The sequence below is a fragment of the Archangium violaceum Cb vi76 genome (assembly GCF_000733295.1).
In the GTDB taxonomy this organism is placed as follows: Bacteria; Myxococcota; Myxococcia; order Myxococcales; family Myxococcaceae; genus Archangium; species Archangium violaceum.
Window position 1 is genome coordinate 1 of the sequence record NZ_JPMI01000214.1, and the last position, 57,671, is coordinate 57,671.

General features: G+C 69.8%; 43 protein-coding genes and 1 pseudogene. 18 read left to right on the forward strand and 26 right to left on the reverse strand.

Annotated elements, in window-relative coordinates; all coding sequences use genetic code 11:
• Nucleotides 1–153: 153 nt before the first annotated feature.
• The 6 genes from Q664_RS28080 to Q664_RS28105 form a co-directional block, all read right to left on the reverse strand.
• The gene (locus Q664_RS28080; protein WP_043402534.1) at nt 154–1,278 is read right to left on the reverse strand and encodes an RNA ligase RtcB family protein; all 1,125 of its coding nucleotides are present in this window, start codon (nt 1,276–1,278) and stop codon (nt 154–156) included.
• Between the two features lie 73 nt (nt 1,279–1,351).
• Nucleotides 1,352–2,473: a hypothetical protein gene (locus Q664_RS28085; RefSeq protein ID WP_043402538.1), complete on the reverse strand. Its 1,122-nt coding sequence runs from the start codon at nt 2,471–2,473 to the stop codon at nt 1,352–1,354.
• A gap of 15 nt (nt 2,474–2,488) precedes the next feature.
• On the reverse strand, nt 2,489–2,983 hold the full coding sequence (locus tag Q664_RS28090; protein WP_052518754.1) for a DUF4365 domain-containing protein: 495 nt from the start codon (nt 2,981–2,983) through the stop codon (nt 2,489–2,491).
• 13 nt (nt 2,984–2,996) lie between these two features.
• On the reverse strand, nt 2,997–3,461 hold the full coding sequence (locus Q664_RS28095; RefSeq protein ID WP_075207535.1) for a 23S rRNA (pseudouridine(1915)-N(3))-methyltransferase RlmH: 465 nt from the start codon (nt 3,459–3,461) through the stop codon (nt 2,997–2,999).
• Nucleotides 3,458–3,991, reverse strand: coding sequence for a ribosome silencing factor (gene rsfS / locus Q664_RS28100; RefSeq protein ID WP_084610416.1), 534 nt, complete (start codon nt 3,989–3,991; stop codon nt 3,458–3,460). The genes Q664_RS28095 and rsfS overlap by 4 nt, the downstream gene beginning before the upstream one ends.
• A 16-nt stretch (nt 3,992–4,007) precedes the next feature.
• The gene (locus tag Q664_RS28105; protein ID WP_043402544.1) at nt 4,008–5,276 is read right to left on the reverse strand and encodes a glutamate-5-semialdehyde dehydrogenase; all 1,269 of its coding nucleotides are present in this window, start codon (nt 5,274–5,276) and stop codon (nt 4,008–4,010) included.
• On the opposite strand from Q664_RS28105, the gene Q664_RS28110 reads away from it, so the two are divergent.
• Complete coding sequence (locus Q664_RS28110) at nt 5,275–5,613, forward strand: tetratricopeptide repeat protein (RefSeq protein WP_043402547.1); 339 nt, start codon at nt 5,275–5,277, stop codon at nt 5,611–5,613. The genes Q664_RS28105 and Q664_RS28110 overlap by 2 nt on opposite strands.
• 23 nt (nt 5,614–5,636) lie before the next feature.
• Here Q664_RS28110 and Q664_RS28115 read toward each other — a convergent pair whose 3' ends face one another.
• The gene (locus tag Q664_RS28115; protein WP_326938750.1) at nt 5,637–6,695 is read right to left on the reverse strand and encodes a hypothetical protein; all 1,059 of its coding nucleotides are present in this window, start codon (nt 6,693–6,695) and stop codon (nt 5,637–5,639) included.
• A gap of 97 nt (nt 6,696–6,792) precedes the next feature.
• On the opposite strand from Q664_RS28115, the gene Q664_RS28120 reads away from it, so the two are divergent.
• Nucleotides 6,793–7,335, forward strand: a complete 543-nt coding sequence (locus Q664_RS28120) for a hypothetical protein (protein WP_043402552.1) — start codon at nt 6,793–6,795, stop codon at nt 7,333–7,335.
• On the opposite strand, the gene Q664_RS28125 is transcribed toward Q664_RS28120, so the two are convergent.
• Nucleotides 7,332–8,423, reverse strand: coding sequence for a TetR family transcriptional regulator (locus tag Q664_RS28125; protein WP_043402554.1), 1,092 nt, complete (start codon nt 8,421–8,423; stop codon nt 7,332–7,334). The genes Q664_RS28120 and Q664_RS28125 overlap by 4 nt on opposite strands.
• 241 nt (nt 8,424–8,664) lie before the next feature.
• The gene (locus tag Q664_RS28130; protein WP_043402653.1) at nt 8,665–10,074 is read right to left on the reverse strand and encodes a sigma-54-dependent transcriptional regulator; all 1,410 of its coding nucleotides are present in this window, start codon (nt 10,072–10,074) and stop codon (nt 8,665–8,667) included.
• Between the two features lie 37 nt (nt 10,075–10,111).
• On the opposite strand from Q664_RS28130, the gene Q664_RS28135 reads away from it, so the two are divergent.
• The gene (locus tag Q664_RS28135; RefSeq protein WP_235216907.1) at nt 10,112–10,681 is read left to right on the forward strand and encodes an NUDIX hydrolase; all 570 of its coding nucleotides are present in this window, start codon (nt 10,112–10,114) and stop codon (nt 10,679–10,681) included.
• A gap of 76 nt (nt 10,682–10,757) precedes the next feature.
• Nucleotides 10,758–11,357: an Rpn family recombination-promoting nuclease/putative transposase gene (locus Q664_RS55240; protein ID WP_235216908.1), complete on the forward strand. Its 600-nt coding sequence runs from the start codon at nt 10,758–10,760 to the stop codon at nt 11,355–11,357.
• On the opposite strand, the gene Q664_RS28145 is transcribed toward Q664_RS55240, so the two are convergent.
• Nucleotides 11,274–13,196, reverse strand: a complete 1,923-nt coding sequence (locus Q664_RS28145) for a serine hydrolase domain-containing protein (protein ID WP_152622381.1) — start codon at nt 13,194–13,196, stop codon at nt 11,274–11,276. The genes Q664_RS55240 and Q664_RS28145 overlap by 84 nt on opposite strands.
• A gap of 86 nt (nt 13,197–13,282) precedes the next feature.
• Between Q664_RS28145 and Q664_RS28150 the strand changes: the two genes are divergently transcribed.
• Nucleotides 13,283–14,269: an aldo/keto reductase gene (locus Q664_RS28150; protein WP_043402560.1), complete on the forward strand. Its 987-nt coding sequence runs from the start codon at nt 13,283–13,285 to the stop codon at nt 14,267–14,269.
• Between the two features lie 80 nt (nt 14,270–14,349).
• Here Q664_RS28150 and Q664_RS52740 read toward each other — a convergent pair whose 3' ends face one another.
• From Q664_RS52740 to Q664_RS28170, 4 genes are all read right to left on the reverse strand, one after another.
• Nucleotides 14,350–16,785, reverse strand: coding sequence for a PAS domain-containing protein (locus tag Q664_RS52740; RefSeq protein WP_052518756.1), 2,436 nt, complete (start codon nt 16,783–16,785; stop codon nt 14,350–14,352).
• Nucleotides 16,782–17,192: a response regulator gene (locus tag Q664_RS28160; protein ID WP_043402563.1), complete on the reverse strand. Its 411-nt coding sequence runs from the start codon at nt 17,190–17,192 to the stop codon at nt 16,782–16,784. Before Q664_RS28160 ends, Q664_RS52740 begins: the two co-directional genes overlap by 4 nt.
• Before the next feature lie 9 nt (nt 17,193–17,201).
• Nucleotides 17,202–19,325, reverse strand: a complete 2,124-nt coding sequence (locus Q664_RS28165) for a PAS domain-containing sensor histidine kinase (RefSeq protein ID WP_052518757.1) — start codon at nt 19,323–19,325, stop codon at nt 17,202–17,204.
• Nucleotides 19,326–19,509: 184 nt separating this feature from the next.
• Complete coding sequence (locus Q664_RS28170; protein ID WP_043402566.1) at nt 19,510–20,982, reverse strand: sensor histidine kinase; 1,473 nt, start codon at nt 20,980–20,982, stop codon at nt 19,510–19,512.
• Nucleotides 20,983–21,054: 72 nt separating this feature from the next.
• Between Q664_RS28170 and Q664_RS28175 the strand changes: the two genes are divergently transcribed.
• The 3 genes from Q664_RS28175 to Q664_RS28185 all read left to right on the forward strand — a co-directional run bounded on the left by Q664_RS28175 (nt 21,055) and on the right by Q664_RS28185 (nt 23,909).
• Nucleotides 21,055–21,858 carry a hypothetical protein gene (locus Q664_RS28175; RefSeq protein ID WP_043402569.1) on the forward strand — a complete coding sequence of 268 codons (804 nt, stop codon included), beginning with the start codon at nt 21,055–21,057 and terminating at the stop codon, nt 21,856–21,858.
• Nucleotides 21,859–22,297: 439 nt separating this feature from the next.
• Nucleotides 22,298–23,086, forward strand: a complete 789-nt coding sequence (locus Q664_RS28180; protein WP_043402571.1) for a hypothetical protein — start codon at nt 22,298–22,300, stop codon at nt 23,084–23,086.
• A gap of 169 nt (nt 23,087–23,255) precedes the next feature.
• Entirely contained in the window at nt 23,256–23,909 is a 654-nt protein-coding gene (locus Q664_RS28185) for a hypothetical protein (protein ID WP_235216909.1), read from the forward strand.
• A 91-nt stretch (nt 23,910–24,000) separates the two neighbouring features.
• Here Q664_RS28185 and radA read toward each other — a convergent pair whose 3' ends face one another.
• On the reverse strand, nt 24,001–25,362 hold the full coding sequence (radA, locus tag Q664_RS28190; RefSeq protein ID WP_043402577.1) for a DNA repair protein RadA: 1,362 nt from the start codon (nt 25,360–25,362) through the stop codon (nt 24,001–24,003).
• Nucleotides 25,363–25,573: 211 nt separating this feature from the next.
• Here radA and Q664_RS28195 point away from each other — a divergent pair, with 211 nt between their 5' ends.
• From Q664_RS28195 to Q664_RS28220, 6 genes and pseudogenes are all read left to right on the forward strand, one after another.
• Nucleotides 25,574–25,843: a GlsB/YeaQ/YmgE family stress response membrane protein gene (locus Q664_RS28195; RefSeq protein WP_043402580.1), complete on the forward strand. Its 270-nt coding sequence runs from the start codon at nt 25,574–25,576 to the stop codon at nt 25,841–25,843.
• A 161-nt stretch (nt 25,844–26,004) separates the two neighbouring features.
• Nucleotides 26,005–27,036 carry a biotin synthase BioB gene (bioB, locus tag Q664_RS28200; RefSeq protein ID WP_043402583.1) on the forward strand — a complete coding sequence of 344 codons (1,032 nt, stop codon included), beginning with the start codon at nt 26,005–26,007 and terminating at the stop codon, nt 27,034–27,036.
• Between the two features lie 83 nt (nt 27,037–27,119).
• Entirely contained in the window at nt 27,120–28,244 is a 1,125-nt protein-coding gene (bioF, locus tag Q664_RS28205; RefSeq protein WP_084610422.1) for an 8-amino-7-oxononanoate synthase, read from the forward strand.
• 107 nt (nt 28,245–28,351) lie between these two features.
• Nucleotides 28,352–29,029 (forward strand): annotated as a pseudogene (gene bioD, locus Q664_RS28210) (dethiobiotin synthase); the annotation flags it as partial.
• A gap of 64 nt (nt 29,030–29,093) precedes the next feature.
• Complete coding sequence (locus tag Q664_RS28215; RefSeq protein WP_233166341.1) at nt 29,094–29,411, forward strand: hypothetical protein; 318 nt, start codon at nt 29,094–29,096, stop codon at nt 29,409–29,411.
• Nucleotides 29,408–30,580, forward strand: a complete 1,173-nt coding sequence (locus tag Q664_RS28220; protein WP_043402589.1) for a pyridoxal phosphate-dependent aminotransferase — start codon at nt 29,408–29,410, stop codon at nt 30,578–30,580. The genes Q664_RS28215 and Q664_RS28220 overlap by 4 nt, the downstream gene beginning before the upstream one ends.
• 9 nt (nt 30,581–30,589) lie before the next feature.
• On the opposite strand, the gene Q664_RS28225 is transcribed toward Q664_RS28220, so the two are convergent.
• The 4 genes from Q664_RS28225 to Q664_RS28240 all read right to left on the reverse strand — a co-directional run bounded on the left by Q664_RS28225 (nt 30,590) and on the right by Q664_RS28240 (nt 35,557).
• A complete protein-coding gene (locus Q664_RS28225; RefSeq protein ID WP_043402591.1) occupies nt 30,590–31,027 on the reverse strand; it encodes a citrate lyase holo-[acyl-carrier protein] synthase in 438 nt (145 codons plus the stop codon).
• A 202-nt stretch (nt 31,028–31,229) separates the two neighbouring features.
• Nucleotides 31,230–31,700 (reverse strand): response regulator, encoded by a 471-nt coding sequence (locus tag Q664_RS28230; protein ID WP_043402594.1) that lies wholly within the window; start codon nt 31,698–31,700, stop codon nt 31,230–31,232.
• 180 nt (nt 31,701–31,880) lie between these two features.
• Nucleotides 31,881–33,995: an OPT family oligopeptide transporter gene (locus tag Q664_RS28235; RefSeq protein WP_052518760.1), complete on the reverse strand. Its 2,115-nt coding sequence runs from the start codon at nt 33,993–33,995 to the stop codon at nt 31,881–31,883.
• Between the two features lie 110 nt (nt 33,996–34,105).
• Entirely contained in the window at nt 34,106–35,557 is a 1,452-nt protein-coding gene (locus tag Q664_RS28240) for an FAD-dependent oxidoreductase (protein ID WP_043402596.1), read from the reverse strand.
• Between the two features lie 272 nt (nt 35,558–35,829).
• Here Q664_RS28240 and Q664_RS52745 point away from each other — a divergent pair, with 272 nt between their 5' ends.
• Nucleotides 35,830–37,689: a methyl-accepting chemotaxis protein gene (locus Q664_RS52745; protein WP_160174522.1), complete on the forward strand. Its 1,860-nt coding sequence runs from the start codon at nt 35,830–35,832 to the stop codon at nt 37,687–37,689.
• A gap of 1 nt (nt 37,690) precedes the next feature.
• On the opposite strand, the gene Q664_RS52750 is transcribed toward Q664_RS52745, so the two are convergent.
• Genes Q664_RS52750 through Q664_RS28265 form a run of 4 tightly spaced genes read right to left on the reverse strand, consistent with a single transcriptional unit; the run spans nt 37,691 to nt 49,990 of the window.
• Entirely contained in the window at nt 37,691–38,380 is a 690-nt protein-coding gene (locus tag Q664_RS52750; RefSeq protein ID WP_052518762.1) for a 4'-phosphopantetheinyl transferase family protein, read from the reverse strand.
• On the reverse strand, nt 38,367–43,748 hold the full coding sequence (locus Q664_RS28255; RefSeq protein WP_052518763.1) for an SDR family NAD(P)-dependent oxidoreductase: 5,382 nt from the start codon (nt 43,746–43,748) through the stop codon (nt 38,367–38,369). The genes Q664_RS52750 and Q664_RS28255 overlap by 14 nt, the downstream gene beginning before the upstream one ends.
• Nucleotides 43,745–44,695, reverse strand: coding sequence for a hotdog family protein (locus Q664_RS28260; protein WP_043402598.1), 951 nt, complete (start codon nt 44,693–44,695; stop codon nt 43,745–43,747). The genes Q664_RS28255 and Q664_RS28260 overlap by 4 nt, the downstream gene beginning before the upstream one ends.
• Before the next feature lie 3 nt (nt 44,696–44,698).
• Nucleotides 44,699–49,990, reverse strand: coding sequence for a type I polyketide synthase (locus Q664_RS28265; protein ID WP_052518764.1), 5,292 nt, complete (start codon nt 49,988–49,990; stop codon nt 44,699–44,701).
• A gap of 419 nt (nt 49,991–50,409) precedes the next feature.
• On the opposite strand from Q664_RS28265, the gene gspG reads away from it, so the two are divergent.
• Both gspG and Q664_RS28275 read left to right on the forward strand, forming a co-directional pair.
• Nucleotides 50,410–50,841 (forward strand): type II secretion system major pseudopilin GspG, encoded by a 432-nt coding sequence (gspG, locus tag Q664_RS28270; RefSeq protein WP_043402682.1) that lies wholly within the window; start codon nt 50,410–50,412, stop codon nt 50,839–50,841.
• A 101-nt stretch (nt 50,842–50,942) separates the two neighbouring features.
• Nucleotides 50,943–51,347, forward strand: a complete 405-nt coding sequence (locus Q664_RS28275) for a DUF5335 domain-containing protein (protein WP_052518765.1) — start codon at nt 50,943–50,945, stop codon at nt 51,345–51,347.
• A gap of 71 nt (nt 51,348–51,418) precedes the next feature.
• Here Q664_RS28275 and Q664_RS28280 read toward each other — a convergent pair whose 3' ends face one another.
• The 3 genes from Q664_RS28280 to Q664_RS28290 form a co-directional block, all read right to left on the reverse strand.
• Entirely contained in the window at nt 51,419–52,810 is a 1,392-nt protein-coding gene (locus tag Q664_RS28280; RefSeq protein ID WP_043402601.1) for an ABC transporter substrate-binding protein, read from the reverse strand.
• Complete coding sequence (locus Q664_RS28285; protein ID WP_043402604.1) at nt 52,810–53,628, reverse strand: hypothetical protein; 819 nt, start codon at nt 53,626–53,628, stop codon at nt 52,810–52,812. The genes Q664_RS28280 and Q664_RS28285 overlap by 1 nt, the downstream gene beginning before the upstream one ends.
• A gap of 138 nt (nt 53,629–53,766) precedes the next feature.
• The gene (locus tag Q664_RS28290) at nt 53,767–55,560 is read right to left on the reverse strand and encodes a phosphoenolpyruvate carboxykinase (GTP) (RefSeq protein ID WP_043402607.1); all 1,794 of its coding nucleotides are present in this window, start codon (nt 55,558–55,560) and stop codon (nt 53,767–53,769) included.
• Nucleotides 55,561–55,790: 230 nt separating this feature from the next.
• Here Q664_RS28290 and Q664_RS28295 point away from each other — a divergent pair, with 230 nt between their 5' ends.
• On the forward strand, nt 55,791–57,647 hold the full coding sequence (locus Q664_RS28295; RefSeq protein ID WP_043402610.1) for an SLC13 family permease: 1,857 nt from the start codon (nt 55,791–55,793) through the stop codon (nt 57,645–57,647).
• Nucleotides 57,648–57,671: the final 24 nt, after the last annotated feature.

The following is a 57,671-nucleotide window of genomic DNA, read 5'->3' on the forward strand; positions in this document are numbered from 1 at the left end:
CGTTCTTCAACCCGTGGCCCACTGTGTGGACAGGGGTTCAACCCCGGGTCCGTGGCACCCTCACCCCGTCCCTCTCCCGGAGGGCGAGGGGAAATGGGCGCGGGTCCGCGCATGTGCCCACGGGCAGGTTGGGCCCACGGGCAGGTTGTCGTCTTACTCGCGCCGGGTACGCGTCTTGTAGGTGAGCACGGGCGCCAGTGTCGCCACCACCCGGACGAGCCCGGCGTCCACCAGATCCTGCACCACACGGTCGATGGCCTTGTACGCCGGAGGTGCCTCCTCGAAGAGCAGGTCGCGGTCCTCGCAGATGACGTGGCTCTTGAAGGAGGTGCGGGTGAGGGCCTCGGGGGTGAAGCGCTCGCGCATCCGCTCGCGGGCACTGGTGCGCGTCCACTTGCGGCCGGCCCCGTGCGCCAGGCTGTGGGCGTGGTTCACTCCGTCGCCCAGGGGCAGCACCAGGTAGCTCAGCGAGCCCCGGCTGCCGGGAATCACCACCGGCCCCTGGTCCGAGGGCGCCGCGCCCTTGCGATGCAACCAGCAGGTGTGGCCGTCGTACTGCTTGGGGGTGACGCTGTTGTGGCAGACATCGAGCACCCGCCGCCCCGACGCCGCGATGCCCTGCATCATCCTTCCGGCGATGGTGGCGCGATTGGCCCGCGCCCACTCCACGGCGTGGTCATGCCGCGCGAGGTATTGCCGCGCCTCGTCCGAGTCTTCCACGAGGCTCCCGGTACCATGGCGGTCCACGTGGGCCCGGAGGATGGCCTCTCCCAGTCCGCGGGAGCCGGAGTGCACGAGCAGCAGGAGCCGATCCGTTCCCAGCCCCAGCGCGGTGAAGGTCTCCGCGTCGTGCACCGAGTCCACCCGTTGCACCTCGGCGAAGTGGTTGCCGCCGCCCACCGTGCCGAGCGCCGCCTCGAAGCCGCAGGGCTTCACGCCCATGCTGGCGAGCACCGCGTCCGTGTTGCCCTCCCAGGGTCCATCCAGGTCCAGGCGCGCCGCCCAGCGCTCCGGCTTCGCCTTGCGCGCGGGCAGATCCAACTCCCAGAGGCCCATCCCACAGCCGATGTCGTTGCCCACGAGGAAGGGATAGAAGAGTCCCTCGGAGGCGAAGGCGGCGCCCACCGGTGCACCCTTGCCCGGGTGCAGGTCCGGCAGGCCCACCGCGGAGCGCATGCCGGGAAGTCGCGAGGCGGCCTCGAGCTGGCGGATGGCTTCACCCTCCACCCACGACTGGGGCGAGGCGATGACACGGACGTGAGGGGTGGGCGAGTGCATGTGCCCTCGGACGCGCAGGGCGTCCGGTGCCTGACGGGCGTGGGCGAGCCCTTTCTGGCGGCTCGCCCGCCCGCTAGATGCCCACGAGCTCGAAATGGGCGGACTGTTCGAGCTGGTGGACGCGTGAGCCTCGACGAAGGATGCCCCTCACGGTCACATAGCGCTGGGTGAGATGGGCCTCGGTCGCCTGGCGGTATTCAGCGGCTCCCAGCATGACGCGGACCTTCAGCAATTCGTCTTCCCCCTGAGCCTGGAGCACGACGGCGCCTTCGACCTCTCCCTGCTCGCCCGGCTCTCCCATCAACTCCACGACCTTGCCGACGAACTGGTTGGGTTGTGCCCCTCGAGATGGCCGGAGCTGATGGGACAGCTTCTCGATGGCCTCATACATGTTCCGATCCACATGGACTTCGGACGGCACCTGGGACTCGACGGGAAGCAGCGGGGACCAGGAACTGCGCAGCCGCAGGTCGGCGCTTTCATCAGGCGGCATCATCTCGACGAGTGCCTCGCAGAGGTTGGAGCTCACCACGGGCTCTCCCGGGGTAGGTTCGAGCACCCTTCCGGGCTCACCCGCCCGGACCGCCGAAGCCACATGTCCCACGGAGCGAAGGAGCAGCAGGGATGCTCGTCTCCCGAAGGCGTCTTCCTGGACCGACCGATGGGGCGCTACCTCTAGAGGAGCCTCCACTGTCAGGACGAAGCTCCCCACCTCCGTTTGCCCGAGACGGCATTCCTTCAGGAAGGCCTCGGCATCCGCGAGGCTCATGCGCGGGTGGAAGGTTGTCCCCGGGCGCTTGACGCTGCAGGCGCTGGACAGAAGGGCCTTGCGGACTCCGTTCACCAGGCTCAGCCCATTCTCGAGATGGATACCTCCATCCTGCGTCTCCGCTCCCTCCAAGGCGAAGCGGTGGAGATCCCTCCTGGGCCGCAGGAGGTCTCGCAGGATGCTCTCCGCCGGGCGTTTTTCGTGCTCGGCGATGCGCCGCACCACCGCGACCATCGCCTGGCCGTAATCGATGAGGTCGCGATCCAACGGCACCTGGACTTCCACGGAGGGAGCCCGGCCACTGTGATAGATGGCGGCCTGGAGACGGCGCGATGGGATGCGCTTCCACCCGTGTGCTTCGAGGTACGAGCGCACGTTCTGGTAGTCCACCCGGTCTCCGAGCGTGAGGAACTGCTCCGTGTTCATGACACGAGCTCCTCTTCACGAGCCACCTTGCGCAGCAGGTCGCGCAGGGTGTCCAGGTCGAACGTCCGTCCGCGCGACAGCCGGACCGTCTGACTCGTTTCGTTGGACGTGGGGGGGGGCTCCTCGAAGCGAGAGCCAATAAGCGCACCGCCGCAGGATGAGTGATTCCTCGGTGAAGGTGAGCCAGTGCCGCTCGTCTTCAGGCAGGACGAACACCACGAGGATTCGAGGCACGAGCGAGGGGGCGCTGAGATCGTCGTAATTCTTCCGGGAGAGTGCGAAGGAGAACTCGTCCGAGGGCAGTGGCTCCAACACCGTCGCCTTGAGCTGGATGGCCAGCTCGGGCGAGGTGAGGACGGCGTCCTCGGCCAGCAGGCCACGCGCGCACACCTTGAGATCCACGCTGTCATGGTCCTTGCGGATCTCCTCGATGGAGAACCCGGCTCGCGAAGCAATGGCCCGGACATACGCGAGGCTCAACTCCTCCTTGATGTCGTTGGGACTCAACATGCCGCCTGCCCGCCTACTTGTGGTACGGCTCGCCCTTGAGAATGGTGAAGGCGCGGTAGAGCTGCTCCACCAGCACCACCCGCGCCAGCCGGTGCGGCAGCGTCATCTTCGACAGCGAGAGCACCAGGTCCGCGGATTGTCTCACCCGCTCGTCCAGGCCCTCGTCCCCGCCGATGACGAGCAGCAAGTCCTTCGCGCCATCCTGGGCCCGGCCCACGTACCGGCTGAGCTCCACCGAATCCAGCAGCTTGCCCCGCTCATCGAGCGCGACAATCAGGTCCTGCGGCTTGCGGCGCGAGAGGATGGCCTCGGCCTCGGCGGCCTTGGCGTCCGGCGCCTTGCCCTTCTTCCCACCCGCCTCGGGGAGCTCCAGCAGCTCGAAGCGGGTGTAGTGGGCCAGGCGCGAGGCGTACTCCTGGACCGCGGGCTCATAGAGGCCCGAGCGGTCCTTGCCGATGGAGAGGAGCCGGACCTTCAGGCCACCTTCTCCCGCGCGGCGTCGGCCCAGAGGCCCTCGAGGTCATAGTGGGAGCGCGCCTCGGAGAAGAAGAGGTGCGACACCACCTCGCCGAAGTCCAGGAGCACCCACTGGCCCGTGTCCATGCCCTCGTGGCCGATGGGGCGCAGGTTCTCCGTCTCCTTGAGGGTCTTCAGCACGTGCTCGGCCATGGCGGACACCTGCCGGTCGCTCTCGCCCGAGGCCACCACGAAGTAGTCCGCGTAGGACGTCATCCCGCGCACGTCGAGGATGACGATGTCCAACGCCTTCTTGTCCGAGAGCAGGGTGCCAATCTTGCGCGCCAGGGCATGGGCGCGCGGGTTCTCCGCGGGAGCCCCCGGGGCCGCGCCTCCTGGGGTCAACGCCTTCTTCTTGGTCGTCTTCTTCCGCGCGGGCAGCTTCTTGGCCGCTCCCTTCTTCGCCGCGGTCTTGGTGCGTGTGGCCAGCGACGGCGCGCTCTTCTTCTTCGCCGCGGGCTTCTTCGTGGTCGTCTTCTTCTTGGTTGCCATACGTGTCCGGCGCACCCTAGCGCACCTGCCCCTGTCCCAGAATGACGTACTTCTGGCTGGTCAACTCTCGCAACCCCATGGGCCCAAAAGCGTGCAGTCGGCTGGTGGAAATCCCGATCTCCGCCCCCAGGCCCAGCTCGCCCCCGTCGTTGAAGCGGGTGGAGGCGTTCCACGCCACCGCGCTCGCCTGGGCCTCCCGGGTGAAGCGTCCCGCCACCGCCTCGTCCGCGGTGACGATGGCTTCCGTGTGTTCGCTTCCGTACCGGGCGATGTGACCCAGCGCGTCGTCCAGTCCGTCCACCACCTTCACCGCCAGGATGAGGTCCAGGAACTCCCGCCCCCAGTCGTCCTCCGAGGCCGGGTTCACCGCCACCCCGGCGCGTGACAGCACTCGCACCGTGGCCGCGTCCCCGCGCAGTTCCACCCCCTTGCCCACCAGTTCCCGGCCCACCTGGGGCAGGAAGCGCTCCGCCACCGCCCGGTCCACCAGCAGGCACTCCGCGGCGTTGCACACCCCCGGGCGGCTCGTCTTCGCGTTGACGGCGATCCGCGTGGCCATGTCCAGGTCCGCCGCCGCGTGCACGTACACGTGGCAGACGCCCTTGTAGTGCTTCACCACCGGAATCCGCGCGTTCTCCGCCACGAAGCGGATGAGGCCCTCGCCGCCGCGCGGAATGCACAAATCAATCAGCCCCTCCAGCTTCAGCAGCTCCAGCAGCGTCTCGCGCTCGCCCGGGGGCACCGGCTGGATGCACGCGGCCGGCAGTCCCGCCTCGGTGAGGCCCGCCGCCAGCGCCGAGGCGATGGCCGCGTTCGAGCGCGCCGCCTCGCTCCCGCCGCGCAGCAGCGCCGCGTTGCCGCTCTTGAGGCACAGCGCCGCCGCGTCGCTCGTCACGTTGGGGCGGGCCTCGTAGATCATCAGCACCACCCCCAGCGGCAGCCGCACCTTGCGCACGTGCAGGCCGTTGGGCCGGTCCCACTCCTCCGTCACCTCGCCCACCGGATCCTTCAGGCCGGCCACCGACTCCACCGCCCGGGCCATGCCCTCCACCCGCGAGGCGTCCAGCAGCAACCGGTCCAGGAAGGCCTCTCCTTTCCCGGAGGCCCGCGCGGCGGCCATGTCCGCCTCGTTGGCGGCGAGCAGGGTGGGGAGGGCCCCGCGCAGGTGGCGCGCCATGGCCCGCAGGGCCTCATCCTTCTGGCCGGTGGGGGCGGTGGCGAGCACACGGGAGGCCGCCCGGGCGGCCTCGGCGAGGGAGCGCACGTCTTGCTTGGCAACGGACATGCCTCTCCTCTATCACCGCCCCATGAGCAACGCCCGGTTGGAGCAGTTCAAGCAGATGGCGGCCGAGTTCCCCGACGCGCCCATGGCGCACTTCTCCCTGGGAAAGGCCTATTTGGAGCTGAGGCAGTACGCCGAGGCGGCCCAGGCCCTGGAGACGGCGGTGCGGTTGGATCCCCAGTACGCCGCGGCCATGGTGTCCCTGGGGGATGCCTACACCGGCGCGGGGCAGACGCAGAAGGCCCGCGAGGTGCTCACCCGCGCCCGCGACACGGCGCTCGCCCAGAGCCACGCCAGCCTCGCCGAGGAGATCGACGAGCGGCTGTCCGGCCTGGACTGAGCCCGACTCCGGAGTGAGGCACACTACGGCCGCCAGGTGAGGCCCACTCCGCCCACCTGGCGGAAGTAGAAGAGGCCGTTGCGCGACAGTTCGGTGCCGTACATCGCGAAGGAGAGCTCCACGTCCACCCGCTCGACCAGGGGCCGGGCCAGCTTCAGCGACAGCATGTGCTGCGCCTCCTCGTCGTCGACCAGGGTGATCTCCGGCGAGAGGAAGACGCCGTCCGGATAGGCGTTGAGGCCCAGCGCGCCCTGGGCCATGAGCGTCAGCTTCCAGGGCAGCCGCACCCCCGCGGTGCCGCTCAGCCGGTGGCGCTGCAGGGACTCGCCATAGCTGTTGGAGCTGGTCTCCAGGTACGAATAGGACAGCCCCAGCGCGAGCGGGCCCTTGTAGCTGTAGCTGGCGCTCGCCATCAGTGCCGCGTCCTGGCGCCGTCCCGTCCACGAGGGTGTGGTACCCGGCGGGTACCTCACGGAGGCGCTGTAGCGGCGCTGGCCGTACTCACCCATGACGGTGAAGGCGTGGCGCCGGTCCAGGCGGAAACGCGCGAGGAAGCCCACCTCGGGGCTGCCGAAGCTGGCGGAGAAGTCCGGCCGGTAGAGGAAGCGATGCGCTCCGGCGCGCAGGCGCAGGGAGAGCCGCGCATCCGGGGCGTGCTCCAGGAAGGCGAACGCCGCCAGGTCCGTGTACGCGCGGCTGCCGCCCCGCCGGTCCTTGGCCCGCCCCTCCACGCCCACGCCCAGCGTCTGGCCCACGGCGAGCGAGGCCTCCAGCGCGGCGGCCTGCACCAGCACGTCCTCGTTGGGGAAGGCCACGTACTTGCGGCCCCCACCGTCATAGCGGCCCACCAGTTGCCAGCGGTCCGCGGTGTAGCGGCCCTCCGCCGTGACGAGCAGGCCGAGCACCGCGTCCGTGGTGTCCGGGCGCGACGCTCCCTGGTAGAAGTCGCGCGGCGCGTTGCCATCCAGCATCAGCCGGCCCGACACGCGCAGCTGTCCCTCCACGTCGGCGGCTCGAGCGCCACCGGCGAGCGCCAGGGTTGACACCACGAGCGCGGAGAGGAGCCGTTTCAACGGGCGCACCATACTCCGTACACTGGCCGCATGCCCTGTCCACGAGAGGGCAGCCGGCCGGGCGGGGCGATGACTGCGCGCCCGGACGATCGGTAGAGTGGGTGTCATGCGACTCACTTCCGTACTCTCCGTATATGCCCTGCTCGCGCTCGTGGCCTGCGGCCCCCCCGGCTTCCTGGCGGAGGTGAAGGGCGAGACCACCGTGGCGGGAGATCCCACGGGCATCTCCACCGTCCTCGACGCGTTCCCGGCCATTGGCAGCTTCTCCAACCTCGACTTCGACCAGAACCAGGACTTCAAGAACCAGGGCGTCACCAAGGACCAGGTGTCCTCCGTGAAGCTTCAGGCCCTGGAGCTCAAGGTGCTCTCCCCCTCGGACCAGGACTTCTCCTTCCTCGACACGCTGGAGTTCTACGCCAAGACGGGGGACCAGGAGGTGCTGGTGGCCTCCAAGCGGAACATCTCCTCGCTGGGCCTCAAGGCACCCAACCCGGTGCTGGTGCTGGACGTGACGGACGCGGAGCTGCAGCCCTTCATCACCGCACCCTCCATGAGCCTCAGCGTGCGAGGCAAGGGCCGCAAGCCCGCGAGGGAAGTACGCCTGGAGGCCAACGTGAAGCTGCTCGTGCAGGCGCGGCTGCTGGACTAGCGCAGCTCGCGGGCCCTGCGCTCCAGCGAGCCCGCGCGGGAGTCCAGCTCTCGCGCGAGCGACTCGAGCCGGGCCGCCTCCGCCTCCAGGCCGCGGAGATCCTCCGGGTTGCCGCTGGCGAGCACCTGGGCACGCACCGTGCCCACCTGGGGCCGGTTGTCCGAGGCGCGGTAGACGGGCGACTGGGATTGGTCCCCCATCTCCACGCCGCCGCCTCCTCCTCCCGGTGTGGGCACCGGATCGCCCGAGCCCGGGTTCTGGAGCGGAGGGGGCGGGGCCGCATCCCCTTGGCCGCCCCCCGAGGCGTACTCCTGAGGCGCGTTGAAGAGGCCGCCGCGGCTGCGCTGGGAGGCCTCCACGGAGATGGACTTCGTGGAGGCGTTGAAGCGCAGGCGCATCTGCCGGTCCTGCTCGTCGAACATCGACTCCTCGCCGAGGAAGTCGCTCATGCGCCGCTCCAGCTCGCGCTCCTCGCGCAGCTCGGTGATGCGGCCGCGCAGGGCCCGCAGGCGCTGGCGTACCTTGTCCTCGGAGTCGCGCAGCACGTCCGCCTGCTCCAGGAGATCCTCGGGGTCGTCGCTGGACTCACGGCGGTCGAGCGCCGGCACCTGGGAGGCGGGCAGGGCGGAGCGCAGCGCGTCGCGCTCGGCGCGCAGGTCGCGCATGCGGGCAATCAGCTTGGAGCGGGCCTCGCGGTCCGGGGTGGCGTCCCAGGCGGCACGCACCCGGGCCAGCTCCTCGGAGAGCGCCGAGTGCAGCGCCAGGTTGCGGCGCTCCGCCTCGGTCTCGGCCCCGGCGAGCGACTGGGCCAGCCCGGAGAGCTGGCCGGACAGCTCCTGGGACTGCCGCAGCGCCGTCTCCAGGTCCGGGCCCGCCACCAGCCGGCCCTTCTGCTCGGCCTTGAGCTGCTCGATGCGGCCGGCCAGGGTGTTGAGCTCCGCGCGCAGCACCTGCTGCCGGTCTCTCAGGTCGCGCACCTGGGTGCGCGCCGTCCGGGCCTCGGCCCGCAGCCCGTCCACGCCCGAGGCCGCCCACACGGGCGTTCCCAGGGAGAGACACAGCAGCAGGGGGAGCAGGACGCGCTTCATCAACCCCCTCCCCAGAGCAAGCCGGATGCCAGGGCCCCGCCACGACAGGGCGATTCGCCGTCCACGAAACCCGAGAGGTTCCGGGGACTTCGCACACGGGGGGGCCAGGGCTGGCGGGGAGGATTGACGGAAAACCACGATGGGAGCGGGGGGACGGTAGATTTTCGAGGGGACGGTTTCTTTTTTACAGCCAGACGCGCCGGTCCGCCACCCGCCGTGCGCCAGCCCGTGGGGGGCGGGCTCAGTTCTCCTCGGGGCGCTCGCTCTTGGCGATGAAGCCGTACTTCTCCAGCTTGTAGTACAGCGCGGACGTCTTGATGCCGAGCAGCCGGGCCGTCTCCGTCTTCACGCCGCCGGCCTTCTCGTAGGCGCGGGCGATGAGCTGGCGCTCGAGGTCCTCGAGGATGTCGGGCAGGGGCCGGTCCCCCATGGGCACGGGCAGGCCGGAGTCGCTCCGGGGCGTGGTGCCGGTGAGGTGCGTGGGCAGGTCCGTGGCGGCGAGCGTCTCGCCCTCGGCGAAGACGAGCGACTGCTCGACGACGTTCTCCAACTCGCGCACGTTGCCCGGCCAGGCGTAGCGGGCCAGCGCGCGCAGGGCGCTGTCATCCAGGCCCTTCACCCGCTTGTTCACCCGCGGGGCGTGCTTGGTGACGAAGTGGCGCGCCAGCGAGGTGATGTCCTCGGGGCGCTCGCGCAGGGGCGGAATCTGGAGGGGGACGATGTGCAGCCGGTAGTAGAGGTCCTCGCGGAAGCGGCTGGCCTTCACCTCGGCCTGGAGGTCGCGGTGGGTGGCGCTCACCACGCGCACGTCCACCTTGAGCGTCTCCTCGCCACCCACGCGTTGGATTTCCTTCTCCTGGAGCACGCGCAGCAGCTTCGTCTGGACGGAGTGGGGGATTTCGCCAATCTCGTCGAGGAAGAGCGTGCCGCCGTCGGCGAGCTCGAAGCGGCCGAGCTTGCGCTTGACGGCGCCGGTGAAGGCCCCGCGCTCGTGGCCGAAGAGCTCGCTCTCCAGGAGCGTCTCGGCGAGGGCGGCGCAGTGGACGACGACGAAGGGCCCGTCCTTGCGCGGGGAGAGCTGGTGGAGCATGCGCGCCACGAGCTCCTTGCCGGTGCCGGACTCACCGCGCACGAAGACGGTGGCGTCGGTGGCGGCGGCCTTGCGCACCATGCCGACGAGCCGCTGCATGGGCTCGCTGTCACCCACCATGAGGTTGCCGTGGGAGAGGGCGGCGTCGGTCTCGAATGCCTCGGTGCGGGCGGACAGGCGCTCCACCTGGCGGCGGGTGGAGGACAGCTCAAGGCCCTTCTCCACCTTGGCGCGCAGCACGTCCGGGGTGAAGGGCTTGGTGATGAAGTCGTAGGCGCCCTGCTGCATGGCCTGCACGGCCGTCTCGATGGTGCCGAAGGCGGTGACGACCATGACGACGGCGGCCGGGTCATGCCCCTTGAGCGTCCGGGTGACCTCGATGCCGTCCATGCCGTCCATCTTCAGGTCGGTGACGACGAGATCGAAGGGCGACTTCCGGTAGGCGGAGACACCGTCGGTGCCGGAGCGGGCGGCCGTGACGGTGTGGCCGGAGCGGGTGAGGGTGACGGCCATGCCCTCGCGGAGGGTGTCGTGGTCGTCGATGACGAGGATACGGGCCATGGACGCGACCATATATCAGTGCACAATGCGCCCGCCCATGAGTACCCCCCTGACTTCCCTGCACGAGTTGCTGGCCCGCCACGTTCCCTCGGACGACAAGGAGCGGGAGGACCTGGCGAAGATGCGCGCCCTGGCCACGGAGTTGGAGAAGCCCTTCTCCCGAGCGCAGGAGCGGGGGCACTTCACCGGCAGTGCGGTGGTGGTGGACCCGGCGGGCGAGCGGGTGGTGATGGTGCACCACGGGAAGCTGAAGCGGTGGTTGCAGCCGGGCGGGCACGCGGAGGAGGCGGACGCGGGCAGCATGGAGGCCACGGCGCTGCGCGAGGCGCGGGAGGAGACGGGCTGCCGGGTGCGGCCGCACGCGAGCGCGCCGAGGCCGCTGGACGTGGACATCCACACCATTCCGGCGCGCAAGGACGAGCCGGAGCACGTGCACCTGGACGTGCGCTACCTGGTGGTGGCGGAGGACCCGGAGGCGTTGGCGCATGATCCGGGCGAGTCCTCGGGCGCGCAGTGGCTGACGTGGGACGAGGCGCTGGCGCGGGCGGACGAGGCGCCCCTGCGGCGCATGATGGAGAAGGCGCGGGCCGTGGTGCGCGGGGGCTGAGGTCTCTGGAGGCGGAAGACCGGGCACGAGCGGACCAGGTGCCGCTGGCCCGCCGCATGCTCGAGCGCGGTCCGCCATGTCTGGACCGCATGCCCTCTTCGCTCGCTACACCTTCGGCCACCCCGAGAGAGCCGCCGCGGAATTACGCGCCGTGCTGCCCGCGCACGTCGTCTCGGAGGTGGACGGGTCGTCTCTGCGGCGAGAGCCCGGCAGCGTAGTGGATCCGGAGTTGCGCGAGACCGAGAGCGACCTGCTCTTCACGGCTCGGATGCGCACGGGCCAGCCGCTGCTGCTGTACGTGCTGCTCGAACACCAGTCGTCGGTGGATTCGTGGATGGCGCTGCGCATGTTGCGCTACGTGGTGCGCCAGGTGGAGCGCTGGCGCCAGGAGCATCCGGAGAGCGCATCGCTCCCCGTCATCATTCCGCTCGTCATGTACCACGGGCCAGACAGAGCCTGGACGGCACCGCGCCGGGTGGAGGAGCTCTTTGAGCTTCCGGAGGAAGAGGAGAAGCGGGAGCGCTGGCGAGCGCTGGTGCCGCGTTTCGGGTACCTGCTCGATGACCTGACGACCGAGCGGGAAGAGGCGCTGTTACCAGGGGCCGGGTCCAAGCAGGTGCCAGTGGTGGAGCCATGCGGCGAAGGCTGTCGCGGCCAGCGCGGCACTGGAGAGTGACAATCGGAGGGCCAGGTTCCCGGAGCGTTTCCACCACGCACGTGCGCTCCAGGCGAGGGCTCCCGGGGTGAGCGCCACGGCTCCGAGTGCGCAGGCCATCGAAGCGCCCGGTAACCGGGGCGTGGCGCCGTACTCCAGTTCGACGTGGTGGCGCACCAGGAGCGTGAAGCCACTCAGGAACAGCAGGTTCAGCAGGCCGATGACCGCCAGCAGTCCCGTGGCCGGGCTCCGGTGGAGGACGCCCACCATCACGGCCAGAGCGAAGAGCGCGGCGCATACGGCTAGCAGTCCATAGGTGAACGTGGACGTCTCGTACCAGGGCACCCGCTCGTATGCCGCCATGGGCTGGTTCTCGAAGAAGAAGTGCGTGATGTGGCCGGCTGCGTCTTCGCGGAAGGCCACTCGCTCCGGTGAGGCCGGGTCCTCGGCGGGACGGAACAGGCGCGGCTCCACCTCCACCCAGCGCCGGGGCGTGTGCCCGGGCTCCTGGATGTGCAGGGTGCCATCTCCGCCATCTCGCACGCGGATCTCCTGGCGCCACCCCAACGAGGACTCCGCCGTGCGGTAGGCTCGCCACGTCGTCTGGTATCCCCCCACGAAGCGTGCTGCGCGCTCGGCGAAGTCCCGCGTGGGCACGGGCACGTCCGGGGGTGGGGCAGGGGAGTCGTGCTCGAGTACGGCGCGCAGCAGCTCCATCCGCGCCCGCTGCGCGGCGTCCTTCTCTCCCGGGCCGTTGTACGAGACGAACAGCCCCATCCCGTGCTCCGGCATCAGCACCAGCAGCGAGTGGAAGAGGTACGCGTCCCCCAGGTGTCCGATGAGCCGCTGGCCATTCAGCTGGAGCTCCATGAATCCATGGGCCCACCCGCTCAACCTCGGGTCATGCGTGAAGTGCTGGCGATGCATCCGCCGCACCGTTTCCTCGCTCAGGATGCGGTGGCCCTCGTATTGCCCTCCCTGGAGGTGCGCGAGCATGAACCTCGTCAGGTCCGTGGCCGTCGTGAGCAGCGAGCCGCTGGAGGCCACCACCACCTGCTCCAGGGGCTGGGCTCGTGGGCTCCCGTCCTCGACGGTGTGTCCCAGCGCCATGTCGGCGGCGAGCTCCGGTGGCACCGTCCTGCGGAAGAAGGTGCGTCTCATTCCCAGCGGCTCCAGCACGTTCTCCCGGAGGTACTGCTCGAAGGACTGGCCCGACACCCGCTCGACGATGTGCTCGGCGAGGCTCGTCCCATAATCGGAGTACGCCGAGAGCTCTCCCGGGGGACGCACCCGGGCTGGCATGCGCTCCCGCAGGTATTCCGCCAGCGTGCCGGGTGGTGGGCCCTCGGGCCAGAGGCGCTCGTGCACCTCGAAGCCCCCCGTATGCGCCATCAGGTGCGCGAGCGTGAGAGGCCGGGCGTACGTCGCGGGGAGCCGTACGTCTTCCAGATACGTCTGGACGTCCGCGTCCAGCTCGAGCCGGCCCCGCTCGGCGAGCTGCATCACCGCCGTCCAGACGAACAGCTTGCCCAGCGAGGCCACGCGGAAGAGCGTCGTGTCCGCCACCACCGGCGTGTGGCTCCCGGCGTCCGCGTCACCGTAGCCTCGGGCCAGCACCACCTGGCCGTCCCGCACCACCGCCACCGTCGCTCCGGGAATCCGGTACGCCGCGAGCTGCCGGGAGACCACGCGCTCCACGAGCGGCTCCAGGGACACCGCCTCCGTCCGCTGGGGAACCTCGGCCCACGCCGGCACCGCCAGGGCGAGCACCAGCACCAGGGCGGACAGACCCGGGGTGGCTCTGTGCGGCGTGGACGGCATGCCGCAGGTGTAGCGGACTTCCCGTGTCGAAGGGAACACAGGGGCACTCGCCCAGCCGTTCTTCCGCTGGCCCCGATAGGTCCAGGCCGCTAACAAGGACCGCCGTACCCACAAGGAGGGATGTCATGGAGCAGAGGGCACTCGGAAAGCAGGGGCTGAAGGTCTCCGCCCTGGGCCTGGGCTGCATGGGAATGAGCGACTTCTACGGCTCGGGCGACGAGAAGGAGTCCATCGCCGTCATCCATCGGGCGCTGGAGCTCGGGGTGGACTTCTTCGACACGGCCGACATGTACGGGCCGTTCACCAACGAGAAGTTGCTGGGCAAGGCCATCGCCGGCAAGCGCGACAAGGTCATCGTCGCCACCAAGTTCGGCAACGTGCGCGCCGAGGATGGCTCCTTCCTCGGCATCAGCGGCAAGCCCGACTACGTGCTCAAGGCCTGTGATGCCTCCCTGAAGCGTCTGGGCGTGGACCACATCGACCTCTACTACCAGCACCGCGTGGACACCACCGTGCCCATCGAGGACACCGTGGGCGCCATGGCCCAGCTGGTGAAGCAGGGCAAGGTCCGCTACCTCGGCCTGTCCGAGGCCGCACCCGACACCATCCGCCGCGCTCACAAGGTGCACCCCATCTCCGCGCTCCAGACCGAGTACTCGCTCTGGAGCAGGGATCCCGAGGACGAGGTGCTCCCCACCGTGCGCGAGCTGGGCATCGGCTTCGTCCCCTACAGCCCGCTGGGCCGCGGCTTCCTCACCGGCCGCTACCGCCGCATCGAGGACCTCGAGCCCAACGACTGGCGCCGCAACAACCCGCGCTTCCAGGGCGAGAACTTCGCGAAGAACCTCCAGCTCGTGGACAAGATCAACGAGCTGGCCGCGCGCAAGAAGGTGAAGGCCTCACAGCTCGCGCTCGCGTGGGTGCTGGCCCAGGGCAAGGACATCGCCCCCATCCCCGGCACCAAGCACGTGAAGTACCTCGAGGAGAACGCCGCCGCGGCGGACATCCGGCTCTCCCCCGAGGAGCTGCGGGAGATCGACACCATCGCTCCCAAGGGCGTGGCGGCCGGCACCCGCTACACCGAGGCCGGCATGAAGTCGGTCCACCGCTGAGCCTCGGCTCGGGCCTCCGTGTTGGCAGACCCTCACCCCAGCCCTCTCCCAGAGGGAGAGGGGGCGCCTCGTGGGCCAGGTCAGCCCTTCGGGACCGGTGGGGGCGTCGGGGCTCTTCTCGGCAGACGCACCGTGAAGCGCGTGCCCTCGCCCGCCCGCGAGCTCACCGTGATGCCTCCGCCGTGCGCCAGTACCAGCTGCCGGGTGATGTAGAGCCCCAGCCCCACACTGCCCGCTCCATTGCCCGCATGGCGGCCCCGGCGGAACGGCTCGAAGAGATCCGGAAGGATCGCCCCCTCGATGGCCGAGCCCTCGTTGTGCACCTCGAGGAATACCTCGCCGGCCTCGCCCCGGCAGCGCACCCAGACCGCCGTGTCCTGCGGGCTGTGCTGGAGCGCGTTGCCCACCAGGTTGCCGAGCACCTGCGCGAGCCGGTCTCCATCCCACTCGCCCATGCCATCCCCCTCCAACTTCAGCTCCAGCTGCCGCTCCGGATGGCTGGCGGCCAGCTCCTCCACCACGCCGCGCGCCAGCTCGAAGAGGTCCATCTTCTTGCGCTCCACCGGAATGCCGCCGCCCAGCCGCGCCTGGCTGAAGTCCAACAGGTCGCGGATGAGGCGCGTGGAGCGGTCCGACGCGGAGATGATGCGGGTGAGGCTCTTGCTCTGCCGCTCGTCCAGCCCCTCGCGCGCCAGCAGCACCGAGGCCGAGATGCGGATGACGCTCAGCGGGTTGCGCAGATCATGACTGACGATGCCGAGGATCTGCCGCTCGAACTCGGCGAGCTGGCGCGCCTCGGCCTCCTGCTGCTTCTGCACGGTGATGTCCACGTAGGCGCCCGTCATGTAGAGGGGGCGCCCGTTCGCGTCCACGAAGGTCTTCCCCTTGCCGCTCAGCCAGTGCACGCGCCCATCCGGCCACACCACGCGGAAGTCCATCTCGAAGTCCGCGCCCTCGCGCGCGCAGGCCTCGTTGCGCCGTGCCGCCTCGGACCGGTCCTCCGGGTGCACCAGCGCCAGGCAGTCCTCCATCGTCTGCACCGTGCGCCCCAGCGGCAGGCCGAAGAGCTGGTCCAGGTTCTCGTCCCACTCCAGCGCGTTGGTGCGGATGTCCCAGCGGAAGGTGCCCGTGCCGCCCGCCCACAGCGCCGCGCGCAGCCGCTCGTCGCGCTCCTGCAGCGTGGCCTCCATCCGCTCGCGATCCGCCAGCAGCTCCCTCAACTGGGCCTCGCTCGCCTCGGCCTGGGCACGCGCCTGCTGCGCGGCTTCATAGAGGCGGGCCCGCTCCAGCGCCTGCGCCCCCTGCCGCGCCAGCGCGAGGAGGAACTCCTGCTCGTCGGAGTTCAGGGTGCGCGGCCCCGCGTAGTTCACCACCAGGGCCCCCATCACCCCCCGGCCGCCGCGCAGGGGCATCACCGCCGCGGCCTCGTAGGGCAGGTCCAACCGCGCCACCGTGGGGTAGCGGCGATCCCGCTCCTCGCGGTTGGCGAAGGTGACGAGCTTGTCGGTCCGCACCGCCTCCGCCACCGCCAGCGGCGCATCGAGCGGAATCCGCTCCATGTTGCGCGTCAGGTGCCGGACATTCTCGGTGGCGCTCGCCAGCTCGAGCATCTGGCCCTCCTCGCTCAGCAGGCACACCGCCCCCGAGTGGGCCTCCAGCGCCGCCACACCCTGGGTGAGGATGATGTCCACCACCTGCCGGGGCGTGAGGGCCTCGGAGAGCGCGGCGGTGACCGCTTGCAGGCGCGAGATGCGCTCCTGGGTCCTGCGCTGGTCGTCGATGTCGGCGTTGGTGCCGAACCAGCGGATGACGCGGCCGCGCGCGTCCCTCATGGGCAGGGCCCGGATGAGGTGCCAGCGCCACGTCCCACCGGTCCGCCAGAGACGGGCCTCCACCTCGTAGGGCTCACCCGAGCGCAGGCTGGACTGCCAGCGCTCCATCACCCGGGGGAGATCCTCCCTGTGCACGGCCTTGGGCCACTGTGAGGGCTCGCCCATGGGAAGGCCGTTGTTCTCGTAGCCGCGGCGGCTGATGTAGTCCAGCACCCCATCCGGTCGGCTCGTCCAGATGGTGTGCGGCAGCACCTCGGCGAGCGTGCGGTACTGTTGCTGCACCTCGTGCAGGCGCAACGTCTGGCGCAGCAGGTGCGCGAGGCGCTCCGGGGTGAGCGCCGACTTGGCCAGGTAGTCGGTGGCACCGGCCTTCATCAGCTCCACGGCGATGTGCTCGTCCCCCTGCCCGGTGAGCATGATGATGGGCGTCTCCACCAGCGCGGAGCGGGCCTTGCGCAGCACCTCCAGCCCGTCCTGGCCCGGCATCTGGAAGTCCATCAGCGCGCAGTCGAAGGTCTGCTCCAGCAGGGCGGCGAGCGCGGCCGTGCCATCCCCCACCTCGACGAGCTGGGCATTCAGCCCCGCCTTGAGCAGGGCACGCCGCACCGCGAGCCGGTCCACCTCGTCGTCGTCCGCTATCAGCAGACGCAGCGGTTGCTCCTCCATGCGCTCCTCGGCCCTCACGGCAGCTCCACCCGGGACCAGTATGCGTTGAGTGCGGCCATCAACTCCACGAAGGCGGGTGAGGCCACGGGCTTGACGAGGTAGCCGGCTACGTTGTGCGCGTAGCTTTGCAGCCGGTCTCTCTCGTCGTTGGAGGTGGTGAGCACCACCACGGGGGTGGTGCTCAGCTCGGGGTCGGCACGCAAGGCGCGCAGGAACTCGAGGCCATTCATCCTCGGCATGTTGAGGTCCAGCAGGATGATGCGGTTGCTGGACGGCACGGTGCCGTTGCGCAACAACTCCAGAGCCTGACGCCCGTCGCCGGCGACGTAGAGGGTGTTGTGGATGTTGCTCTTCTTGAAGGCGCGCTGGACGTTCATGACGTCCACCGCGTCGTCATCCACCAGCAGGATGTTCAGCGTCTTCACGGTACGCTCTCAGCGCCCCTCGTCAGGGGTGTGCTTGGGCCAGGTGAAACGGAAGGTAGCCCCCTGGCCAGGGGCGGACTCCAGCCAGGCACGCCCCCCGCGTGCCTCCACGCTCTTCTTCACCACCGACAGACCGATGCCGGTGCTCTCCACTTCATCACGGGCCCGCAGCGTCTGGAAGATGCCCCAGATGCGTTCATGGTACTCGGGCGCGATGCCGGGGCCATTGTCGGCCACGGAGAATTCCCAGAAGGCGTCCAGTTGTCGCACGTCCACCCGTACCCGCGCGTCGGATGACTGGGCGTGCTTGAAGGCGTTGCCCAGCAGGTTGAGGAACACCTGCTGCAGGGGCACCCGCTCGGTGCGCAGGGTGGGCATGCCGGGCGCCAGCTCCACGTGCGTGCCGGCGGGAGGGGCGAGCAGCTCCACGCACTCGGTGAGCAGTCTGCCCACGTCCACCGGCTCCGGCCGGCCCCGCACCCGGCCCGCGCGGCTGTAGTCGAGGATGCCGTTGATGAGCGCCTCCATGCGCTCCACGCGTCCGCGCAGCAGCCGCATCTGCTCGCGCGTCTCGTCCGTCATGACGGGCTGCAGGTCGTCCTCTATCCACTGCGACAGGTTGGCGATGCCGCGCAGCGGGGCCTTCAGGTCATGGCTGGCCACGTAGGCGAACTGGTCCAGCTCCTTGTTGCTGCGCTCCAGCGCGGCGATGAGGCGCTCGCGCTCGGCCTCGGCGCGCTTGCGCTCGGTGATGTCCAGCACCACGGTGGCCACGCCCAGCGTGGTGCCCTCGGCCGAGCGCACGGGCGCATAGCGCGCCAGCCACGCCCGCTCCTCGCCGGAGGGCAGCCGGGTGGAGGACTCCACCGTCTGCGTCTCGCCCGTCTCCAGCGCCCGCCGCAGCGACTTCACGACGATTTCCACACCGGGGCCCTGCGTGGAGAGCACCTCGGGCATGGTGTGTCCCAGGTGATCCTCCGCGGGCTTGCGGTTGATGTCCTGCAGGGTGCGGTTGACGCGCACGAAGCACAGCGTCCGGTCGAAGAGGGCGATGCCGGCGGGGGCCGCGTCGAGCAGCGTGTCCAGCATGGCGCGGGCCTGCTCGGCGAGGTACTGCTCGTGTTGGGCCCGGCGCATGGCGTCCTGGCTCTCGCGGTACAGGCGCGCGTTGTCCAGCGCGAGCGCGGCGCGGCGCGCGAACTCCTCGGCCAGCGACAGGTCCGCGGCGGAGAAGCTCCGGTTGCTCCCGGCCTGCACCAGCGTGATGCCGCCCAGCGTCCGCCCGTGCACCACCAGCGGCACGATGATGGAGGAGTGCATCCCCAGCTCCCGCAGCAGCCGCAGGTGGCTCACGTCGCGCACGAGCTGGGTGTGCATCGCGTCCGGGATGACCTCCAGCAGCTCCGGCTCCCCGGTGCGCAGCACGTAGCCGAGCCCGTGGCTGGCATGGTGGAGATCCGCGGGCTCGCGGCGCGCCAGCTCCCAGATGAGCGGCTCCCGGGTGCCGTCGGAGTGGGTCACCGCGACGCGCTCCACGGTCTCGTCCGGCCGCACCAGGTCCACCGTGCACCAGTCCGCCAGCCGCGGGACGATCATCCGCGTGAGGTTGCGCAGCGTCTCCTCGGGGTCCAGCGTGAGGGCGAGCAGGGCGCTGGCCTCGGCGAGGAAGCCGTGCACGTCGGCGGTGCGCTTCTGGTCGTCGATGTCCGTGCAGGTGCCGAACCAGCGGACGATGCGGCCCTGGGCGTCATGAATCGGGATGGCGCGGCCGAGGAACCAGCGCCAGACGCCGTCCAGCCGGCGGCAGCGGTACTCGATTTCGAAGGGCTCTCCGGTGACCAGGCTGTGGCGCCAGCGCTTCTCGGCCTCGGCCATGTCCTCGGAGTGGAAGGCCTGCTTCCAGCCATTGCCCCGGGACTCCTCGGGGTCCAGGCCGGTGTACTCGTACCAGCGGCGGTTGAGGTAGTCCTGGACGCCGTCGGGCCGGGACGTCCAGACGATCTGCGGCAGGGCCTCGGCCAGCAGGCGGAATTGCTCGCGCTCGGTGTCGAGCCGCTGCTCCGCTCCCCCGACTCCGAAGACGGAGGGCAGGGAGTCGTAGGCGGTGAGATCTCCGTCGGATTGGCGGGACACGTGGAGCGGCCCTCCGCGGGGCAAGAATGGAGATGGAACCTGCCGAGTACCCCTTCTCTTACTGCGTCCCGGCGACCTCTTGTCCGGCACGACGGACCGGCTGTCGTCCGCGCAACAGGTCTTCCAGGGCCTCGCATTTCCGTGAAGCACACGCAGCGTGCGGGGGCTCGCCGGGCCGCCTGCTTCACGGGCGGTCGGGTGCCGGGATGAGGGGGAGGGTGAGCTCGAAGGTGGTGGTGCCCGGGTGGGGGACGAGCCGCAGGTCTCCCCCATGGGCCCGGGCAATCTTGCGGGACAGGGGCAGGCCCAGGCCGGTGCCCTTCTCCCGGGTGGTGAAGAAGGGCTCGAAGATGCGCTCGCGTTCGGTTTCCGGCACACCGGGCCCGGAGTCCTCGACGCGGATGGTGTAGCCGTGGCCCTCGCCTCGGCCCGTCACGCGCACCTTGCCGCCGGGGGGCGAGGCCTGCACTGCGTTCTTCACCATGTTCACCAGCGCGGCCGTCAGCAGGCTGCCATCCGCCTCGAGCACCGCGGGCTCGGCCACCACCTCCACCGTCACCTCGCGGGCCGCCGCGTCCGCCGCGAGCAGGACGCTGGCCTCCGTGAGCAGCTCCGGCGCGGCCACGGGCGAGCGCGACAGCGGCTGCTCCCGGGCGAAGGCGAGGAAGTCCTCGACGATGCGCTGGAGGTACTCCACCTCGTGCTGGATGCGCGCCACGTGCCCGGTGGCCTCCGCGTGGGCGCCGGCCTTCAGGTCCTCGGCGAGGATCCCCGAGAAGAGGGAGATGCCACCGAGGGGATTGCGCACCTCGTGGGCCACGCCCGCGAGCATCAGCTTGAGCTGCCGGTCGCGGCTCTCCAGGGCGCCGCGCATGACCTCGAGCTCGCGCGCCAGCACGCCGATCTCCCGCGTGGGCTCGGGAGGCACGGGCGTGGTCAGGTCACCCCGGCCGATGCGCAGCGCCGAGGCCATGAGCCGGCGCAGGGGCCGCGCCAGTCCGCGCGCGGTGAGGATGGCGACGAGGCCGAGCACCAGGAGCGCCACGCCGCTCGCCGCCGCGAAGCTGCGGGACAGGCGGGCGAGGGGACCGAAGAAGGCGGCGCTGCCCTCCACGGCCACCGCGCCCACCACCTGGCCCTCGCGGCGCACCGGGGCGTAGCCGGTCTTGTAGAAGCGTCCATCCGAGCCGAGGAAGAGCACCTGGCTGGCCGCGCGCTCACCGGAGAAGACCCGGGACAGCTCGAGCCTGTCCCGCGCGAGCTCGGGGACCTCGGTGCCCACCGGGAGGTTGCCGCCCACGTCCGCGCGGACGCGGCCCTGCGTGTCCACCACGTACAGGCGCCGCACGCCGCTCGAGTCTCGGACCTCGGTGAGCAGGCGCACGAGGTTGCGCCACGTGCGCGTACCCGAGGTGTCGTCACCGGGCTCGATGGTGAGCATGCGCTCGCCGCTGACCTGACTCGCCGCGGCGGCGGCGATGGCGGAGAGGCTCGTGCCCAGCTCTTCCTCGAGGATGGAGCGGGCCAGGGCGTAGACGGCCGTGCCCGTGAGCGCGAGGAAGAGCAGCGTGGGCAGCAGGAAGGCCACGAGCAGGCGCGCCGAGAGCGAGCCCAGCGCATCCTTCAGGCGGGAGGTGAGGGGAGGCGGGGTGGACATGGGGGAAGACGGTTCCGCACTCTACACCGGCGCCTGGTTGCGGGCTGGAGCCGGTTTGATAGGACGCGCTCCATGACGTCCGGACAGACCGCTTCGTTGCAACTGCCGTCGTTCCTGCATGGCACCTTCCGCTCGGCGCGGCAGAAGGCGAAGCGGGAGGGCCTGCGCTGTGGCGAGCATTACAAGAAGGACGGCACCTTCCTGCTTCCCCGGCAGATGGTGGATGTGCCCCCGGGTGAGGTGGTGATGGCTCACGATCTGGTGGACTTCCAGCACGAGCGCCCGGCCTGGCGGCTGTACCTGGTGTCGGATGTCATGAGTGGGTTGCGCGAAGCAGTGAACTGGCAGAACACGTTACTCGTGAGGGATGCGTACGAGGACTTCTGCCTGGAGACGGCCTGGGGCGCGCTCCACTTCGCCCTCGCGCAGATGGGCCCGGTGAGTGCACAGCGCACGGCCAAGCGCCTGCGGGCGGTGCTGCGCTTCTGGGAACCGCTCCGGTCCGCGCGCTACCTCTTCAAGACGCCGGGGACAGCGCAAACGCTGGAGGAGGTGATGCTGGCCTCCTGTGACTGGGCCATGGATGCGTGGTGCCCGGTGGGAGATGACTCCGTGCGCGGGCGGCTGGCGATGGCGGCGGAGCGCATGGCGCGGGCGACGCGGGAGGATTGTATCGAGGCCATCCTCCGGGAGATGCCGCGAGCCTTGGCGCATGCCGGGAAGTTGAAGCACGGCGGGGCATTTGCTGACCCTGACTTCCAGCGAGAGCGCCTCGACTCGCTCGACTCATGGTCCTTCGACCGGGTCTCTGCTGCATGTACTGGGCATCTGATCTGGCTGTTGACCATCTGGGATCGCGAGCTTGAGAAGCATTAGGAAGCGTTCCGTCTGACGCTCTCCTCTGGGGGGATCTCACCGGTAGTGTGCCGGTGGGTGGGGTGCACCCGGTGACCTGACTGCAGAGGGCCTGGAGATTCCCGTTGCTCCCCGCTTCTACTTCTTCCTGACTCCGCAAGGATGCGCATGCGCGGAGCGGGAGGGGCACGTGAGCGCCACCATCAGCTGTCTACCCGTATCCTGGATTGCGCGGTGCGTCTCCCTGTGCCTCGTCTTGGTGCTCGCCGGCTGTGCTACGGACTCTGGCGGGCGGAGTCTTCCTGCCTGGCACTCGGAGACGCCACGGTTCGAGACGCCGCGAACTGCTGCTCCGCGACAGAGAGTCCTGTTGGCCATGAACGATGGCCCGGCGGGAGGTGTTTCAGCCGGCCCTGCGCCCCAGGGCTACAATGTACCCGGTCGGAAGCCGGATTCGAAGATGCCCTGGGAGTTCTTCATGGGCAATGCCTCACACCGGCTCGTTGCGTATATGTACGGCGTCAGACATCCGGAAAGTCTCGTCTATTACAACACCAAGCCAATCAAAGCCATCGTTGATGAGATGGAAGTTGGAGACTCGTCCCTGCTGCGCTCGGACGAGCGCGAGATACGTCCGGACATTACCGATGTCTCCCTCCTGGTTCTTTTCGAGATCAAGCCTTGGGATGAGCAGGCACTCAGGGAAGGCCGTGAGGAGGCGCGCAAGTACTTGATTGCACTCAACCGAGCCCTCTCTAACAAGATTCACTTCATGGGTGGAACGGACTTCCAGGGCGAGGTCCTCGTCCGCTTCCAGGGAGGTCAATATATCTGGCGCCTGGAATGGAAGAATCCTGAGCCCGGAGTAGTCCAGTACAAGTGGACGCGCAGCCAGCAACGCTTCGAGTCCCAGGCGGCAGCGTACGAGGCCGGGCAGTGGGTGGAAATCACCGTGGAGGAGTTGCGGCAGTACGGTGGCTGGGTGAGTCAGGCGGTGGAAGGAATGGTGGGTCGGCGGGAGCAACTCACTACCCTTCGAGGCACCATGGGAATGGTCATCGACCTCGTCGGCGGGGTTGCGACGACGGTCTTGTGGGGGTCGATTCAGGGAAAGATGGGGACGGGCATGGGGAGCCGAAAGCCGCCCACGCAAGGGGGCGGACAGGTCATTCCCTTCCCGGCGCGTCCCCCATCCACCACGTCTCCAGCGCAGATTCCGGCTGCGGCGGGCATGTCGCTTCCCCCCTAAGGGGCCGCTTGATAGGACATATTCGATGATGTCCGAACAGCCCGGTTCCCTACAACTGCCATCCTTCCTCCAGGGCAGTTTCCGCTCGGTTCAGCAGAAGGCGCACAGAGAGGGGATGCGGTGTGGCGAGCAATATCGCAGGGACGGTACCTTCCCCATTCCTCGGCAGATGGTGGAGGTCCCCCCAGGCGAGGTGGTGGTGGCGCACGAGGTGGTGGATTTCCAGCGCGAGCGTCCAGCCTGGCGGCTGTATATGGTGTCGCATGTCATGGGCGCCTTGGCTCCGGAAGGATTCAAGCCGTTCCCCGTGAGGCATGACTATGAGGCGTTCTTCAGAGAGACGGCCTGGGGTGCGTTGTTCTTCGCGACGACGCACATGGGGGCGGTGAGCGCGGAGCGTACGGCGCGGCGCCTCCAGGCGGTGCTGCGCTTCTGGGAGCCGCTTCAGTCCGCGCGCTATCTCTTCAAGAAATTGGGGGGGGCGCAAACGCTAGAGGAAGTGATGAGGGCTTCCTGTGACTGGGCCATGGATGCGTGGTGCCCGTTGGGAGACGACGCCGTGCGCGAGCGGCTGGTGGTGGCGGCGGAGCGCATGGCGCGGGCGACGCGGGAGGACTGTATTGAGGCCATCTTCCGGCAGATGCCCCGGGCCCTCGCGCATGCGGGCAAGTTGAAACACCGGCAGACGCTGGCCGACCTGGCCTTCCAGCGCGAACGCCTTGCCTCGCTCGACTCCTGGTCCTTTGAACGGGTGTCGGGTGCCTGTACGGGGCATCTGATCTGGTTGCTCACCTGCTGGGATCGGGAGCTCGGGATGCAGTAAGGGCCTATTTCGGTAGGAGGCTGCCCCATCGTTTCGCTTGAGGGGCAACCTGTCAGCAATGAGACCTGCCGAAACAGGCCGTGCCGCCTCCTCAGTCGAACATCGCTCCCAGTGCCTCGGAGAGTGTCTCGACTCCCACCACCTCCAGCTTCGTGCCCTCCAGCCGCCTCGCGCTCCCCTTGGGGATGATGGCCCGCTGGAAGCCCATCTTCGCCGCCTCCGCCAGCCTCGGCTCCACCTGGCCCACCGCGCGCACCTCGCCCGCCAGGCCCACCTCGCCCAGCACCAGCGTGTGCGCCTCCAGCGGCCGGTTCTGCAGGCTGCTCACCAGCGCCGCGCATACCGCCAGGTCGCACGCCGGCTCCGACAGCTGCATGCCTCCCGCCACGTTCACGAAGAGATCACACCCCACCAGCGGGATGTCCTCCTTCTTCTCCAGCACCGCCGCCAGCAGCGCCACGCGGTTGCCGTCCACTCCAATGGCCGTGCGCCGCGCCGTGCCGTAGCCCGTGGGCGCCACCAGCGCCTGCACCTCCACCAGCAGCGGCCTCGTCCCATTCAGCGTGCACGTCACCACGCTGCCCGCCTTGCCCGCCGGCCGCTCCGCCAGGAACAGCGCCGAGGGGTCCGGCACCTCCATCAGCCCCGCTCCCTTCATCTCGAAGACGCCAATCTCGTTCGTCGAGCCGAAGCGGTTCTTGTGCGCCCGCAGAATCCGGAACGGATGGCCACGCTCCCCCTCGAAGTAGAGGACGGTGTCCACCATGTGCTCCAGCACGCGCGGGCCCGCGATGGAGCCCTCCTTCGTCACGTGCCCCACCAGGAACGTCGGCACCCCGCTGCGCTTGGCGAACGCCATGAAGCGTCCCGCCACCTCGCGCACCTGCGAGATGCTCCCCGGCGCGCTGCCCAGCTCCGGCAGGTACATCGTCTGGATGGAGTCCACCACCAGCGCCCGCGGCTTGAGGCCCTCGGCCACCGCCAGCACCCGGTCCGCGTCCGTCTCCGCGAAGAGGTGGATGTCCTCGCTCTCCACCCGCAGCCGCTCGGCCCGCATCTTCGTCTGCCGCAGCGACTCCTCGCCCGACACGTACAGCACCGGGCCCCACCGCCCCAGCTTGTCCAGCGCCGCCAGCAGCAGCGTGGACTTGCCGATGCCCGGGTCTCCTCCCAGCAGCACCAGCGAGCCGTCCACCACTCCGCCTCCCAGCACCCGGTCGAACTCGGCGATGCCCGTGCGCCGGCGCTCCTCCTGCTCGCCGCTCACCTCGCGCAGCCGCACCGGCTTGGTCGCCCCTCCCGAGGCCCCCCACGCCGGGCGCTTCTCGTCCACCTTCGCCCCGGTCTCCTCCACCAGCGAGCTCCACGCGCCGCAGTCGGGGCACTTCCCCAACCACTTCGCCGACTGGTACCCGCACGCCTGACACGTGTAGTGCGTCTTTGCCTTCGCCATGGAACCCCTTGTCTATCCCATGGCACCCACGTTTCCCTCGCTTTCCCGCGCGCCTGCCCGCCCCTCCCCCCGAGCCGTCCGGAGAGCGGGCGGCCGGGCATGGGGGTCTCTCCCGGGCCTCCCCGTCAAGTTGTGCCTCGGGGCAGGGCTCCCCACTTTTCTTCCCAATCGGGGCCGCACATCGCGGCGCCCCAAGAAAGGGAGAACGGAGATGAGCATCATCTGGTTCATCGTGGTGGGTCTGGTCGCGGGTCTGCTCGCGCGTGCGCTCCTTCCGGGCCGCCAGTCCATGGGACTCGTGGCGACGATGCTGCTGGGTATCGTGGGCTCGTTCGTGGGCGGCTTCATCGGCTCGCTCTTCTCGCCCAGCCGAAGTGTCCTCGACCTGCAGCCCTCCGGACTCATCATGTCCGTCGTCGGCGCCATCGTGGTGCTACTCCTGGTGGGCTGGGCGGGCAGGGGCCGTCGCATCCACGCCTGATTTCCGGAGCCCGGTAGGGGAGGGGCACGCCCATCGTGCCCACCCCGCCGGGCTCCTCCTTCTCGGGGGGTGAACCGGGGTCGTCAACCCGGGCGCGCTGTGTGGTTGACAAGGGCGGTCCGCCCACGCACCGTGCGCGCTCCACACCCCCCGAGGAGCCCATGTCCGACTCCGCCGCCCACGATTTCCACGGTCACGCCCACTTCGCCGCTCCGCCTCCGGGTGTCGTCGTCCGCCATGACTGGACGCTCCCCGAGGTGCGCGCCCTCTATGAGCTCCCCCTGCTCGAGCTCATCCACAAGGCGCAGACCGTGCACCGCGCCGTCTTCCAGGACAACAAGGTGCAGCTGTGCTCGCTGCTGTCCATCAAGACGGGCGGCTGCCCCGAGGACTGCGGCTACTGCCCCCAGGCCGCGCGCTACCACAAGGACACCGGCCTGCAGGCCGAGAAGCTCATGTCCGTGCCCTCCGTGCTCGACGCCGCCTCCAAGGCCCGCTCCGCCGGTGCCACCCGCTTCTGCATGGGCGCCGCCTGGCGCGAGGTGAAGGACGGGCCCCAGTTCGACAACGTCCTGGAGATGGTCCGCGGCGTGAAGGCGCTCGGCATGGAGGCCTGCGCCACGCTCGGTATGCTCACGGAGAGTCAGGCGAAGCGCCTCAAGGAGGCCGGCCTCTCCGCCTACAACCACAACCTCGACACCTCCGAGGACAAGTACGGGGACATCATCTCCACCCGCACCTACCAGGACCGGCTGGAGACGATCGAGCGCGTGCGCCAGGCCGGCATCTCCGTGTGCTCCGGCGGCATCATCGGCCTGGGTGAGTCCGTGGACGACCGCTGCAAGCTGCTGCTCACGCTCTCCAACCAGGAGGTCCACCCCGAGTCCGTCCCCATCAACGCGCTCGTCGCCGTGAAGGGCACGCCGCTGCAGGACCAGAAGCCCGTGCAGACCGTGGAGATGGTCCGCACCATCGCCACCGCCCGCATCCTCATGCCCATGGCCATGGTCCGTCTGTCCGCCGGCCGCATGCAGATGAACGAGGAGGCCCAACTGCTGTGCATGCTCGCCGGCGCCAACTCGCTCTTCTTCGGCGAGAAGCTCCTCACCACCGGCAACCCCGAGTACACCCAGGACATGGCCCTCCTGGAGAAGGCCGGCATCCGCCCCCTGGAGCCGGATACGGCGCGGTGACGAGCCCGGATTCGCGGCACCCTCACCCCGTCCCTCTCCCGGAGGGAGAGGGGAGTGTGGCCACGGGGTGGGCCCGGGAGGACATGGACTCCCTGTCCTCCCGCGGGCTCAAGCGGTTCCTCGAGCCGCTCGACTCCCCCCAGGGCCCCCTCGTCCGTGTCGGAGGTGAGACGCTCGTCAATTTCTCCTCCAACGACTACCTGGGTCTCGCCGCCTCGCCCTCCGTTCGCGCCGCCGCCATGGCTGCCTTGGAGGTTCATGGGGTGGGCTCCGGGGCCAGCAGGCTCGTCGTCGGCGACACCACCGCCCACCAGCGCCTGGAGGCCCGGCTCGCCGCCTTCGAGCACGCCGAGGCCGCGCTCCTCTTCAACTCGGGCTACGCCGCCAACGTCGGCACCCTGCAAGCCCTCGTCGGCCCCGAGGACGCCGTCTTCTCCGACGCCCTCAACCACGCCTCCCTCATCGACGGCTGCCGCCTCTCGCGCGCCCGCACCGTCGTCTACCCGCATGCCGACGTCGAGGCGCTCGACCGCGCCCTCGCCTCCACTCCCGCACGCCGGCGTCTCGTCGTCACCGACACCGTGTTCTCCATGGACGGGGACCACGCGCCCCTGCGGGAGATCGTCGGCGTCTGCCGGGCCCACGGCGCCGCGCTCCTCGTGGATGAAGCCCATGCCACCGGCGTGTTGGGCTCCCGTGGTGCCGGGCTGTGTGAGGAGCTGGGGCTCTCCAGCGCCGTCGACGTGCGCATGGGCACCTTGAGCAAGGCCTTCGGCGTGCTGGGCGCGTACATCTGTGCCTCCCGCCCCGTGGTGGAGCTCGTCCTCAACCGCGCCCGGCCCCTCGTCTTCTCCACGGCGCTTCCCGCAGCCCTGTGCGCCGCCGCCGGGGCCGCCGTGGACATCGTCGAGCACGATGGGGAGCTGCGCGCCCGCCTGTGGCGCAACATCCGCCGCTTCTCCCAGGGCCTGCGCTCGCTCGGCTTCGCCGCCGAGCCCCGGAGCGCCATCTTCCCCGTCATCGTGGGCGAGCCCGGGCTCGCCGTCTCCGCCGCACGGGCGCTGCGTTCCAAGGGGTTGTTGGTGAAGGCCATCCGCCCTCCCACCGTTCCCGAGGGCACCAGCCGGCTGCGTTTCTGTCTCTCCGCCGCCCATACCGAGGGCCATGTGGACCTCGCCCTCGAGGGGCTGCGCTCGCTACGACTCTGAATCTCCGCGTGGGAGGTCATGTGGCAACTCGAGGTTCTCGGCACCCTCACCCCGTCCCTCTCCCGAAGGGAGAGGGGAAATGGCCGCGCTCCGAAGGGAAATGGCCGCGGTTCTTCGTCACCGGTACGGATACCGGGGTGGGGAAGACGCAGGCCTCACGAGCCCTGCTCTCCCTGCTCGCCGATGCCGGGCTCTCTCCCCAGGGGTTCAAGCCCTATGAGAGCGGGTGCGCCTCCCTCTCCGCTCCTTCCGACGCGCTCTCCCTTCGCGAGGCCGCTCGGAGTGACCTGCCGCTCGACATCGTCTGCCCCCACCGCTTCCGCGCGCCCCTCGCCCCCGGCATCGCCGCTCGCCGCCTCGGCCGCGAGCCGGATTGGAACACCACCCTCTCCGCCTGGGAGCGCGTCCGCCACGGCTCCGTCGTCGTCGAGGGCGCCGGTGGTCTCTTCGTCCCCCTCGACTCCTCCCACGACGTCATCGACCTCATCTCCACCCTCGCGCTCCCCGTCCTGCTCGTCGCCCGCGCCGGCCTGGGCACGCTCAACCACACCGCCCTGTCCCTCGAGGCCCTCGCCGCGCGCAACATCCCTGTTGCCGCCGTGCTCCTCTCGCGCGGCACTCCCTCTCGCGATCCCTCCGAGCGCGACAACCCCGCCCTCATCTCCGAGCGCCATCACATCCAGGTCCTCGGTCCAGTTCCCTACCTGGAAGATGCTCGCCGCCGTCACGCCGCCTTCCGCGAGGCGCTCGCTCCACTCGTGCCCGAACGCGCGCGAGGCCGATAAATCGGCCTCCGCGGCGATCCGAACGCGCGCGCGAGTGCAAGTTTTCGTGTTGCACGGCCGTGAAATGGACGCATGTTTCGATCTGCGCGAGAACGCCACGCGAATGGCGGACATCATCGACCTCTCGCTCCTCGCCGATGCAAGGCGCTACCTCTCCAAGTTGCTCGATGCGCGCGGTATCTCCTACTTCCTCCAGAAGGATGGTCAGCGGCTCTTCCACATCGAGCCCGCCAAGGTCGACCTCGTGGTCCGGACCGCCATCCGCTCCCGCGCTGACTCGCTGCCCTCTCCGCACCCGAAGGCCGTCGAGCACTGCCGCAAGGAGATCCGCCGCGAGCTGATCCGCCTCGTCGCCTCCGCCATGTTGCAGACGGGGCTGTGAGCGGCTTCTCCGCCCGCACCGGCTTCCCCCGCACCTGGAACCCCCTGGCCCGAGCGCTCGATGAGCGCCGCCAACGCGGGCTCCCCCTGCTGGATCTCACCGAGACCAACCCCACCCGCGTGGGCCTGCCCGCGCCCGAGCCGGCCCTGCTGGCCTCTCCCGGCGCCTTCGGTTACGCGCCCGAGCCCCAGGGGCTCCTCCCGGCCCGCGAGGCCGTGGCCGCGCACCTGGCCTCCCGCGGCGCCCACGTCTCCCCCGGGCACCTCGTCCTCTCGGCGAGCACGAGCGAGTCCTACGGCTGGCTCTTCAAGCTGCTGTGCGAGCCCGGGGACAACGTGCTCGTCCCCGCGCCCAGCTACCCCCTCTTCGAGTACCTCACGCGCCTGGAGGGCGTGGAGGCGCGCACCTACCGCCTGCCGCGCGCGCACGGCTTCGGCCTGGACGTGGAGGAGGTGGCCGCCGCACGGGACGCCCGCACCCGCGCCGTGCTCGTGGTGAACCCCGGCAACCCCACCGGCCACTACCTCCACGAGGGCGAGCTGGAGGCCCTGGGGCGGCTGTGCGCGGAGGCCGGGCTGGCACTCCTCTCGGACGAGGTGTTCTCCGACTTCGCCTGGGACGAGGAGCCGGGCCGGGTGCCCACCGTGGCCGGGCGCGAGCTGCCCATGCTCACCTTCTCCCTCTCCGGCCTGTCCAAGGTGGCGGGGCTGCCCGGCCTCAAGCTGGGGTGGACGCACGTGGGCGGGCCCGACGTCCTCCGCGAGGAGGCCCTGGCCCGCCTCGAGCTGGTGGCGGACACGTACCTGCCGGTGAACACGCCCGTGCAGCTCGCCCTGCCGGGGCTGCTGGCGCACGCGCCGCGCTTCCAACGGGCGCTGCTGGCCCGGGTGAAGGAGAACCGGCGCCGGCTGCTCCAGGCCCGCCCGGCGGACGCCCGCTGGGACGTCCTGCCCGCTCAGGGGGGATGGAGCACCGTGTTGCGCGTTCCACTGGCGCCCGGGGAGGAGGCCACGTGCCTGGCCCTGCTCGACGAGGGCGTGTGCGTGCAGCCGGGCTACTTCTACGACTTCACCGGCGGGGCCTTCCTGGTGCTGTCCCTGCTTCCAGCACCGGAGATCTTCTCCGCCGCGATGGAGCCGCTCGTGCGCGTGCTGGCCACGAGCGGATAGCGGCCACGCCTACCGGGAGGCCGCGCCGCCCACCGCCTCACGCGGCACCTTGCCCGTGGTCCCGAGGCTCCCGGCGAGGCCGTAGCATTCGATGCCCAGCTGGCGGTCCCACGCGGCGTCGCCCTCGATGCGGCTGGCCCGGCGGCGAGCCAGCAGGGCGGGCAGCTCCGAGACGAAGAGGCCGTAGTAGCCCGCCGCGTCCTCGAACATCTCCGCCGCCGCCGTGCCCAGCTCCTGCTCCAGACGCTGGAGCCCGGCGAGGAAGAGGTGCTGGCAGTCCTCGTTGGACGCGGTGCCCCGGGGCACGTCCAGCGCCAGCTCGATGATCGAGCGGCCGGACATGTTCCGGGCGAGCTCCTGACGCACCTTGTTGCGCTGCTCCCGTGCATCCAGGGCACGCGCCTCCTCGGCGCGCACCGAGGCTCGATTCACCAGGGCTGTGCTCATCGGCTCCTCCCCAGAGGCCCGGAAGTGGGCCCATGTCTCCATTCATTATTTGGAGACGCCTGACGCAGCGACGTGATGCGCCTGACGCGAGATAAGGACTGCCCGCTCGATCTTCATGCGAATGAGCAGGCGAGCGTTCTCCACCTGTCAGAGCGCTGCCCCCTGGGGACGGCGGCGTGCTCCAGTCGACAGCCTCCTCCGCCTACGCCGTCCTCCGGGGGGCGACGGCCGCGGAGGGCAGCTCGTTGAGCACCAGCCAGTACATGCCCAGCTGCCGTACCGCCTCGAAGAAGGCGGTGACGTCCACCGGCTTGTGGACGAAGCTGTTCACCCCCAGCTCGTAGCTCTCCACCAGGTCGCGCTCCTCCTTGGAGGAGGTGAGCACCACCACCGGCAGCGTGCGCGTCTGCTCGTTGGCACGGATGCGCCGCAGCACCTCCAGGCCGTCGATGCGCGGCAGGTGCAGATCCAACAGCACCACCTGCGGCCGGATGGAGGGATCCCGGTGGGCGTGCTTGCCCTGCACGAAGAGGTAGTCGAGCGCCTCGGCCCCGTCGCGCACCACCACCACCGGGTTGTGCAGGTTGCTCCTGCGGAACGCCCGGAGGGTCATCAGCTCGTCATCGGCATTGTCCTCGACGAGCAGAACGACACGCTGGCTGAGCTCATACATGGGACTCTCCTCTTTCGCGGATGCCGCCGGAGCCTCGGGACTCTCCTGTCTTCGGAGTTTTAACTGAAGTCCCGTTGAAATTCTACAGCTAAATTGGAGTCCTATTCCCGTAAAGAAAAGAAAAGCGCCCGGTAGGATGTTCTCCCACCGGGCGCTCCGGACTCACGAAGGAGGAGTGCTTCAGGCCTGCGAGGGCTGGCGCGAGATGCGGTACAGCAAGAAGCCCATGAGGGCGAAGGCGATGACGCCGATCAGATCATAGCCGCCCACGCCCACCGCGCCCTGGAGGGCGTGCTCCACCGACAGCTTGGAGATGGCGGCGTTGACGCCCTCGTTCACCGAGAGGATGGCCACCACGACGCCGGCCAGCGCGCCGCCGGCCACCAGGCCCGTGGAGAAGAGGTTGCCGGGCCCGAGCTCGGACTCCTCCACGTGCTCGCCCTTGCGCCTGGCCATGTAGTCGGAGAGGCCCTTGATGGCGCCGCCCACGAAGATGGGGGCGGTGGTGGACAGGGGCAGGTACGCGCCCACGGCGAAGGAGAGCGACTTGACGCCGCACAGCTCCATCGTGATGGACAGGAAGACACCCACCAGCACGAACTGCCAGTCCAGGTTGAAGGACAGCAGGCCCTTGATGAGGGTGGCCATGAGCGTGCCCTGCGGCGCGGGGAAGGCGGGCGAGCCGATCATGTGCTCGATGCCCTGGGCGCGCATCTCGGCGGTGGGTGTGTCCAGCAGCTTCATGGTGAGGCCGATGACGATGGCCGCGGCCACCGCGCCGATCATCAGACCGAGCTGCTGCGCCCTCGGGGTGGCGCCCACCAGGTAGCCCGTCTTCAGGTCCTGCGAGGTGGCGCCCGCGTTGGCCGCGGCGATGCACACCATGCCGCCCACGCACAGCGCCATGGGCTGGTACATGTCCCCCGTCCAGCCGATGCCCACGAAGATGAGGCAGGTGGCCATCAGCGTGGCGATCGTCATGCCGGAGATGGGGTTGGAGGACGAGCCGATGATGCCCACGATGCGCGAGGCCACCGTCACGAAGAAGAAGCCGAACACCACGATGAGGATGCCCAGCAGCAGCCGGCCGAACACCGTGCCCGGCAGGAAGGGCAGGGCGGCCATCACCAGGATGAGGCCCACGCTGCCGAAGAGCACGAAGGTGATGGGCAGGTCGCGCTCGGTGCGCTTCTGAGCGGCGGCGCCAGCGCCCTCCTTGAACGAGGCCAGGCTCTCCTTGAAGGCCGTGACGATGGTGGGCATCGTCTTGAGCAGCGTGATGAAGCCACCCGCCGCCACCGCGCCCGCGCCGATCTGCCGCACGTAGGCGTGGTAGATGGCGCTCGCCGTGTTGGCGAAGGTGTGCGTCGCCGGATCCCACCCGCCACGACCACCCGCCGTGGTGAGGCTCGTCAGGTAGCCCAGCTTCACCAGCTGCGCCGCGATGGTGTCCGGCGGAACCACCGAGGCCAGCAGCGGGATGATGCCCAGCCACGCCAGCACGCCACCGGCCACCAGCACGCCGGCAATCTTGGGGCCGACGATGTAGCCCACGCCCAGGTACTCGGGGGTGATGTCGCCATTGAGCGTGGCGGACGGGAAGTACTTGTTGGTCTGCTTCGTCACCAGCGCCGGCGTCTCGGCGATGAGCTTCACGATCTTCTGCAGCAGCGCGTACACGAAGGCGAAGCCCACGCCCTGGAAGGCGATCTTCGCCAGGTTGCCGCCCTTCTCACCGGCGATGAGCACCGAGGCGCACGCCGTGCCCTCGGGGTAGGGCAGGTTGCCGTGCTCCTTCACGATGAGCGAGCGGCGCAGCGGCACCATCATCAGCGTGCCCAGCACGCCGCCCAGCAGCGCCAGCGTGAAGATGGTCCAGTACTCGAAGAAGCTGGAGCCCTTGCTGTCGGTGCTCAGGAAGAGGAAGCCGGGCAGGGTGAAGACGACACCCGCGGCGATGGACTCGCCCGCCGAGCCGATGGTCTGCACCACGTTGTTCTCGAGGATCGTCGAGCCCCCCAGCTTCTTGAGCAGGGAGATGGCGAGCACCGCGATGGGGATGGAGGCGGAGACCGTCAGGCCGGCCTTCAGGGCCAGGTACACCGTGGCGGCGCCGAAGATGACGCCGAAGAGCACGCCGATGCCGATGGCCTTGGGCGTGAACTCGGCGACGTCGCTCCGCTCGGCGGGGATGTACGGCTGGAACTCCGCTGTCTTGACGACTTCGTTCGGGGCGGAGGCGGCCGCGACGGCAACGCTCCGAACCGCCTCGGACTTGGCTGCTTCAGGCTTCAATGGGGGCTCCCAGAAGGGGGACGACCGTGTCGGGGGTGGAGTTCTACAACTCCCTCCCCGGTCCTCCAAATGACCGCTGGGAGCCGGAGCCCAGGCAGGCGTGCGTGACGCTATGCGGCGACGTCCCGCTCGTTGGGTGCCGCCGGGGACGCCGTCCGCCCGGGCGCGGGCGGCAGGGTGGTGAGGTTGGCCCGCTGCTCCCTCGGGACGAACAGGCTCCTGAGGTTGTAGGCCATCAGCGCCGAGACGAAACCCGGTTGCAGCAGCCCCTCCATCCCCTTGCGCATGTGCAGCACCTCGTAGAAGGCGTGGCAGGCCTTCGCGTCCAGCGAGGTCAGGTCGATCATGTTCTGCACGGACCACTGCACGGCCTTCAGCCCGAAGGGCCGCTTGCCCCGGGCCTCCGGGTAGGCCAGGTCCATGGTGGTGGTGAGGAACCAGCACAGGCCGACGATCTTGCTCAGCTCCTTCTGGAAGCCGCGCGCCAGCCCCGCGTGCAGGCCGCCCGGCGAGGTGCGCGCCCGGGCCACCTTCTCCCCGAGCAGCTTCGCCCCGAGGCAGGCGACCGTCATGCCCTGGCCGAAGACGGGGTTGAGGGCGCAGACGGTATCACCCAGGAGGACGAAGCCCTCCGGGAAGCGCGCCATCTTCTCGTAGTGCATCCAGCGGCTCGTCGGAATCTTGTGCGAGACGGGCGTGCTCAGCGGCTTCGCGTCGCGGATGTATTCGTAGAGGTGGGGAGAGGGCAGCCCGCGCGCGAACTCCAGGAAGCCCGCGTCATCGGTGGGCGCGTGGTCTCCGAAGTACCCGTTGAGGCTGACGATCCACCGTCCGCCCTCCACGTTGGAGATGAAGCCCGAGCGCTTCGCCTCGGGGGCGCGGCCGTTCACGACCAGGATCTTCCACGCGTCGAAGTTCGCGGGGCGCTCGTAGAGCCGGCTCGTGTAGCCCAGATCGATGCCCACCTGCTCCTCTTCCGGGCGGCCGTAGCCCAGCTCCTCCAGCCAGTGGGGGGCCCGCGAGCCCCGGCCGCTGGTGTCCACCACCAGCCCGCCCTCGAGCATCCGCTCGCCCTCGGGGCCCTTCACCTTCGCCCCGGTGACGCGCGTGCGCGAGGCGTCCGTGAGCAGCTCCTCCACGCCATAGCCCTGCCACACCTCGACGTTCGGCAGGGAGGTGACCCGCGCGCGCACCTTCCACTCCAGGAAGGGCCGGGAGACGAGGATGGATTGGGGGCCTCCCTCGTAGCGGACCTTCCAACTGCCCGACTGGAACCAGGCGGCGTCCCGGGCCAGGTCGACGAGATCCGCGCCCTCGTGCACCAGGTCCTGCACCAGTCCGGGGAACAGGCCGTCCAGCACCGTCAGCCCGGCCTCCAGCAGGGCGTGGATGTGGCGTCCCTGCGGCGCGTTCTTGCGCGCCTCGGGGCCCTCCGGCAGCCGCTCCCGCTCCAGGATGATGACCTTCTCGAAATGCTCCGAGAGCACCCTCGCGCTCAAGAGTCCCGCCATGCTGCCGCCAATGACAATGGCCTGTCCGGGTCCTCGCTCGTTGGGAAGCACTCTCACCTCCTGATGTCCGGGCCGCTCGACTGCCTGCCGTGGGGGCTTGCGAGGATATGTGAAGCTGAAAAGAACCGGTACGGTCTCCTGGTGTGTGTTGACTGCTCGGAGAGGGTAGCAAGCCGCCCCGATACGGCGGGTCGCTTTGACGCGATGCTACAGGATGGATGGCGACACTCCTGCCGAGGGAGCGGCTTCACGCCATGTGCGTGCCGAGCAGCGCGGACGGAAAACGGCATTTCAGGCGAACAGTGTTAGAATGCCGCCCATCCATGAGCAACGCTGAGTTGAAGCGGCTGGTTCTCAAGTTCGTCCTGGAGCAGCAGTTGGCGATGCTGACGGCCCTGGGCCCCGTCGCCTACATGATCACGCTGACGCTGGGACTGCCTCCGGACCGGGCCTGGTTCGTCACCCTGGTCAATTTTGGCACGCTGACGCCGGTGTTCGGCGTCTTCATTCCCCTGGCACTCATCTGGTTCGAGCTGAAGAACGCGCTCGCGGCGCGCGCGGACGAGATGCCCGGCGAGCGGCTGAAGCGCATCCTCAAGGCGCCCCGGCGCATCGAGATGGGGGCGTGGCTGGGCTATGGCGTGTCGTGCGTGCTGTGGGCCGGCTGGCCCACGGTGCTGTACGGGCTGGATCCCTGGGACGTGCCGCTGACGGTGGCCTCGTTCCTGGTGCTGGCGAAGGTGGTGGGCATCCGCATGGCGCTGCGAATGGAGCGGCTGCTGCGCCCCTACGCGCTCGAGGAGTTCCACAAGTATCCGCAGGCGCGCGTGGACGACAGCGGGTTCTCGTGGCCGAAGATGCGCTGGTTCCTGCCCTACTGCTTCGCCCTCTTCGTGCTCGCCACGCTGACGGTGACGAGCATCATCGTCTACAAGAAGACGCAGTACGGCTTCGGTGAGCTGTTCACCAACCTGGCCCGGCTGGTGCCGGCCACGGTGCTGACGCAGCTGCGCGCGGACGTGGCCAGCATCCTGGGCACCATCGTGGTGCCGGTGGTGTGCGTCGGTGGCTTCATGATCTTCGCGGCCGCGTGGTGCGCCTGGGAGCTGGCGCGCCAGCAGAGCCAGGGCACCGAGGCCGTGCAGAAGTCCATCGAGTCGATCGCCTCGGGCCGGCCCTCGTTGCCGGACTGGGTGGCCACGGACGAGGTGGGTGACCTGTCCATCTCCACCGCGTCGGCCTTCGAGCGGCTGCGGACGTTCTCCTCCTCGCTGAGTGACTCGGCGCAGCTGCTGGGCACGTCCGCGGAGGCGCTCAACGACTCGCACAAGGATCAAACCGAGGCGCTCTCCATCCAGGCCGCGTCGCTCCAGGAGACGCAGGTCACCGCCCAGGAAATCAAGCAGACGTCGATGGTGGCCGCCCAGAAGGCGGAGGACGTGCTGCAGCAGGCCGAGCGCGCGGATCAGATCGGCCGCGCCGGTGAGGCCGCGCTCGAGAAGAGCCTCACGGGCATGCACGACATCCAGAAGCAGGTGATGGAGATGGCGCAGAGCATCCGCTCGCTGGACGAGCGGGCGCGGCAGATCGCCAACATCACCACCACGGTGAAGGGCCTGGCGGACCGCTCCAACATGCTGGCGCTCAACGCCGCCATCGAGGCGGTGCGCTCGGGCGAGCACGGCAAGGGCTTCAGCGTGGTGGCGCGCGAGATCCGCAGCCTGGCGGACCAGTCCATCAAGGCCACCTACAGCGTGCAGGGCATCCTGCAGGACCTGAGCGAGGCCATCCGCGTCACGGCGGACATGACGGAAGGCGGCTCCGTGAAGGTGCAGGGCAGCGTGCAGCAGCTGCAGTCCTTCGGTGAGAACATCCGGCAGCTGTCCGGCATCGTGCGCGACAACGTGAGCTCCGTGCGGCAGATCTCCGCCGCCGTGACGCAGCAGAACCAGGGCATCGGGCAGATCTTCCAGGCGGTGAACGACCTGACGAAGATCATGGACCAGACGATGTCCAGCCTGCGCACCAGCGACGAGGCCGCGGATCAGATGCGGCTGGTGGCCGAGCGCGTGAGCACCTTCGTGGGCGAGTACGACTGGCAGAGCCGTAAGCAGCGCGCCGCCGCCGCCTCCCTCCCGCCGCCGCTTCCGGGCACGGGCGGCGGTGACGCATCGGCCGCCTGAGCTAACCCGCCAGGGCCAGCACCCCCCCGGCCGGCCACGCCACCAGGAGCGCGGCCAGTGCCGGGGGCGGTTCCCCCAGTCCAGGTGGAAGCGCCCACGTCTCGAGCGTCACCCGCAGGGACAGTCCGTCCCTCCCGGCCTGGAGCAGCACCGGCCGCAGCGCCACCTTCTGCAGGGGCGCGCGCAGCCCCACGCCCCACACCTTGAGCACCGCTTCCTTCAGGGCCCACGCGGCGGTCACTGGATCCACGTGTCCCGCGCACACGGGGACGTAGCCCTGCAACTCGCCCGGCGCGAAGGCCTCCTCCAGGAAGGCCCCGCCGGCCTCCACCCGTTGCTCCAGGTCCACGCCCAGCGCTCCCCCGCGCGACACCGCCGCCACCGCCAGCTCCCCGCTGTGGGAAATGGAGAGCGCGAGCCCCCGCCCGGGTGTGAAGAGGGGCCTCCCGGAGTCCGGCCCGTCCTCGCGTGCCGTCACCTCCGCGCGCGCCTCCGGCTCCAGCAGCGCGAGGGCCCGGTGCGCGGCGAGCCGGCCCGCCACGTACTCCCGCCGCCGCTTGTCCGTCCTGCACCGGGCGAGCCCCTCGCGCTCCAGGGGCGAGAGCGTGGAGCCGTCCTCCCGCCCCACCTCGCCCCAGCCGAGCACGACGTCCCGGCCGCCGGGCAGCCGCAGCCGCTCAGCCCTCCGCACTCCGGCGCTCTCCCCGGCGCAGCCGGCGGAACCACAGCCCCGTGCCTCCCAGCAGCAGGGCGCCGTCCTCGCCTCGCACCTCGAAGTCGTAGAGGACGTCATCGCCCTCCACCTTCACCATCCTCGCCTTCACGTGCCCGGACTCGCCCAGGCGCCGCTGCCGCCCGCGCACCAGTTGCTCCACGCCCATGGGCACGGAGACGAGGTTGTTGTGGTGGCCGTCCCAGTTGGCCGCCACCTGGAAGGCGGCGTCGAGCAGCAGCGGATCCAACTGGAAGCGCGGCCGCGCCACGTGGGTGAAGATCTCCCGCTGCCGCGGGGCGCGGATGATGCCCTCCACCTCGATCTCACCGACGTACACCCACTCGGCGCGGCAGAAGAGCGGGCCGAGGTACAGCGGCTCCTTGGCCAGGTGGAAGATGGAGCGCGCGCGCGAGCCCGGCAGCGCCTCCGGCAGCTTGCCGTTGCCCGGCTCGTGGCGAGGCGGCGGCCCGAGCACGTAGATGCCCTGCTGGTGGATGCGGCGCTGCGTCTGATCCGAGCGGCCACCGAGCGCCAGGTCGCTGGCGGACTCGACGTAGAGCGTCACCTCGTCGCCCTGCTGCTTGAGCACCCGGGCGGTGAGGGTGATGTGGACGGGCTTGCCCTTGGAGCCGTGCGGGGCCTTGAAGAACTTGAGCGGCGTCTCGATGCGCAGGTTCTCCGCGCGCAGCACCGCCAGGTCCGGCCGGAAGAGGGCGGCGGCCTCGCCGAGCATCTCGAAGCCGAACGTGCCCGGCATGATGGGCACCGAGTCCAGCTGGTGCTGGAGGACGAAGGGGTCCGTGTTCAGGTCGAACGTCCGCGTGGCCACCAGCGTCTCCGCCCCGTGCTGCTCCACGCAGTCGATCATCGGGTAGTCGGAGGGGACGAGCAGGAAGCCGCGGTCGTCGTAGACGGTGCGGGCGTCCGGGCCGTCGGCGGAGGCGCCGAGGAAGGGCCACTCGCGGAAGAGCCGCTCCTCGAAGATGGCCACCTCGCGCTCGGTGCGGCCGAGCAGCAGCTCGTTGATGAACCAGTACGAGCCCTCGGCCGGGGTGATGTACGAGACGCCGGTGCTCCGCACCACGTCCATGTTGCGGGCCGCGGCGCCCACGCTCTCCCACGCCGTCCAGTCGATGGTGACGCAGCGCATGTGCGGGCGCGCCCGGTGCGCGTACGCCATGGCGCACTTGCTCATCAAGTCGTTGGCGGCGCTGTAGTCCGTCTGGCCCTTGTTGCCGAAGCGGCCCGCGCCGGAGCCGAAGCACATCATCAGCTTCAGGTCATCGCGCCGCGTGGCCTCCAGCAGGTTGATGAGGCCGAGCACCTTCACTTCCATGGTGGCGGCGACGATGCCGGGCGTCTTGTCCGGCAGGCTCTTGGAGGCCTCGACCATGGCGCCGTGGACGATGCCGTCGATGTGGCCATGGTACTCGCGCACCCGGTCCACCATGGCGCGCACGTCCGCGGCGTTGCGGAAGTCACACGTCTCGTACTCGATGGACAGGCCCTGGGCGTAGACCTCCTGGAGGTTGCGCCACAGCTCGCGTGCCCGCTCGTAGGGCTCGAAGGCCTCCTTGAACTTCACCGGCGTGAGGGTGGGGTCCGCCTTCTTGCGGCGGATCATCTCCTCCTTCTCGAAGGTCTTGAAGTCGGTGTCGTCCAGCGCCAGGTAGGGCTCGTCGCCCGTGGGGGCCGGGGTGCGCCCGGTGACGATGACCTTGGGGCCCAGTCGCGCCACCGCCTTGGCCACCTCGAAGACGGCCCCGCGTCCGCCACCGGAGAAGAGCAGCACCCAGCTCGGATCCACCCGGCGCAGCACCTGGCTGCCCTCCTTGGGGAAGTCCGCCCGGCGCAGGCCCACCACGAAGCGGCGGCTGGCCATGTAGCCGATCTCCGTCCGGTCGCTGCCCTCCTCCAGCTCGCGGGCCACCGTCTCGGCCACCACCCAGTGCGAGGCGCGCGGCTCGAAGTCGATCGTCTTGATGACGGCGCCGGGCAGCTCCTGCTTCATCCCCTTGAGGAAGCCGGACATGGAGCCGCCCATCACGTTGCCGCCATCCCCCACGAAGCCGAAGTCACCGCCCATGGAGGTGACGGCCACGTAGCAGGCGGTGCGTCCCTTCGCGTCCCGCAGGCGCTCGTACATGGCGCGGCCGGTGCCGTGCCAGCGCGCGGTGGTCTCCGCCATCCGCCGCCCGAAGCGCGCGCTGCCCAGGGTGAGGAAGTACTCGACCGGACCGAAGGCGCCCAGGTCGATGACACCATCGGCTCCACCCAGCTCCTCGCTGGCGCGGCGCACCCGGCGCTCCACTTCCATGGCATCCGTGATGCCCGCCACCGACACCGTGGCCACGCGCACGCCCTTGCCCAGCAGCAGACGGGTGAAGGCGGCCACCAGGCCCGGCTCGTCACCCACCAGCAGCAGCTTCTTGCCCTGCAACTGGTAGCGCTTCTCCGAGGAGAGCGACAGCGGCACCAGGTCCACGCGCCAGCGCTGCGCGGACAGGCCTCGGCTGGGGAGGGGGTAGCTGGCGGTGGCGCTCAGCGGATCCGCCGTCCACGGCTTGCGGTGGGCGTTGTCGTGCTCCTCGAGGATGACGTGGTAGTTGGACCCGCCCAGGCCGAAGGCACTCACGCCCGCGTAGCGCCGGCCCTCGCGGGGCACGGGCCACGGGCGTCCCTCCAGCGACAGGGAGATGGGCAACCGGTCGAAGGGGATGTCCGCCTTGGGGAATTCGCCGCCGTTCATGGGCGGCAGGAAGTGCTCGCTCACCGCGAAGGCCGTCTTGATGAGGCCCAGCAGGCCGGAGGCCGACGAGGTGTGGCCAATCTGCGACTTGAGGGTGCCCATGGGCACCGGGTTGTCGCGGCCGCGCGACTGGTAGGCCTCGCCGTAGGCATCCGCCTCCGTCTTGTCGCCCACCTTCGTGCCCGGGCCGTGCGCCTCGAGCAGGCCGATCTGATCCGCCCGCACGTGCGATTCCTGCAGCGCGCGCTCCACCGCCCGTGCCTGTCCCTTGGGGTTGGGCGTGAGCAGGGTGGTGCCGCGCCCGTCACTGGAGAAGCCGATGCCGGAGATGACGGCGAGGATCTTGTCCTTCGACGCCTCCGCGTCCTCCAGCCGTTTGATCACCACCGCGCCGGCACCCTCGGCCGGGACGAAGCCGTCCGCGCGATCGTCGAAGGGGAAGGTGCCGCGCGGGGACAGGAAGCCGAGCACGGCCAGGGAGGCGGAGTACTCCGGCACCAGGTTGAAGGCCACGCCGCCGGCCACCACGATGTCGGCCTCGCGGTTGGCCAGCGACATCATCGCGGTGTGCACCGCGGCCAGGGAGCTGGCACAGGCCGCGTCCACCATCAGCACGCCGCCGGTGAAGTCGTGGATGGCGGCCAGCCGCGCCGCCACGGGCAGGCTGGAGTAGTACTGGGACGTGTTCTCATCCAGCGGGGGCAGCTTGCCCACCACGCGCTGGCGGACCGCGTCGAGCAGCGGGGTCACCTGCTCGGCGGACATGCCCTGGGCCCGCAGGGCCTCGGACGCCATGGTCAGGTAGCGCTCCAGGACGAAGCGCAGCTCGGTCTCGAACTCCTTGGCACGCACCGGCAGCTGGCCCACCACCACCTGCACGCGCCGCCCGTTCCACCCACCGGGCTCGTAGCCCGCCTGTCCGAGCGCCTCCTCCGCCGCCTTGACGAAGAGGGGCACGGCCGGGTCGAGCGCCGCGGCCTGGTTGGGCGGCAGCCGGAGCCAGCGCGCATCCGGCGAGGGCAGCTCCACCGTACCGGCCAGCCGGGGCACCATCTCCTTGGGCCCCATGAGCGCGCCCAGCAGGTGCTGCGCGTCGAAGCGCGAGGTGGGGAGATCTCCAATGGCGTCCGCCTTGGAGACGATGTTGGTCCACAGGGCCTGCGAGTCGGAGGCGCCCGGGGTGATGGCGCCCATGCCGACGATGGCGAACTTCTGGTTGGGCGGACGCACCGGGCGGATGTCCGCCCACGTCTCATGAGACGGCGCGGGCCCGAGCAGCGCGTGGTAGGCGATGTTGCTCCACCCCAGCGAGCTGACGCCCACGTAGCTGCGCGGCGTCAGCTTCATGGGGCGGGTGAGGCACTCCAGCGAGCCCTCCGTCCCATGCCGCGGCGAGGTGAGGCCGGCCACGGGCGCGCGCACGCCTGCATGGAGCGACAGCGCCGCGCGCATCACCGAGACGAGCCCGCTGGCCGCCTGCTGGAAGCCCACCTGCGGGGCCGCGGTGGAGAAGGTGAGGGGCTCGCCGCGCATGGCGTTGAGCGCGGCCTTGAGGCCGATGAGCTCCTGGTCCTCCAGGCCCGGGACGCCGCACGCCTGCACCTCCACGTGCCGCACCAGCTCCGCCTCGATTCCGGCCATGTCCAGACAGTTGCGCGCGGCCTTGTCCACCATGCGCGACAACCGCGAGAGGCCCTGCTTGAGGTTCACCTCGGCGCTCACGCCGTGCAGGACGGCGTAGATGCGCTGCTTGTCCGCCAGCGCGTCGTCCAGCCGGCACAGCACCAGGGCCACGGCGCCTTCACCGGGCAGCGTGCCCGAGGAGCGCCCATCCAGCGCGAGCAGCTCCTGCTCGGCCAGCCAGCCGCGGGCGGAGAGCATGCCGAAGGAGGAGGGGCTGAGCAGCGGGGACACCGCGCCCACCACCGCCACGTCACTGTGGCCGAGCTGCAGCGAGAGCGAGGCGAACTTCAGCGCCGCGAGCGAGGAGGCCGTCCCCGCGTCCACCGCGAGGTGCCCACCGCGCGTGTCCAGCAGGCCGGAGAGCCGGCCGGCCACGATGGTGGCCGTGGTGGGCACGGACTCGGGGGTGATGGGGGGGGCGTGCTGCGCGATGTAGCCATCCACCGCCTCCAGCATGCGGGCATGGTCGCTCCGGCCCTGGAGGATGGCGGACAGGTGCTCGCGGAACTCCGGAGAGCGGATGCGGACCGTCTGGTCCACCTTCACGTCCACGCCCAGGCCGGTGGCGCCCAGGTAGATGGCGCAGCGGCCACCGGGGCTCTTGTCGGGGCCATAGCCCGCGTCCTGCGCCGCCTGCAGCAGCGTCAGGTGGAGCAGCCGCTCCATGCGGTGCATCTTCTCCACCTGGTTGGGCGGCAGGCGGAACTGCTTCCAGTCCTTGCCCTCCTCCGGGGCGAAGCCGCCCACCAGCGGATGGCGCAGGCCGAGCCCCGCGCCCCACTCCGCCGGGGCCCGTGTCAGGGCACGCATCCCCTCCAGGGACTGGTTCATGAAACGCGACGGGGAGTCGGCGCCGGGCAGGCGGCACCCGAGCCCGATGATGGCCAGGGGGATGTGCGTGGAGGAGGTCATCGCGGTGAGAGGCTCTTGACGAACGACTGCCAGGCGAGACGGGGAAGGGTGGGGGCGACGTCCTCGGTGGGCAGCGAGGCCATGCCGATGCCGCGCAACTCCAGCACGGGGATGCCGTCCTGGCCCAGGAGGTGGGCGTCGAAAGAAGCGAGCCCGCTGCTGGCGCCGCTCAGACGGGCGTCGCACATGAGGCGCTCGTCGCGCCGGGGCATGCGGAACCAGGTGGCCTCGGAGATGGCCATCTCGCGCGAGCCCTCGCCGGAGAAGGCGTACCAGAGCCACTTCACCATGTGCAGCGCGCCCTCCATGGCGGCGGGCGCCACCTGGATGCGGCTGGCGGGCAGCACCTTGGACAACACGCGCGGGTGGACGAGCCCACCCTGGATGCGGCCCAGCTCGCACAGCCGGGCCCAGGCGATGACCTGGAGCGACTCGGGCACATCTCCCTGTCCGCCCGCGGAAGTGTAGAGCTGCCGGCCGTTCTGGAGGTTCTCCGACTTGGGGGCCAGCATCTGCTGCTGCTGGGGCCAGGGCGCGGGCCCGTACGCGTGGGCGAACTGGAGCACGGCGCGGCAGACGGGGATGGGCTCCTCGGAGGCCTCCTCGTGCGCCGCGTTGGCGCTGGTGTTCACCACCTCCATGGACAGGAAGACCGAGACCTCACCGTCCCCCTCGCGGCGGGCACGCCCCACCAGCCGCGCGGCGGACGAGGGCTGGGAGGCGCGCAGGAACCAGCGCACGTCCCTCATCCCCACCAGCACGCGGTCCGGGTACACGAGCGCGCCCACCTCGGCCAGGAACTCCAGCTCCATCGAGGCGGGCAGCGCCCGCATCTCCTCGTCGAGCTCCCGCGGCAGGTGCACGTCGCGCTTGGCGACCGCGCTCTCGCCGCGGAACACCTCGGAGACATCCTCCAGCAGGGGGTATTGGGAGGTATCGGGTTGCACGGTCTAGCGGCCCTTCACGATCTTCTGGGCGAGCTCGCTCAGCGAGTGGATCGACTCCGTCTCCGGCGCGGCGAGGCCCAGGTGCGAGGACATGGACTCGGCCAGCTTGCGCAGCTCCCCGTCCTTCACTCCGGCCTGCCGGAGATCCAGGGTGAGGAGCGCGTCGCGGACGGAGCGCGGACCGCCGTTTCCGGAGCGCTTCGCGGGCGGCTCGGAAATGGGAGCGGGGGCGGGGGCCCGCGCGGGGGCGGCGGCGGCCCGTGCGGGCGCGGCGGGGGCGCCCGTGCTCTGAATGCGCTCGACGATGTGCTCGATGACCTTGCGCAGGGTGTTGAAGTCACGCAGGGCGCGGCTGGGATCTCTCGTGACGCCGAAGGCCTCGCGGGTGCGCGCGAAGATGTCCACCTGCTTGACGGTGTCGATGCCGAGGTCCGCCTCGAGGTCGAGGTCGAGCTCCAGCATGTCCTCGGGATAGCCCGTCTTCTCCACCACGTTGCGCATCAGCGCTTCGCGCACCTGCTCGAAGAGATCCAACGAGGCGGCGATGGTGGAGGTGGGCATCGCCGGGGAAGCGGCCGGAGCCGGAGCGGGGGCCGGAGCCGCCGGAGCGGGCCGGGCCGCCACGGGGGCGGGAGCCGGAGCGGGCGCGGCGGCCTGGGCGGAGCCACCGCCGGTGGTGAGGATGCGCTCGACGATGTGCTCGACGACCTTGTTCAGCGTGTTGAAGTCACGCAGGGCGCGGTTGGGATCTCTCGTGACGCCGAAGTGCTCGCGGGTGCGCGCGAAGATGTCCACCTGCTTGACGGTGTCGATGCCGAGATCCGCCTCGAGATCGAGGTTCATCTCCAGCATGTCCTCCGGGTAGCCCGTCTTGGCCACCACGGTGTCCAGCAGCACGCGGCGGACCTCCTCCTCCAGCGCGATGGACTTCTGCACCGTGGTCACCTGCGGGGCGGCCGGAGCGGGCTCGGCGGGAGGCGCCTTCGTGGGGGCGGGGGTGCTGGCCACCGCGGCCTGGCCCGTGCGCAGCTGCTCCACGAGCGAGATGATGGCCTCGAACGTGCGCAGGTTCTCCGGCTGGGCCACCGAGGCGTCCACGCCGAACTCGCGGCCCAGGGCGATGGCCACCTTCAAGGCGGAGGCGGGCTCGAGCACTCCCTCGAGGGGCAGTTGCAGCAGCGCCTGTTCCACCTCGGCCGTGGCGGCCGTGGCGTCCTCCGAGAGCTGGCCGACGCCATTCACGAATGAATATCCCACCACGCGCTTGAACTGTTCCATGTCACCTACCTTGGGATGAATCGATGCGATGGCGCCATGCTGCTTGCCCTTGAGGATCTCCCGGGTGAACTGGGTGAGAGACCACTTGGGGCCTGCCTCGATGAAGATGCGGGCGCCTTGGTTGTGGGCCTCGCCGATGGCCTGGCGCAGGCGCACGGGCTCGACGAACTGGCTGATGAGGAACGATGGGTACTCACGCAGCGGCCGGCCGCCATACTCCGCCGCGTCGATGGTCGAGATGAGGCGCACCGCCGGAGCGTGGAAGGTCAGCCCCTCCAGCACCTTCAGGTAGGCGGGGCGCGCCGCGCCGATGAGCTCCGAGTGGTAGCCGTGGGAGACGGCGAGCACGGTGCACTCGATGCCCCGGGCGGTGCAGCGCTCCACCAGGCCGGGCAGGGCGTTGCGGTCCGCGGACACGATGCAGGCGCGCGGCCCGTTGTCCGCCGCGAGGGTGGCGTAGCCGGGCAGGCCCTCGATGAGGGCGGGGACCTCCTCGGAGGGGCACGCGAGCGCGGCCATCTGCCCGGGGTCCTCGGTGGGCATCTCCAGCACGGCCACGGTGCGCGAGTGGATGGCGTGCAGTCCCTCCTCGAGGGAGAGGCTGCCCGCGGCGACCAGGGCGGCCAGCTCGCCCGCGCTCTGGCCGATGACCATGTCCGCGTGGATGCGGTGGGCCGCCAGCAGCCGGTAGAGGGCCACGTTGACCAGGAAGACGGCCGCGTGGATGTCCTCGTCGTTCTGCCGGTAGTTCTTCGCGTCCTCCGTGTAGAAGCTGCTCGTCAGCGTGCGGCCGGTGAGGCGCAGGTAGACGCGGTCCGCTTCCTCCAGCGTCCGGGCCACCACGGGGTAGGCGCGGGCGAGCGGGCGCAGCATGTTGGCGTACTGGCCGCCCTGGCCGGGGAAGGTGACGGCCACCTTGGCGCCGCGCAGGGGCGCGTCCGGGCCCGCCGCGAAGATGCCGGACTGGCCCAGCGGCTCCGTGTCTCCGCCCGCCTCCAACGTCTTGCGCAGGAAGTCGCGCTTCTTGCGCAGCTCGTCGCGGGTGCGCGCGGTGATGGCCACGCGCCAGGGGCCCTCGGACGTCTGGCGCGTGTCCTCCAGCGGGCCCTGCTGCTCGCACAGGGCGTTGAGCTGCTCCAGGCACGCGCGCGCGTCCGCGCCCGCCACGGCGACGAGCTTCGGGTCTCCCTCCGCCGGCTCGCTCTCCTTCTTGTCCGGACGCGAGGGCGGCCCCTTGTACTCCTCGAGGATGGCGTGGAAGTTGGAGCCGCCGACGCCGAAGGAGCTGACACCGGCGCGGCGCGGGGCTCCACCCGCGGGGGCGGGCCACTCGCGGTTGTCCGTCACCACCTCGATGCCCTGGGGAATCTTCGGGTTGCGCGGCTCGCTCTTGAGGGAGCGCGGGATGATGCGCTCCTGCATGGCGCGGGTGACCTTGATCATCCCGGCCGCGCCGGCCGCGGCGTTGAGGTGGCCGATGTTGGACTTCACCGAGCCGATGAGGATGGGGCGGGTGCGGCCCTCGCTGTAGGCGTTGTGGGTGGACTTGGTCTCCACCACGTCACCCAGCGCGGTGCCGGTGCCGTGGCACTCCACGTAGTCCACGCTGGCGGGAGGCACGTTGGCGGCGGCCAGGGCGCGGCGCATGGCGAGCGTCTCGCCCATCTCGCTGGGGGGCAGCACGGAGCGGCCCTTGCCGTCGCTGGAGCCGGCGATGGAGCGGATGACGGCGTGGATGCGGTCCTTGTCGCGCTCGGCGTCCGACAGCCGCTTGACCACGAGGATGCCGGCGCCCTCGCCGGGGACGAAGCCGTCCGCCTGGGCGTTGAAGGGCTGGCTGCCCTTGGCGGACAGGGCGTTGAAGCGGCAGCCGGCGATGAAGAACTCGGGGGACATGTCGGCCCAGACGCCACCGGTGAGTACCACGTCCGCCTCACGGTGTTGCAGCATCTTCCAGGCGCCGTGGAGCGCGGCCAGCGAGCTGGCACAGGCCGAGTCCATCACCATGTGCGGCCCGTGGAAGTCGTAGAGCGCGGAGATGCGGCCGGCGTTGAGGCTGCCCAGGTAGCCGGTGAGGCTGTCCTCGCTGATGGGCGGCAGGCCCGCCTTGTAGCGCTCCTCGGCGTTGCGCAGGATGAGGCCGCGCAGCTCCTCGGGCAGGCCGGACTTCTCCATCGTCTCGCGCAGCTCCCGGGCGAACTCGGCCCAGCGCACGCGCGTGTCCGCGAGGAACTTGATGCCCTGGTACGGCAGGAAGCCCAGCGCCAGCGCCACCCGGTCCCGGTTCCACTTGTCCGGCGAGTACCCCGCGTCCTGGAGGGCCTGCTCGGCGCTCAGCAGCGTCACCACGTGCGAGGGATCCAACGAGGCCCAGGCCGCGGGGGGAATCCGCATCTCCATCGTCGGCGTGGGGAGCTCATCCAACCAGCAGCCCAGCTTCGTGTACGTCCGGTCCTTGCGGTCCGGGTGGTGGTAGCGCTCCACCTTCCAGCGATCCCTGGGCACCTCGCGCGTGGCGTCCTGGCCCTCGAGCAGCCGCTTCCACAACGCCTGGATGGTGTTGGCGCCGGGGAACATGCCACCCATGCCGACGATGGCCAGCGGCTCGCTCTGGCGCTGGCGGGGGGTGGTCTTGCGCTCGGTGCCGGGCTGCCAGGCCTCCAGCACCGCGTGGAAGTTGTTGCCGCCGAAGCTGAAGGAGCTGACGGCCGCGCGCGGCAGGGTGCCAGCGCGGAACTGCTGCGCCTTGCGGGGGATGAAGAAGGGCGTGCGCTCCAGCTCCAGCTTCGGGTTGACGCGCTCCACGCCCGGCTGGGGCGGAATCTGCCCGTGGTGCAGCGCGAGCACGGCCTTGAGGAGTCCGGCGCCGCCCGCGCCCGCGCGCAGGTGGCCGATGTTGGCCTTCACCGAGCCGAGCGCGATGGAGCCCGGCGCGCCCGAGTACACGCTGGCCAGCGCCTGCACCTCACTGACGTCGCCCACCGGCGTGCCCGTGGCATGGCACTCCACGTACTGGATGGAGTCCGGCGACAGCCCCGCGTCCTCGATCGCACGGCGCATGGCGAGCGCCTGGCCCTCGCGCCGGGGCGCCACCAGCGACTTGCCCCGCCCGTCCGACGAGCCGCCCACGCCGCGCAGCACCGCGTAGATGGTCTCCCCATCCCGCTCCGCGTCCTCCAGCCGCTTGAGGGCGAACAGCGTCACGCCCTCGCCCAGCAGCGTGCCGTCACACTCGTCCGAGAAGGGCCTCACGTGGCCCTTGTGGGACAGCCCGCCCAGCTTGGAGAAGGCGATGAACTCCAGCGGCGTCAGCATCTCGCTCACGCCGCCGGCCACCGCCAGGTCGAACTCGCCGTCGCGCAGCCCGCGCACCGCCAGGTCCAGCGCCGCCAGCGAGGACGAGTACCCCGCGTCCACCGAGTAGTGCAGGCCCTTGAGATCGAACTGCATGTTGATGCGGCCCACGGCCACGCTGGCCGAGGAGCCCACCACGTTGTCGTCGCTGCACTCCTTGAGGCGCGAGCGCACCCGCTGGGCGGTGACCTCGAGCAGCTCCTGCTGCCGGGTGGCGGGCAGCGCGTGGAACTCGTCCGTGGAGCGCACCGCGTCCAGCATGTCCTCCAGCCGGACGTGCATGCCGCTGTCGCGCTGCCATCCCAGGCTGGTGGCCCCGAGGATGATGCCGGTGGTGTCCCGGGGCAGCACGCGCACCTCGGAGAGCGCCTGGGTACCCGCCTCGAGGACCATCCACTGGAAGGGGTTGACCTGCTGGGCGTCCGCGGGGGTGACCTTGTACTTGCGCCAGTCGAAGACGAAGTCGTGGATGAAGCCGCCCAGCTCCGCATGGGCCCGGTCCGGCATGGTGCGGTCCGGGTGGAAGTAGAGCGAGTGGTCCCACGCGCGCGCGGGCACCTTCGAGAGGGACACCCTGCCCGTGGAAACGCTGGCCCAGAAGTCGGAGACGCGGAGGGCGTTCGGCAGGACGCAGCCCAATCCTACCACGGCGATGGCATCCATACAGGTTCTCTCTGTAGACCGGGCCGAACCCAGGAGGGGGGATTCCGCTTGGGTGACGACCTCGGGGGAAAACAATCCTACCACGCGGCTCGTAACGTGGAGGGGGATGTGAAGGCGCACATGCCCCGCCTGGGTGGCGGGCACGGCCCAGGGAGGTAGGCCGATTGGCCGCCTGGTGGGCGATCATCCGGGCTCTGTTGACCCGGAGAGCAGTCGCGCGCACTCACATTGACGGCCTGTCATGACGGCCTGTCAGGCCAGCCTCCCCGTTGGAGCGACACGCTGGCGCGATGGCCCTGCCTGGCTTCCCCTCGAACCGCTCGTGTCCTCTCCGTGTCCCTCGGGGAAAGGGCGTTGGGCGCGGGGGTTGCACAGGCTGCCCGGTGGCCGGACGGAAGGCCACACGCGAGGAGAACGACATGAGCCTGAAGAAGACGCGCAACCCGCAGCGCCGCCGCCAGCGCGGCATGACCCTCATCGAGATCATGGTGGTGATCACCATCCTCGGTCTCATCATGGCCGCGGTGGGCGTGGCCGTCATTCCGAAGCTCGACGAGGCCAGGCGGGACACCGCGCGCCTGGACATCGGTACCCTCCACAACGCTCTCAAGCTCTACTACGCCAAGAAGGGCAAGTACCCCGACACGAGCACCGGCCTGCGCGCGCTGGTGGAGACGCAGACGTTGGAGCAGATGCCAAAGGATCCGTGGGGCAACGAGTACGTGTACATGAACGAGCGCGGCAAGCCCGTCATCACCACCTATGGTGCGGACAACTCGCCGGGCGGAGAGGGCGCGGACGCGGACGTGTCCTCGAGCGACCTGCGGAAGGACCCCGTGGCGAGCCGGTAGCCGGTGGTGCGGCCGGACGGGGAATCGCCATGTCCCCGGCACGCGGCCAGGGGCGTTGCGCGCGTGTCTCCGGACCTACCTTCCTGGTGCGGAGGTGGGTCATGGGACGCACGATCGAGATTCCGAGAGAGACCTGGGCCGTCTACTTCGACAACCTGAGCAAGCGGGCGTTGAACGAACCCGTCCGGATCGAAGTGGAGAACCGGGACATCGGCGATCAGGAGATGACGCGCAAGCTTCCCCTGGTGGGAATCGACCTGGAGACGAAGGGCTCCGAGGCGGGAGCCATCGAGGTGTCGGTGGGTGACGAGCGCCGCGAGCTCATGCACCGCATCGACAACGCGGTGCGTGTGTACCTCAAGATCGACGACGACGGGAACATCGACTGCCTGGAGATCGAGGACCAGGACGACGGCAAGACGCTCCTCTTCTTCGAGGGGAGTGGGGTGCCGGCCCAGTTCCAGCAGGGAACCCAGGGCTTCGAGCAGTCCGCCCCGAGTCCATGAAGGGACTCGAGGGGCGGGGCCGCTGAGTGGCCGTTCCCCCGTCCACGTGTTCGTGGGCGGGGGGCTCCACGCTACGGCTCGAGGTTGTTCGCGATGGTCACGAAGCCCGTGTCGCTCACCTGCCACAGCTCCACGGGGGCGCGCGCCTCGCCGTTGACATCGAAGTTCAGCGGGCCGCTGGCGCCCTCGATGTTGACGCTCTGTCCCGAGGCCAGCTGCGCCGCGAGGCCGGTGAAGTTGGAGTTGGTGAGCTGGGTGCTGGTGCTGCTCGCGCCGCTGGAGACGCGATTGAGCGCCTCGGCGATCTTCACTCCCGTCACCGCGTTGGTGGTGCTCAGGGAGTAGGACGCGCCCAGGGCCAGCAGGTACATGGCGTCATACGCGTTGGAGGTATAGGCGTAGGCGGCCGGGTTCTTCTGGTATTTGGTGACGAAGCGATCGCTGAAGGTGCTGAAGGCCTGGCCCGTGCCCTGGGCCGGGGCCGTGCCGTAGAAGCCCCGGGCCTGGTTGGCCGCCAGTGCATCCGCCAACACGGCACTGTCCTTCACGCTGTCGGAGAAGAACCAGCGGTGGCCGTTCTCCCGCTTGAGGTTGTTCCGGGTGGCGGCCTCCTTGAGGATGGTCTTCGCGTCATCCGCGAAGCCGATCAGCACGGTGACGTCCGGGTCGTACGTCATGTCGAGCGAATCCAGCACCGCCTTCACATCGCCGCCGCGCTGGTAGAGGAAGGTCCGGTTGGCCACCCGCGTCGCGCCGGTGCTGAGCTGCTCGGAGATGATGTTGGAGAGGCCCTGTCCGTACGGATCGTCCACATAGAGGATGCCCACCTTGGCCGGAGCGCCGAAGCGGCTGTCCGAGCGGAGCAGGTTCGCGATGACGCTGCCCTGGATGGCATCCGAGGGAGAGGTGCGCCACAGCAGTCCCACCGGTCCGCCGTTGGTGTCCGGCTTCGCGGTGAGCTCCGGCGAGGAGGCGCTGTAGCTCATGGTGAGCACGCCCGCGGGGAGCGCCACATCCGCCACCGCGAGCGTCTGGCTGCTGCCGGCCGTCAGCAGCGCCGCCACCTTCTTGTCATTCACCAGCCACCGGGCCTGCTTCTCCGCGACGTCCTTGCTGCTTCCGGTGTCGCAGACGTACAGGGCGATCCGGGTCCGCTGGTTGACCTCCTCCAGCGCGAGCAGCGCGGCGTTGAGGCCCTGGACGTCGGACTCGTCCTCGCTGGCGCCCGGCTCCGGGCTGATGTGGAGGGGGAAGAGGCCACCCATCCGGATGGCGTCGGCTTCGGTGGAGCCGTAGGGCTCGGCCCGGCAGCCGGCGGGCAGCGGCAGGCAGACCTGCTGCGTGCACACCTGATCGCTCGCGCAGTCCGCGCTCGTCTCGCACTCGTCGAGTCCGCCCGCCGCGGTGAGGCTGCACCCGGTGGCCAGCACCGAAATCACTCCCGTCAGGAACAGCGCGCGCATCAGAAACTCACCTCCACACCGGCTCCGGTGCCCCGGGGCGCCGACGTCAGCCGGACCTTGCCGGGTTTCTTCACGGGCTCCTTGGGGTAGAGCAGGACGGCGGCCACCGCGCCCACCAGTCCCACCCCGAAGCCGATGTCCGCGATCAGCGCGCTGCTCCGGGTGGCGTTCTTCGCCGCCAGCTTCTGGTCCAGCTCCGTGGCGGAGTTGAACGTGGTCCGCGAGCCGTTGGCCTGCACCCCGAAGAAGGCCCCCACGCCCACGCCCGCCAGCGCCACGCCGCCCAGGGCGATGGACGTCACCTGCATGCGCTTGCGCGAGGCCTGTGCATCCTCGTACGCCACCTTCAGCCGCTGCTGGTTGGCCTCATCGGTGCGCCGGGCCTCCGCCCGCTCCGCCTCCGCCCGCTTCTGGGCCTCCTCGGCCTCCGCGCGCATCCGCTTGCGCTCGGCCTCCGCCGCCGCCGCGGCCTTCTCCTCCTTCTCCTTCTGGAGCCGGAGCCGGTCGAGGGACAGCCGCGAGCGCTTGCGCAGCTGCGCGTCCTCTCCGTCCGTCAAGTACTTCTCGTAGTAGGAGATGGCCTCCGTCTCCTTGCCGGCCTGATCGTACGCGCGGGCGATGTTGTAGATGATGCGCGTGTCGTTCAGGGACTCGTTCGCCTTCTCCAGCAGCGCCGCGGCTTCCAGGTACTTCTTCTGGTCGTAGAGCCGCTCCGCCTGCTTGATGAGCTCCCGGGGATTGCGCGAGCCGCCCCGCTGGGCATGGGAGGGGGCGGGTGCGAGCACGAGGGCCGCCAATAAAACCAAGACCAATCGCATGGTTGCGGAGCCTACTCCTGAACTCCCCGCCAGGCGAAGGGGGCCCGGAAAAACCGTGGGGCCGGAAAAACGGCGGGGCCGCCCCACCTGATGGCGGGACGGCCCCGGAGGACAACGGGCCCTACCCGGGCCGGGGGCTCAGCTTCCCAGGCGGGAGATGAGCAGCTTGCGCTGGAGCGTGAGGGCCTCGGGGGCCTTGAGGCCCAGGGACTCGAAGAAGGGCTCCTGGCTCTTGAGCTCGGCCTTCCACTCGTCCTCCTTGATGGAGGTGACCTCGGAGACGGACTCCTGGGAGATGTCCAGGCCCTTGAGGTTGAGGCCCTGGTCGGCGCGCGGCACCCAGCCCAGCAGCGTCTCCTCGGTGGGGACGCGGCCGTGGACGCGGTTCACGATCCACTCGAGCACGCGCATGTTCTCGCCGAAGCCCGGCCAGATGAACTTGCCGTTCTTGTCCTGGCGGAACCAGTTGACCTGGAAGATCTTCGGCGGGTGGGTGATCTTCTTCTGCATGTCCAGCCAGTGCTGGAGGTAGTCACCCATGTGGTAGCCGCAGAAGGGCAGCATGGCCATGGGATCCCTGCGCACCACGCCCACCTTGCCGGTGGCGGCGGCGGTGGTCTCGCTGCCCATGGTGGCGCCGAGGAACACGCCGTGGGTCCAGTTGAAGGCCTGGAGCACCAGCGGGACGGTGTTGGAGCGGCGGCCGCCGAAGATGATGGCGGAGATGGGCACGCCCATGGGGTCGTTCGCCTTGGGGCTGAGCACCGGGTTGTTGGAGGCGGGCGCGGTGAAGCGGCTGTTGGGGTGCGCGGCCTTCTCCGTGCTGCCCTTCTTCCAGGGGCGGCCCTGCCAGTCGGTGAGCTCCTCGGGGACCTCGCCGTCCATGCCCTCCCACCACACGTCGCCGTCCGGCGTCATGGCCACGTTGGTGAAGAGGGTGTCCTTGGCCACGCTGGCCATGGCGTTGGGGTTGCTCTTGTAGTTGGTGCCGGGGGCCACGCCGAAGTAGCCGGCCTCGGGGTTGATGGCCCACAGGCGCCCGTCCGGACCCACGCGCATCCAGGCGATGTCATCGCCCACGGTCTCGATCTTCCAGCCCTCGTACTCCTTGGGCGGGATCATCATGGCGAAGTTCGTCTTGCCGCACGCGGACGGGAAGGCGGCCGCCACGTAGGTGGTCTCCCCCTTGGGGCTGGTGACGCCCAGAATCAGCATGTGCTCGGCCAGCCAGCCCTCGTGCTCGCCGAGGTAGCTGCCGATGCGCAGCGCGAGGCATTTCTTGCCCAGCAGCACGTTGCCGCCATATCCGCTGCCGAAGCTCCAGATGGTGTTGTCCTGGGGGAAGTGGCAGATGTAGCGGCGGTCCGGGTTGAGATCTCCCGTGCTGTGCAGGCCGCGGTTGAAGTCGTTGGAGTCGCCGAGCATGTCCAGGGCGGCCTTCCCCATGCGGGTCATGATCCGCATGTTGAGGGCGACGTAGACGCTGTCGGTGAGCTCCACGCCAATCTTGGCGTAGGGGCTGCCCAGCGGGCCCATGACGTAGGGCACCACGTACAGGGTGCGGCCCTTCATGGAGCCGGTGAACAGGTGGGCGAGCTTGGTGTAGGCCGCCTCGGGCTCCATCCAGTTGTTGGTGGGGCCCGCGTCCTCCTTGTTGGTGGTGCAGATGAACGTGAGGTGCTCCACGCGCGCCACGTCATTGGGGTTGGAGCGGTGCAGGTAGCAACCCGGCCGCTTCTGCTGGTTGAGGGGGATGAGGATGCCTTCCTTCACCGCCAGGTCGGTGAAGCGCGTCTTCTCCTCCTCCGAGCCGTCACACCAGACGATGCTGTCCGGCTGGGTCATCTGCGCCATCTTGGCTACCCAGGCCAGCAGCTCCGCGTTCTTCGTGGGAGCAGTGCCCTGGAGCGCCGCGTTTTGGGTCGAAGCCATTCGCTTGTCTCCTCAGTTGGTGGGCGAACCTTCCCGGGAGCCCCTTGTAAAAGCAACAACGCCCAGGGGTGAATCCCGTCCCAACGCTGCCACCTTCCTTCAATTTCACTTATTGAAGCCCCAGTATTCAGTAGCAGACGTTCGAGGCGGAGGGGCCCTTCGGCTAGCGGACGTTCGGGGCGGAGGGGTCTCACCCCCGGGCACATGAGGGCCCACGTTGGGCGGCGTCCATGACCATCGCCATCGTGCTGGGCATCGTGCTGGTTGCCCTGGTGCTCTTCTCCATCGACCTGGTGCCCATCGAGGTGAGCTCGCTGGTCATCGTGTGTCTGCTGGCGCTCACGGGGGTGCTGACACCCGAGCAGGCCTTCGAGGGGTTCAGCAACGACACGGTCATCTTCATCTTCACGCTGCTGGCGATGACGGAGGGGTTGGCCAGCACGGGAGTGGTGCACCTGGTGGGACAGCGGCTCGCCTTCTTCGCGCGCTTCGGGCACCAGACGTTCGTGCTGGCGATGATGGTGGTGGTGGCGGTGTTCTCCTCCATCGTCTCCAATACGGTGACGACGGCGGCCTTCCTGCCGGTGGCCATTGGCGCGGCGCAGCGCGCCAAGGTGCCCAAGAGCAAGGTGCTGCTGCCGCTGGCGTACGCCTCCATGCTGGGAGGCATGGTGTTCCTGTACGGCACCTCCACCAACCTGGTGGCGTCCGCGGCCTTTCCGCGCTTCGGGCTGGAGCCCATCGGGGTGGCGGAGCTGTCGCCGGTGGGGTTTCCGGTGGCGGTGCTGGGCATCCTCGTGGTGGTGCTGCTGGGGCCGGTGCTGCTGCCGGCGAGGGTGGGCAAGGGGACGGTGGCCGACTGGTCCCTGCGCGACTACCTCACCGAGGCCATGTTGCCGCCGGACTCACGTTACGTGGGCAAGGCGCTGGCGGAAATCACGGAGGGACTGGGGCTGCGCGTCATCGGACTGGTCCGCGGGGGGCAGTCGCAGCCGGCCGTCCCGACGTACCGGCTGGAGGGGGACGAGCGGCTCATCATCGAGGGCAACCGCGAGGACATCCTGCGGGTGAAGGACTTGAGGGGCATCGAGATCCGCCCGGACATGCGGTTGTCGGACACGGACCTGAGGCCGCGGGACACGCTGCTGGTGGAGGCGACGGTGCCCACGGGCAGTCCGCTCATCGGCCGCAGCCTGAAGGAGACGCTCTTCCTGGAGCGCTACGGCCTGGTGGCGCTGGCGCTGCACCGCAAGCCGGCCATCCAGCGGCTGACGAAGCTGCAACTGCTGGGGCGGCTCTTCGGTGGGCAGTCGCTGTCCACGCTGCCGCTGTCGGTGGGTGACGTGCTGCTGCTGCGCGGCCCGCGGGAGAAGGTCCAGGAGCTGTCGGACGGCGTCAACCTGCTCATCCTGGGGGACGTGGCGTACCAGCCGCCGCGCTACGGCAAGTCGCTGCTGGCGGTGGTGCTCTTCCTGGGAGCGCTCGCGCTGGGCACCTTCAAGGTGATGCCGCTGTCGGTGGCGGGACTGGCGGGGATGCTGTCGATGATCGCCACCGGGTGCGTGGACGCGCGGCGGGCCTTCCGCGTGGACTGGCGCGTGGTGCTGCTCATCGGCTCCATGCTGGCGCTCGGCCTGGCCATGGAGGAGAGCGGGGCGGGCAGGTTCCTGGGCAACCACGCGGCGAGGCTCGGCGAGTACGGAGGCCCGCGCATGGTGCTGCTCCTGATGATGGCGCTCACCATCATCCTGTCGGCCCCCATGAGCAACCAGGCCGCGGCCCTGGTGATTCTCCCGGTGGCGGTGGGCGCCGCCGCGAAGCTGGGCGTGGACCCGCGGCCCTTCGCCATTGGCGTGACGCTGGCGGCCAGCTGCTCCTTCATCACCCCGCTCGAGCCGAGCTGCGTGCTGGTGTACGGCCCCGGGCACTACCGCTTCACCGACTTCTTCCGGCTCGGCACGCCCCTGACGGCGCTGCTGCTCGCGTTCCTCGCGGGCGTGGTTCCCCTGGTGTGGCCCTTCCACAAGGCCGGGCCCGAGCCGGCTCGAGCCCGGGAACCGGTGAGCGAGCGGATGGTGCCACGGTAGGGGGAGTCACTCCACGAACTGTAG

Excerpts from the sequence above, each read along its gene's own strand:
- Q664_RS28080 (WP_043402534.1), bottom strand. The coding sequence starts at position 1,278 with ATGCACTCGCCCACCCCTCACGTCCGTGTCATCGCCTCGCCCCAGTCG.
- Q664_RS28085 (WP_043402538.1), bottom strand. The coding sequence starts at position 2,473 with ATGAACACGGAGCAGTTCCTCACGCTCGGAGACCGGGTGGACTACCAG.
- Q664_RS28090 (WP_052518754.1), bottom strand. The coding sequence starts at position 2,983 with ATGTTGAGTCCCAACGACATCAAGGAGGAGTTGAGCCTCGCGTATGTC.
- rsfS (WP_084610416.1), bottom strand. The coding sequence starts at position 3,991 with ATGGCAACCAAGAAGAAGACGACCACGAAGAAGCCCGCGGCGAAGAAG.
- Q664_RS28110 (WP_043402547.1), top strand. The coding sequence starts at position 5,275 with ATGCCTCTCCTCTATCACCGCCCCATGAGCAACGCCCGGTTGGAGCAG.
- Q664_RS28105 (WP_043402544.1), bottom strand. The coding sequence starts at position 5,276 with ATGTCCGTTGCCAAGCAAGACGTGCGCTCCCTCGCCGAGGCCGCCCGG.
- Q664_RS28120 (WP_043402552.1), top strand. The coding sequence starts at position 6,793 with ATGCGACTCACTTCCGTACTCTCCGTATATGCCCTGCTCGCGCTCGTG.
- Q664_RS28125 (WP_043402554.1), bottom strand. The coding sequence starts at position 8,423 with ATGAAGCGCGTCCTGCTCCCCCTGCTGCTGTGTCTCTCCCTGGGAACG.
- Q664_RS28130 (WP_043402653.1), bottom strand. The coding sequence starts at position 10,074 with ATGGCCCGTATCCTCGTCATCGACGACCACGACACCCTCCGCGAGGGC.
- Q664_RS28135 (WP_235216907.1), top strand. The coding sequence starts at position 10,112 with ATGAGTACCCCCCTGACTTCCCTGCACGAGTTGCTGGCCCGCCACGTT.
- Q664_RS55240 (WP_235216908.1), top strand. The coding sequence starts at position 10,758 with ATGTCTGGACCGCATGCCCTCTTCGCTCGCTACACCTTCGGCCACCCC.
- Q664_RS28150 (WP_043402560.1), top strand. The coding sequence starts at position 13,283 with ATGGAGCAGAGGGCACTCGGAAAGCAGGGGCTGAAGGTCTCCGCCCTG.
- Q664_RS28170 (WP_043402566.1), bottom strand. The coding sequence starts at position 20,982 with ATGTCCACCCCGCCTCCCCTCACCTCCCGCCTGAAGGATGCGCTGGGC.
- Q664_RS28175 (WP_043402569.1), top strand. The coding sequence starts at position 21,055 with ATGACGTCCGGACAGACCGCTTCGTTGCAACTGCCGTCGTTCCTGCAT.
- Q664_RS28180 (WP_043402571.1), top strand. The coding sequence starts at position 22,298 with ATGCCCTGGGAGTTCTTCATGGGCAATGCCTCACACCGGCTCGTTGCG.
- Q664_RS28185 (WP_235216909.1), top strand. The coding sequence starts at position 23,256 with ATGGTGGAGGTCCCCCCAGGCGAGGTGGTGGTGGCGCACGAGGTGGTG.
- radA (WP_043402577.1), bottom strand. The coding sequence starts at position 25,362 with ATGGCGAAGGCAAAGACGCACTACACGTGTCAGGCGTGCGGGTACCAG.
- Q664_RS28195 (WP_043402580.1), top strand. The coding sequence starts at position 25,574 with ATGAGCATCATCTGGTTCATCGTGGTGGGTCTGGTCGCGGGTCTGCTC.
- bioB (WP_043402583.1), top strand. The coding sequence starts at position 26,005 with ATGTCCGACTCCGCCGCCCACGATTTCCACGGTCACGCCCACTTCGCC.
- bioF (WP_084610422.1), top strand. The coding sequence starts at position 27,120 with ATGGACTCCCTGTCCTCCCGCGGGCTCAAGCGGTTCCTCGAGCCGCTC.
- Q664_RS28215 (WP_233166341.1), top strand. The coding sequence starts at position 29,094 with ATGGACGCATGTTTCGATCTGCGCGAGAACGCCACGCGAATGGCGGAC.
- Q664_RS28225 (WP_043402591.1), bottom strand. The coding sequence starts at position 31,027 with ATGAGCACAGCCCTGGTGAATCGAGCCTCGGTGCGCGCCGAGGAGGCG.
- Q664_RS28230 (WP_043402594.1), bottom strand. The coding sequence starts at position 31,700 with ATGTATGAGCTCAGCCAGCGTGTCGTTCTGCTCGTCGAGGACAATGCC.
- Q664_RS52745 (WP_160174522.1), top strand. The coding sequence starts at position 35,830 with ATGAGCAACGCTGAGTTGAAGCGGCTGGTTCTCAAGTTCGTCCTGGAG.
- Q664_RS28255 (WP_052518763.1), bottom strand. The coding sequence starts at position 43,748 with ATGACCTCCTCCACGCACATCCCCCTGGCCATCATCGGGCTCGGGTGC.
- Q664_RS28265 (WP_052518764.1), bottom strand. The coding sequence starts at position 49,990 with ATGGATGCCATCGCCGTGGTAGGATTGGGCTGCGTCCTGCCGAACGCC.
- gspG (WP_043402682.1), top strand. The coding sequence starts at position 50,410 with ATGAGCCTGAAGAAGACGCGCAACCCGCAGCGCCGCCGCCAGCGCGGC.
- Q664_RS28275 (WP_052518765.1), top strand. The coding sequence starts at position 50,943 with ATGGGACGCACGATCGAGATTCCGAGAGAGACCTGGGCCGTCTACTTC.
- Q664_RS28280 (WP_043402601.1), bottom strand. The coding sequence starts at position 52,810 with ATGCGCGCGCTGTTCCTGACGGGAGTGATTTCGGTGCTGGCCACCGGG.
- Q664_RS28285 (WP_043402604.1), bottom strand. The coding sequence starts at position 53,628 with ATGCGATTGGTCTTGGTTTTATTGGCGGCCCTCGTGCTCGCACCCGCC.
- Q664_RS28290 (WP_043402607.1), bottom strand. The coding sequence starts at position 55,560 with ATGGCTTCGACCCAAAACGCGGCGCTCCAGGGCACTGCTCCCACGAAG.
- Q664_RS28295 (WP_043402610.1), top strand. The coding sequence starts at position 55,791 with ATGACCATCGCCATCGTGCTGGGCATCGTGCTGGTTGCCCTGGTGCTC.